52 protein-coding genes and 11 pseudogenes are annotated in these 55632 nt (G+C 68.5%); 32 read left to right on the forward strand and 31 right to left on the reverse strand.

The window, feature by feature from the left end:
• The 3 genes from IG64_RS42425 to IG64_RS42435 all read right to left on the reverse strand — a co-directional run.
• A partial coding sequence (locus tag IG64_RS42425) for a hypothetical protein (protein WP_234438634.1) occupies positions 1–205 on the reverse strand: 205 nt, incomplete at its 3' end.
• Positions 206–311: 106 nt separating this feature from the next.
• Positions 312–749 (reverse strand): hypothetical protein, encoded by a 438-nt coding sequence (locus IG64_RS42430; RefSeq protein WP_234438635.1) that lies wholly within the window; start codon positions 747–749, stop codon positions 312–314.
• Positions 746–1120, reverse strand: a complete 375-nt coding sequence (locus IG64_RS42435; RefSeq protein ID WP_234438636.1) for a hypothetical protein — start codon at positions 1118–1120, stop codon at positions 746–748. The genes IG64_RS42430 and IG64_RS42435 overlap by 4 nt, the downstream gene beginning before the upstream one ends.
• A 331-nt stretch (positions 1121–1451) precedes the next feature.
• Here IG64_RS42435 and IG64_RS28590 point away from each other — a divergent pair, with 331 nt between their 5' ends.
• The gene (locus tag IG64_RS28590) at positions 1452–1634 is read left to right on the forward strand and encodes a hypothetical protein (protein WP_158771660.1); all 183 of its coding nucleotides are present in this window, start codon (positions 1452–1454) and stop codon (positions 1632–1634) included.
• Here the strand turns inward: IG64_RS28590 and IG64_RS28595 are convergent.
• From IG64_RS28595 to IG64_RS28605, 3 genes are all read right to left on the reverse strand, one after another.
• Positions 1631–1927 carry a hypothetical protein gene (locus IG64_RS28595; protein ID WP_158771662.1) on the reverse strand — a complete coding sequence of 99 codons (297 nt, stop codon included), beginning with the start codon at positions 1925–1927 and terminating at the stop codon, positions 1631–1633. The two genes, IG64_RS28590 and IG64_RS28595, sit on opposite strands and share 4 nt — an antisense overlap.
• 171 nt (positions 1928–2098) lie before the next feature.
• Positions 2099–3220 carry a Gfo/Idh/MocA family protein gene (locus IG64_RS28600; protein WP_037861420.1) on the reverse strand — a complete coding sequence of 374 codons (1122 nt, stop codon included), beginning with the start codon at positions 3218–3220 and terminating at the stop codon, positions 2099–2101.
• A gap of 300 nt (positions 3221–3520) precedes the next feature.
• On the reverse strand, positions 3521–4546 hold the full coding sequence (locus tag IG64_RS28605; protein WP_037861421.1) for an aldo/keto reductase: 1026 nt from the start codon (positions 4544–4546) through the stop codon (positions 3521–3523).
• 104 nt (positions 4547–4650) lie between these two features.
• On the opposite strand from IG64_RS28605, the gene IG64_RS28610 reads away from it, so the two are divergent.
• On the forward strand, positions 4651–5106 hold the full coding sequence (locus IG64_RS28610; RefSeq protein ID WP_037861422.1) for a MarR family winged helix-turn-helix transcriptional regulator: 456 nt from the start codon (positions 4651–4653) through the stop codon (positions 5104–5106).
• Between the two features lie 959 nt (positions 5107–6065).
• On the opposite strand, the pseudogene IG64_RS39405 reads toward IG64_RS28610, so the two are convergent.
• The 4 genes and pseudogenes from IG64_RS39405 to IG64_RS28625 form a co-directional block, all read right to left on the reverse strand.
• Positions 6066–6185: pseudogene (locus tag IG64_RS39405) on the reverse strand (IS5/IS1182 family transposase); the annotation flags it as partial.
• An 18-nt stretch (positions 6186–6203) separates the two neighbouring features.
• Complete coding sequence (locus IG64_RS28615; RefSeq protein ID WP_037861423.1) at positions 6204–7097, reverse strand: DUF1963 domain-containing protein; 894 nt, start codon at positions 7095–7097, stop codon at positions 6204–6206.
• Between the two features lie 440 nt (positions 7098–7537).
• On the reverse strand, positions 7538–8299 hold the full coding sequence (locus IG64_RS28620; protein WP_107474382.1) for a CPBP family intramembrane glutamic endopeptidase: 762 nt from the start codon (positions 8297–8299) through the stop codon (positions 7538–7540).
• Positions 8300–8637: 338 nt separating this feature from the next.
• A complete protein-coding gene (locus IG64_RS28625) occupies positions 8638–9390 on the reverse strand; it encodes an alpha/beta fold hydrolase (RefSeq protein WP_037861425.1) in 753 nt (250 codons plus the stop codon).
• Between the two features lie 90 nt (positions 9391–9480).
• On the opposite strand from IG64_RS28625, the gene IG64_RS28630 reads away from it, so the two are divergent.
• The 4 genes from IG64_RS28630 to IG64_RS28645 all read left to right on the forward strand — a co-directional run bounded on the left by IG64_RS28630 (position 9481) and on the right by IG64_RS28645 (position 14638).
• Positions 9481–10371 carry a LysR family transcriptional regulator gene (locus IG64_RS28630; RefSeq protein WP_037861426.1) on the forward strand — a complete coding sequence of 297 codons (891 nt, stop codon included), beginning with the start codon at positions 9481–9483 and terminating at the stop codon, positions 10369–10371.
• A 92-nt stretch (positions 10372–10463) separates the two neighbouring features.
• The gene (locus tag IG64_RS28635) at positions 10464–11288 is read left to right on the forward strand and encodes an SDR family NAD(P)-dependent oxidoreductase (protein ID WP_051813422.1); all 825 of its coding nucleotides are present in this window, start codon (positions 10464–10466) and stop codon (positions 11286–11288) included.
• A 127-nt stretch (positions 11289–11415) separates the two neighbouring features.
• Entirely contained in the window at positions 11416–12147 is a 732-nt protein-coding gene (locus tag IG64_RS42440; protein WP_234438637.1) for a transposase, read from the forward strand.
• Between the two features lie 958 nt (positions 12148–13105).
• Positions 13106–14638, forward strand: coding sequence for an alpha/beta hydrolase (locus IG64_RS28645; RefSeq protein ID WP_037861427.1), 1533 nt, complete (start codon positions 13106–13108; stop codon positions 14636–14638).
• A gap of 114 nt (positions 14639–14752) precedes the next feature.
• Here the strand turns inward: IG64_RS28645 and IG64_RS42445 are convergent.
• Positions 14753–15089, reverse strand: a pseudogene (locus tag IG64_RS42445) (alpha/beta fold hydrolase); the annotation flags it as partial.
• A gap of 30 nt (positions 15090–15119) precedes the next feature.
• On the opposite strand from IG64_RS42445, the gene IG64_RS28650 reads away from it, so the two are divergent.
• The gene (locus IG64_RS28650; protein WP_078884274.1) at positions 15120–15440 is read left to right on the forward strand and encodes a DUF4440 domain-containing protein; all 321 of its coding nucleotides are present in this window, start codon (positions 15120–15122) and stop codon (positions 15438–15440) included.
• 393 nt (positions 15441–15833) lie between these two features.
• On the opposite strand, the gene IG64_RS28655 is transcribed toward IG64_RS28650, so the two are convergent.
• On the reverse strand, positions 15834–16952 hold the full coding sequence (locus IG64_RS28655; RefSeq protein WP_037861429.1) for a fatty acid desaturase family protein: 1119 nt from the start codon (positions 16950–16952) through the stop codon (positions 15834–15836).
• A 7-nt stretch (positions 16953–16959) separates the two neighbouring features.
• Entirely contained in the window at positions 16960–18015 is a 1056-nt protein-coding gene (locus IG64_RS28660) for a ferredoxin reductase (protein ID WP_037861431.1), read from the reverse strand.
• 86 nt (positions 18016–18101) lie between these two features.
• Here IG64_RS28660 and IG64_RS28665 point away from each other — a divergent pair, with 86 nt between their 5' ends.
• Positions 18102–19241, forward strand: a complete 1140-nt coding sequence (locus IG64_RS28665) for a PucR family transcriptional regulator (protein WP_037861433.1) — start codon at positions 18102–18104, stop codon at positions 19239–19241.
• A gap of 498 nt (positions 19242–19739) precedes the next feature.
• On the opposite strand, the gene IG64_RS42450 is transcribed toward IG64_RS28665, so the two are convergent.
• Positions 19740–20156, reverse strand: coding sequence for a hypothetical protein (locus tag IG64_RS42450; protein WP_234438646.1), 417 nt, complete (start codon positions 20154–20156; stop codon positions 19740–19742).
• Here IG64_RS42450 and IG64_RS28670 point away from each other — a divergent pair.
• Positions 20085–20282: pseudogene (locus IG64_RS28670) on the forward strand (helix-turn-helix domain-containing protein); the annotation flags it as partial. The gene IG64_RS42450 and the pseudogene IG64_RS28670 overlap by 72 nt on opposite strands.
• A 126-nt stretch (positions 20283–20408) precedes the next feature.
• Here the strand turns inward: IG64_RS28670 and IG64_RS28675 are convergent.
• Positions 20409–21332: an NADP-dependent oxidoreductase gene (locus IG64_RS28675; RefSeq protein ID WP_037861438.1), complete on the reverse strand. Its 924-nt coding sequence runs from the start codon at positions 21330–21332 to the stop codon at positions 20409–20411.
• 102 nt (positions 21333–21434) lie between these two features.
• Positions 21435–21923 carry a MerR family transcriptional regulator gene (locus IG64_RS28680; RefSeq protein ID WP_420710003.1) on the reverse strand — a complete coding sequence of 163 codons (489 nt, stop codon included), beginning with the start codon at positions 21921–21923 and terminating at the stop codon, positions 21435–21437.
• 612 nt (positions 21924–22535) lie between these two features.
• Between IG64_RS28680 and IG64_RS43335 the strand changes: the two genes are divergently transcribed.
• The 6 genes and pseudogenes from IG64_RS43335 to IG64_RS28710 all read left to right on the forward strand — a co-directional run bounded on the left by IG64_RS43335 (position 22536) and on the right by IG64_RS28710 (position 29490).
• Positions 22536–23915, forward strand: a complete 1380-nt coding sequence (locus tag IG64_RS43335; RefSeq protein WP_158771663.1) for a serine/threonine-protein kinase — start codon at positions 22536–22538, stop codon at positions 23913–23915.
• Between the two features lie 139 nt (positions 23916–24054).
• Complete coding sequence (locus IG64_RS28695; RefSeq protein WP_037861442.1) at positions 24055–25512, forward strand: NF041680 family putative transposase; 1458 nt, start codon at positions 24055–24057, stop codon at positions 25510–25512.
• 146 nt (positions 25513–25658) lie between these two features.
• On the forward strand, positions 25659–26012 hold the full coding sequence (locus IG64_RS28700) for a hypothetical protein (RefSeq protein ID WP_037861523.1): 354 nt from the start codon (positions 25659–25661) through the stop codon (positions 26010–26012).
• A 52-nt stretch (positions 26013–26064) separates the two neighbouring features.
• Positions 26065–26835 carry an IS5/IS1182 family transposase gene (locus IG64_RS28705; protein WP_037861444.1) on the forward strand — a complete coding sequence of 257 codons (771 nt, stop codon included), beginning with the start codon at positions 26065–26067 and terminating at the stop codon, positions 26833–26835.
• Between the two features lie 707 nt (positions 26836–27542).
• Positions 27543–27644, forward strand: a pseudogene (locus IG64_RS43340) (SDR family oxidoreductase); the annotation flags it as partial.
• 667 nt (positions 27645–28311) lie between these two features.
• Positions 28312–29490, forward strand: a complete 1179-nt coding sequence (locus IG64_RS28710; RefSeq protein ID WP_078884278.1) for a GDSL-type esterase/lipase family protein — start codon at positions 28312–28314, stop codon at positions 29488–29490.
• Between the two features lie 53 nt (positions 29491–29543).
• Here IG64_RS28710 and IG64_RS39445 read toward each other — a convergent pair whose 3' ends face one another.
• The 3 genes and pseudogenes from IG64_RS39445 to IG64_RS28715 form a co-directional block, all read right to left on the reverse strand.
• On the reverse strand, positions 29544–29948 hold the full coding sequence (locus IG64_RS39445) for a recombinase family protein (protein ID WP_234438640.1): 405 nt from the start codon (positions 29946–29948) through the stop codon (positions 29544–29546).
• A pseudogene (locus IG64_RS41695) lies at positions 29843–30118 on the reverse strand (Tn3 family transposase); the annotation flags it as partial. The gene IG64_RS39445 and the pseudogene IG64_RS41695, both read right to left, overlap by 106 nt.
• A gap of 45 nt (positions 30119–30163) precedes the next feature.
• Positions 30164–30685 carry a restriction endonuclease gene (locus IG64_RS28715; RefSeq protein WP_199811669.1) on the reverse strand — a complete coding sequence of 174 codons (522 nt, stop codon included), beginning with the start codon at positions 30683–30685 and terminating at the stop codon, positions 30164–30166.
• A 323-nt stretch (positions 30686–31008) separates the two neighbouring features.
• Here IG64_RS28715 and IG64_RS28720 point away from each other — a divergent pair, with 323 nt between their 5' ends.
• Positions 31009–31377 (forward strand): hypothetical protein, encoded by a 369-nt coding sequence (locus IG64_RS28720; protein WP_037861448.1) that lies wholly within the window; start codon positions 31009–31011, stop codon positions 31375–31377.
• Between the two features lie 560 nt (positions 31378–31937).
• A pseudogene (locus IG64_RS42460) lies at positions 31938–32110 on the forward strand (2Fe-2S iron-sulfur cluster-binding protein); the annotation flags it as partial.
• A gap of 224 nt (positions 32111–32334) precedes the next feature.
• Here IG64_RS42460 and IG64_RS28725 read toward each other — a convergent pair.
• The gene (locus IG64_RS28725) at positions 32335–32709 is read right to left on the reverse strand and encodes a MerR family transcriptional regulator (RefSeq protein WP_037861449.1); all 375 of its coding nucleotides are present in this window, start codon (positions 32707–32709) and stop codon (positions 32335–32337) included.
• A gap of 66 nt (positions 32710–32775) precedes the next feature.
• On the opposite strand from IG64_RS28725, the gene IG64_RS28730 reads away from it, so the two are divergent.
• Positions 32776–33111, forward strand: coding sequence for an EthD domain-containing protein (locus tag IG64_RS28730; RefSeq protein WP_037861450.1), 336 nt, complete (start codon positions 32776–32778; stop codon positions 33109–33111).
• 261 nt (positions 33112–33372) lie between these two features.
• A pseudogene (locus tag IG64_RS39455) lies at positions 33373–33662 on the forward strand (IS630 family transposase); the annotation flags it as partial.
• Between the two features lie 35 nt (positions 33663–33697).
• Here IG64_RS39455 and IG64_RS28735 read toward each other — a convergent pair.
• On the reverse strand, positions 33698–34327 hold the full coding sequence (locus IG64_RS28735) for a TetR/AcrR family transcriptional regulator (RefSeq protein WP_078884279.1): 630 nt from the start codon (positions 34325–34327) through the stop codon (positions 33698–33700).
• Positions 34328–34353: 26 nt separating this feature from the next.
• Here IG64_RS28735 and IG64_RS28740 point away from each other — a divergent pair, with 26 nt between their 5' ends.
• Entirely contained in the window at positions 34354–34749 is a 396-nt protein-coding gene (locus IG64_RS28740; protein ID WP_037861451.1) for a nuclear transport factor 2 family protein, read from the forward strand.
• Positions 34750–34773: 24 nt separating this feature from the next.
• Here IG64_RS28740 and IG64_RS42465 read toward each other — a convergent pair.
• From IG64_RS42465 to IG64_RS43350, 6 genes and pseudogenes are all read right to left on the reverse strand, one after another.
• Positions 34774–34914: pseudogene (locus IG64_RS42465) on the reverse strand (VOC family protein); the annotation flags it as partial.
• A gap of 165 nt (positions 34915–35079) precedes the next feature.
• Positions 35080–35171: pseudogene (locus IG64_RS43345) on the reverse strand (VOC family protein); the annotation flags it as partial.
• Between the two features lie 98 nt (positions 35172–35269).
• On the reverse strand, positions 35270–37522 hold the full coding sequence (locus tag IG64_RS28745; protein ID WP_037861452.1) for a tetratricopeptide repeat protein: 2253 nt from the start codon (positions 37520–37522) through the stop codon (positions 35270–35272).
• A gap of 198 nt (positions 37523–37720) precedes the next feature.
• Positions 37721–37974: pseudogene (locus IG64_RS39465) on the reverse strand (transposase); the annotation flags it as partial.
• Positions 37975–38026: 52 nt separating this feature from the next.
• Positions 38027–38479, reverse strand: coding sequence for a DUF6262 family protein (locus IG64_RS28750; protein ID WP_063758847.1), 453 nt, complete (start codon positions 38477–38479; stop codon positions 38027–38029).
• A 276-nt stretch (positions 38480–38755) separates the two neighbouring features.
• Positions 38756–39163, reverse strand: a complete 408-nt coding sequence (locus IG64_RS43350) for an IS110 family transposase (RefSeq protein WP_158771665.1) — start codon at positions 39161–39163, stop codon at positions 38756–38758.
• A 1031-nt stretch (positions 39164–40194) separates the two neighbouring features.
• Here IG64_RS43350 and IG64_RS28760 point away from each other — a divergent pair.
• The 5 genes from IG64_RS28760 (at position 40195) to IG64_RS28780 (ending at position 44912) form a co-directional block, all read left to right on the forward strand.
• Entirely contained in the window at positions 40195–41448 is a 1254-nt protein-coding gene (locus IG64_RS28760; RefSeq protein WP_037861455.1) for a PucR family transcriptional regulator, read from the forward strand.
• A gap of 401 nt (positions 41449–41849) precedes the next feature.
• Entirely contained in the window at positions 41850–42728 is an 879-nt protein-coding gene (locus IG64_RS28765; RefSeq protein WP_037861456.1) for an alpha/beta fold hydrolase, read from the forward strand.
• A 66-nt stretch (positions 42729–42794) separates the two neighbouring features.
• Entirely contained in the window at positions 42795–43631 is an 837-nt protein-coding gene (locus tag IG64_RS28770; protein WP_037861457.1) for a helix-turn-helix transcriptional regulator, read from the forward strand.
• A 266-nt stretch (positions 43632–43897) separates the two neighbouring features.
• On the forward strand, positions 43898–44611 hold the full coding sequence (locus IG64_RS28775) for an alpha/beta fold hydrolase (RefSeq protein ID WP_037861459.1): 714 nt from the start codon (positions 43898–43900) through the stop codon (positions 44609–44611).
• Positions 44612–44651: 40 nt separating this feature from the next.
• Positions 44652–44912 carry a WhiB family transcriptional regulator gene (locus IG64_RS28780; protein WP_037861462.1) on the forward strand — a complete coding sequence of 87 codons (261 nt, stop codon included), beginning with the start codon at positions 44652–44654 and terminating at the stop codon, positions 44910–44912.
• 549 nt (positions 44913–45461) lie between these two features.
• Here the strand turns inward: IG64_RS28780 and IG64_RS28785 are convergent.
• From IG64_RS28785 to IG64_RS28795, 3 genes are all read right to left on the reverse strand, one after another.
• Positions 45462–46058, reverse strand: coding sequence for an NADPH-dependent F420 reductase (locus IG64_RS28785; protein ID WP_037861464.1), 597 nt, complete (start codon positions 46056–46058; stop codon positions 45462–45464).
• A 41-nt stretch (positions 46059–46099) separates the two neighbouring features.
• Complete coding sequence (locus IG64_RS28790) at positions 46100–46933, reverse strand: inositol monophosphatase family protein (RefSeq protein WP_037861465.1); 834 nt, start codon at positions 46931–46933, stop codon at positions 46100–46102.
• Between the two features lie 418 nt (positions 46934–47351).
• On the reverse strand, positions 47352–47594 hold the full coding sequence (locus IG64_RS28795; RefSeq protein ID WP_037861466.1) for a hypothetical protein: 243 nt from the start codon (positions 47592–47594) through the stop codon (positions 47352–47354).
• 387 nt (positions 47595–47981) lie between these two features.
• Here IG64_RS28795 and IG64_RS40725 point away from each other — a divergent pair.
• Positions 47982–48083, forward strand: a pseudogene (locus tag IG64_RS40725) (IS5/IS1182 family transposase); the annotation flags it as partial.
• Positions 48084–48109: 26 nt separating this feature from the next.
• Here the strand turns inward: IG64_RS40725 and IG64_RS28800 are convergent.
• A complete protein-coding gene (locus tag IG64_RS28800; RefSeq protein ID WP_037861467.1) occupies positions 48110–49030 on the reverse strand; it encodes a LysR family transcriptional regulator in 921 nt (306 codons plus the stop codon).
• 446 nt (positions 49031–49476) lie between these two features.
• Between IG64_RS28800 and IG64_RS28805 the strand changes: the two genes are divergently transcribed.
• The 6 genes from IG64_RS28805 (at position 49477) to IG64_RS28830 (ending at position 55610) form a co-directional block, all read left to right on the forward strand.
• The gene (locus tag IG64_RS28805; RefSeq protein WP_037861468.1) at positions 49477–51219 is read left to right on the forward strand and encodes a pyruvate dehydrogenase; all 1743 of its coding nucleotides are present in this window, start codon (positions 49477–49479) and stop codon (positions 51217–51219) included.
• A 72-nt stretch (positions 51220–51291) separates the two neighbouring features.
• A complete protein-coding gene (locus IG64_RS28810; protein WP_037861469.1) occupies positions 51292–52167 on the forward strand; it encodes an alpha/beta fold hydrolase in 876 nt (291 codons plus the stop codon).
• Between the two features lie 367 nt (positions 52168–52534).
• The gene (locus tag IG64_RS28815; RefSeq protein WP_037861470.1) at positions 52535–53257 is read left to right on the forward strand and encodes an alpha/beta fold hydrolase; all 723 of its coding nucleotides are present in this window, start codon (positions 52535–52537) and stop codon (positions 53255–53257) included.
• A gap of 53 nt (positions 53258–53310) precedes the next feature.
• Positions 53311–54162, forward strand: coding sequence for an alpha/beta fold hydrolase (locus IG64_RS28820; RefSeq protein WP_037861471.1), 852 nt, complete (start codon positions 53311–53313; stop codon positions 54160–54162).
• Positions 54163–54302: 140 nt separating this feature from the next.
• On the forward strand, positions 54303–54584 hold the full coding sequence (locus IG64_RS28825; protein ID WP_037861474.1) for a fumarylacetoacetate hydrolase family protein: 282 nt from the start codon (positions 54303–54305) through the stop codon (positions 54582–54584).
• Positions 54585–54635: 51 nt separating this feature from the next.
• Positions 54636–55610, forward strand: a complete 975-nt coding sequence (locus IG64_RS28830) for an SMP-30/gluconolactonase/LRE family protein (RefSeq protein WP_037861476.1) — start codon at positions 54636–54638, stop codon at positions 55608–55610.
• Positions 55611–55632: the final 22 nt, after the last annotated feature.

The raw sequence follows: 55632 nt of genomic DNA on the forward strand, positions 1-55632 counted from the left end.
CTCGCGCGGGGTGTGGGACACCGAGGAGGTCGTCGTCGACCTGGACGTCGTTCAGATCGCGGCCGCCTTGCGGGCGGCGCGGTAGGTCAGGCCGCAGCTGTGAGAGGTCGTCCGTCCCAGCGGATGCCCTGCGTTCTTGTCGTGGGTTCGAACTGGTCATCCGTGAGGTCAGCAGGACCCAGGGGCTGTGGGTGTCAACGGTCATGTTTTTCCCCATCGCGAGCGTCAGCTTCCCCGCCCAGACGTTCGCTCCGTCGTCACACCATCGTGGTCGTTTCTCGACCGACGGGGGTGAAGCGAGGTTCGGCTGATCAGTCCCAGTAGGATGCCGACTGGTCGACTCGGCCGCCTTTGCGGGGTGTGGGGATGTGGTCGCGAGCGCCGCCAGGCAGCGCGGCGACACACGCCGCCGAGCAAGCGTTGACCAGCAGGGGCAGTACGTCAGTGGCCACGCGCAGGGAGATCCACACCTGATGGAGTCCGCTCTGTTCGATCGGACGGTCGCAGACACTGCACCTGTGGGTGACGGTGGCGCCCCACCGCCGGGGATCCAGGTTTTCCGGATCGAGGTCCGCAACGGAGTCCAGGGAAGGCTGTAGCCGCGGGAACGGCGGTCTCAGTTTGTAGTTGCCGAACAACGCGCGCGTACTCACCGTGCTGCGGGCCAGCTTCCGGCATCGGGTGATCTCGTAGGGGAACCAGTGCAGCCGGTAGGAGGTGTGAGGGGTGAACTCCTCCAGGCTGGTCATGGCCCCGACCCGGGCGGGAGCCGGACCAGATTGCTGCCGTAGAGCACGAGGCGCTTAACCGCCGTCAGCTGGGCGATGCTCGGCGGCAGGGTGATGATCTGCCGCCGCTCTTGCGGGCTGAGCCCGGTCAGGGGGCGAAACTCCTCGCGCCCGTCGGCGGCGGCCTCGTCGATCAGCTCCAGCAGGTGGCGCCAGCCCTGAGCCGAGGTGTCCTGCCGCTCGGCATGGAAGCCGACTCGTGCTCGTGGATGCGGCCTGGACTGATCGAAGCACGAGCACGCGTCCTGGCGGATACCCCGCTGCTTTGGGGCCGGGTCCGATGTGTCGCCCCAGCGGTTCAGATGGAGCCCCGGCTCTGCCTCGTCCGTCATGGCGCCAAGATACGGAGGTCGCTGCAGCCCGTCTCAGGATTATCCGGGCGGGAGCGCAGACGACGCCCATCGCCGTACTCGAACGTCTGGCTGGGGAACCTGATGCTGCTGATGGGGAATTACGTGGAGTTCCCCACGCCTGTCCAACGCCGTTGCCCTCGCCGCCCTGCCGGTCGCCCTTGTCCTGTTGCTTACCGACTGCGGCTCCACCCCGGCGACGGGGAATGCTTCCTTCCCCACCCCGGTCGGCGGACCAGCGACGGAAGCGGCCGCCACGTCTGTGTGGTCCCTCATCGGCAGCGACGGTAAGACGATCAAGACGCTGTCCGAGATGATCCGGATGTCACGGGCGGTCTCGCTGCACTCCGCCGTCACCGACAACCGGGACTTCGACTCGGTCACCACCAGCGTGCGGGACGAGTTCTCCTTCTACACCGCCGCCTTCACCGAACGGCTCAGGGCTCAGGACTCAGGACTCAGGACTCAGGACTCAGGACTCAGGACTCAGGACTAAGCATCCCGCTCGGCGGCCTTCTTCCGCACGAACAAGCCGGCCACCCGGCAGGAGAACACCGCCTGGTACCGGTCGACCGTGTACCAGGACCGCACCACCGCCAAGGTCGAGATGGACACCGTCATCGAGTTCACCGCGGGCGACCCCGGATACCTTGAGAAGGGCGGTTTCGCCACGAACGTGCCCACACCCAGCACCGCAGTGTCGATCTGGTCAAGGAGAAGAGGCGCTGGGTGATCGCCGGCATCGAGAAGCCCCCCTGCCGAAACCGGCCGAGCGACCTGCGGGGTCATGAGGCCATCGGTGCCCGGGCCTTCCACCGGTCCCGCACACCGGCCGGCCCGCGCGGACCGTCATCGAACCAACTGCTCGACAACCCTCGGGTGCGGGAACCCGGGCGGAGCGACCTGCGGGAACTGCTCGTCACCGGCTCGGCTCGTCCCACCCGAGGCTCACGCGTCCGGTCACGCCGTCGTGATGGCGGATGCGATGCTGCGGTGCCGGGCGACGCCGTGTGCGAAGTCGGGTACGCCTGATGTGCCCTCGCGCAGGTCGTCCAGGAACTGCCGGTAGGCGTGAGCGACCGCGTAGGCCGGCGCGTCGGCTCGGGGGTCCAGTTCCGGAACTCGAACGTACGATTGCGGCACCGTCATGGGAGCGAGCGCGGTGGACGTTCCGCGGCCGCCTTCGAGGGTGAGCGGGCTGAGCTGGGGGTGGCCGACCGGGGCGGTGAGGACGAGGTCGCCCTCGGAGCCGTTGATCTCCCAGCGGAAGTTGGTTCCCCGAGCCATGCCTCCGCGGTAGTGGAAGGTGGCCACCGCGCCGCTCGGCAGCCGTCCCGAGGCCACCACCTGGTCCGCAGCGGTCATGGGCACGGGCTGTCCGCTCTCGGTGTCCACGGCCGACGTACGCCGTGACGCCAGTTGGATCCGCAGTTCCTCGGGCTCCCCCAGGACCGACGCGAGTCCGTCGAGGGCGTGGCTGAAGGGAACGGTCAGCAGCGTCGTGCCGTTCGCGGCGTCGAGCACGTAGTGATCGCCGGGGGCGACGGTGGCACCCCACGCACCACCGGAGCCCACAACCGTCGTGGACAGCACCTCTCCCACGTAGCCGTCGGCCACGAGATGCCGTGCGTAGGCGAGCGCCGGGTGCGACCGCGCTTGGAGTCCGACGACGGTCGGCACGGCGCGACTGCCCGCCGACTGCGCCATGTCCTCGGCCTCCGCGAGACCGTTGCCCAGCGGCCATTCGCACAACACGCTCTTTCCGGCGCTCAGCGCCGTCTGCACCAGTTCCCGGTGGTGAGGCACCTTCACCGCCACGACCACGAGGTCCACTTCGTCGCAGGCGACCAGTTCGGCCGCCGTCCCGAAGGCGCTGGCTACACCGTGCTTCCGCCCGGAGCGCTCCGCCGACTGTTTCGAACTCGTGCTCAACGCCCTCAGCTCATAGCCCGGGACAGCGCGCAGGGCCGGCAGGTGGGAGCGCTCGGCCCAGCTACCGTGCGCCCCGAGTCCGATGATCCCTACTCCGATCGTCTTCTCGGACCGGGCCAGTTCGGCAAGGAGTGACTCAGATGTGTTCATGACTCGTCACCTGTTCTTTGTATGGGTGGCACCGACGTCACTCGCTGTGGCCATGAAGCACATAGGGAGTGCCCGTCGCAGCGCCTCGTCACGAGAGGCGGGACCGCGTGTCGGGCAGGCGCCGGCGTGGGAGATTCACGCACGGTGGGTACGGGGTCAGCGGGCGATGCCGCGGACGGGGGTGCCGGACACGGTGCTAATGCGGGGATCGCGGAATCTCTGGCGCGGTTCACCGAGCATGGTGACGAAGGACCGTGCCGGTGGAAGGCGGGAAGCCTGCTCGACCGACGGCGGTCGGTCTCACGTGCTCGCAGACGGCTTCGGGCCGCGCTCGCTGTCCAGCAGAGCCATGAGAGGTGCGGCGTACCGGGTTCCGGCCACCGCGTCGGCCGGGACCGCCTCGTCGATCCTGCCGAGGTCCGCGTCGGTCAGTGTGACGTCGGCCGCGGCCAGAGCCTCATCGACGCGGTCGGGTCGGCGGGCGCCCAGGACGGCCACGATGGTGCCGCGCTCGCGCCCCTGGGCGGTGACCCAGGCGGTGGCGAGCTGCGCGACGCTGATGCCGTGTGCGTCGGCGAGCGGCCGCAGCCGGTCGACCAGGGCGAGGTTCGTGACGAGGTTGTCGGGGTGAAAGCGGGGCAGCCAGTGGGCGCGTGGGTCACCTCCGGCGGGTTGTCGGTAGGTGCCGGTGAGCAGGCCGTGTGCGAGTACCCCGTAAGCGGTGACGCCGATCCCCAGCTCGCGACAGGTGTCCAGGATGCCGTTGACCTCGGGGCCACGGCTGAACAGGGAGTATTCGATCTGTACGTCGCAGATCGGGTGCACGGCGTGGGCGCGGCGGATGGTCTCCGGGCCCACCTCGGACAGCCCGATGTGGCGCACGTGTCCGGCCTGGACCAGTTCGGAGATGGCGCCGACCGTGTCCTCGATCGGGGTGTCGGGGTCGAGGCGGGAGGGGCGGTAGATGTCGACGTGGTCGGTGCCGAGGCGGCGCAGCGAGTAGGCGAGTGCGTTCTTCACATGGGCGGGACGGCCCTCGATGCCGACGAAGGTTCCGTCAGGACTGCGCAGGCCGCCGAACTTGACGCTCAGGAGCGCCCCATCGCGGTCGCGGCCGGGGAGTGCGCGGCGGATGAGGTCCTCGTTGTGGCCCATGCCGTAGAAGTCGGCGGTGTCGAGGAGGGTGACGCCGGCAGCAAGGGCCGCGTGGATCGTGGCGATGGCGTCAGCCTCGTCAGCGGGAGCGGTCTGATCGGACATACCGGCGCAGCCCAACGCGAGATGAGTGACCTGCGGGCCACCGGTTCCAAGGGTTCGGGTGTGCATGGATCCTTCCGCGGGGTGGAAAGGCGGGCGCGGCCGACGGGGCCGGCGAGGCGGCAGCCACCTGCTACCGTTGACATCTCAACACTAAGAACGGGTGCGTTGATATGTCAACACCAAGTCGCGGAGATCACGAGCCGGACGAGCCCATGGGCGAGGCCGCACTGGATCCAGTCGACCTCTGGTCCGCCTTCAAGCGCGCCCATGAGATCGTCCGAAGCCGTGTGATCGCGGACGCCGCCGAGGCGGCGGGTCTGTCCGAGCCGGACTTGACGATCCTCGTCAACCTGAACAAGGCGGGGGGATCTTTGCGTCAGAGCGAGCTCGCCGCGTCGCTCGCCTGGGACCGCACCCGCATCTCCCACCAGCTCACCCGCATGAGCAAGCGCCAGCTCGTCACCCGCGAACGCGCCGGCGGTGTCATCGTCACCCTCACCGACACCGGACGGCAGGCCATCACCGCCGTGCACCCCGGCCTGGACGCCGCGGTACGCCGCCACTTCACCGACAAGCTCTCCCCGCAGGAGATCGAAACACTGAGTTCTGCCCTCCGTCGGCTGTAGCCGCCGGAACAGAAGCCGAAATGCCACAGGGCCCGATCACCGATCCCCGGCCGGATGGGCCCGCGCCCTTGAGCCGCCTGGAGCCCGGGGCGTCGCCGACCGCATGCCCCGATCGCCGCCGCTGCGCCGGCCGGGCCGCCACGGGCACGACCGCCCGGCCGACCATGAGCAGCTCGACCAGCGCCGGCCAGACGACCCGACTCGTCAGGTCTCGGCCCTCCGGACCGCCTTCACCGTGCGAGGAGCGGCGCGATCGGCCTGACGATCGAGCCAGGTGCGGACCGCTGTGCTCATCAGCTCGTCCCCCACCGGGAAGGAGACGGCGGCCCCGGTTACAAGCCGATCCGCGCCCCCACCGCGTCGCGGCCGGGGTACGGCTCGGCTCTTCGGCGCGGGCGGTGGCGCACATGCTGCTCCTTCCTGCGGGGCGAGAACGCCCCAGGACCAGTGACCGGCATATGGCACGCCTACGGCCCCCACCAGGCACGGAAGGGCAGACTTGCGGCTTCTTCCAGGTGAGGCCCGGGCACACCGGGCGGCTCCCGCCTCCTTACTCCGCCGCCCGTACGGGTCCGCGGCCGGTAAGTACCACCTACTGAGGAGCAGCTGCACGATCTGCTGGCTGACATGAGTCTCGGATCACGATTTGTCGTCGTGCAGCGGCTTGATCTGGAGCCCGCAGATCAGCACTACATGCAGGTCTATCTCAATGACGGACTGAGCTACCAGGTGGAATACCGTGAGGGAGGGCCGGGACAAGCAATTCCAGGCGTGGGTACCCCGTACACACGAGGTCTTCGCAGTGGAATCTGCGGCTGAGGTGCTCCAGGGCTGGGCCTGCGGGCGACCCGGTTGGCGTGACACTCCTTCTTGGTTTCCGTGGTCACCTGAAGAGTCATGCGCCCGTCACCATCCCCTCACAGCCACTCGTTGATGGCTGCCACCAAAACAGTCGCTTCTTAACGGACCGCGAGCTTGTCGTATCTCGTAGCCACGGCCCGGTAACTTTTTAGGCGGTTGATGCTGCACTCGACCGCGTGTCTGGCCTTGTGGTCTTCCGGATCGAGTTTCGGTGGACGGGGGTGCGTCGCATCTGGTCACATGAGCTCGAATTTGGTCACGGGAAGCGCCTTGTCCACCCGGACGGCGGCCAAGTCGTCGTGGCGGATGAAAAAACTCGTAGAGTAGATCTCGTAGTCCAGGGATTCCCTGGCGAGCGATACCCATTCGCTCCTCAGCCGGTGCTTTTCCTCCTCCAGGTGGGAATACCATTTCGCGATCGGGATGGCGGGGAGCTCGCCTGCCTTCTCGCGTCCCGCGAGGGTCTGCTCCGCGATGCTGTTGATCACCTCTTCATCGGCATACCCGCCGATGAAGAGGCCGGCGTCGGACGGCCAGAGGCGGTAGGCCAGGGCCCGAAGTTCATCCAGGTGCGGCAGGTCACGCTCCATGTACCGGGCCAACTGCTGCTGGAAGGGCAACATCTCCTCCCACTCGAGATCCTCCCAGTACTCGTGCCAGCCCTCGTCCTCGTCGCCCTCCTCAAGCCAGAGGGGCAGTTCGGCGCTGAGTTCGGCGCAGACATCGACCTGCTCGCGGACACACACGGAGCCGGGGGCTTCCGCGACCGCGGTTTCGGTGCCGCCCGGTACATACACGACTCGCGCATACCTCCCGGAACTGTCCTCATGGTCCTTCTCCTGGTCCACGAAGAAGAGCAGTGTCCCGTCCACCGGCAGGTCGAAGCCGTCGACTCTCGGCAGTGCCCCACAGTCGACGGAAAGGAGCAACGGCAACGGAATGTCCCCGGCAGACGGCCACTCCATGCCCACCGGCAGTCGGGGCAACCCACCGACCTGCCCGACCGGAGACCCACTGCCACGCCCGAGCAACCCGATCGACCAACGAAGGTGCTGGCTGAACCTGCTGATCTCGTCGTCCGGGATGCCCAACTCAAGCGCTGCCCGACGAAACTCCCCCTGATGATCCATGCACACGAAGGTAAACCCCTTTCCACTCAGCTGTCCCGCAGGGCGTTTGGCCGACACGGGTTGTACATGGCTGGCTGATGCGGGCGATCGGTCACCACGGACCACCCCCGCGGATCCGTCTCCAGGAAGCCGCGCAGTCCCAAGAGAGGTTGCGCGTGTCTGCTTCAGGAACGTGGTAAGCCCTGACTCGAGTTGCCACTGCCCCTCTTGAGCGGTCTTCGGCCACGAGGCTGAAAGGAACCTCAAGAGCGACAAAGCCTTTTAACGTCCGGACAAACGGGGCATCGAGCAGGACCCGGAAGTCGTCCAGCACCGGCAGCAGGAGACCTGGCCGGAGACCGGCGCGAAGGCGAAGAAGGACGGCGGCGAGACCCTCTTCGCCGACCGGGCCGACATCCGCTCCGACACGAGCGAGATCTCGCGGCCGTCGCGACGGTTGTTCAGCGGTGCCCGCGGCGCATGGGTACCAGGTTGCCGCGCCGGCGGGCGGCGATGAGCATGGGGATCGCGATCAGCAGGCTGACGATGACGGGCACGATCGACGCCTCAAGACCGAAGTCTCCACCGGTCAGCAGGTCGGGGCCGGTCGGATTGGTGGTCATCAGGCCCTCGGAGGCGTGGCCGGAGACAGGAATACCGATCAGGCCCAGGGTGGTGTTCCAGGTGAAGTGCAGGCCCACGGCGAACCAGATGTTGCGCCTCCACAGGAACGCGGCACCGAGGAGGACGCCGGCCTCGATGGCGATCGCGATCGAACTCCACACCGTGGCATCCGGGTTGGCCAGGTGCAGTCCGCCGAACAGCACCGCGGTGATCGTCAGGGCCGCCCAGCTGCCGCACAACTTCTCCAGTGCCTGGAGGGCGAGACCACGGAAGAGCAGTTCCTCGGTCACGGCGGCACCGACCGACATCGCGGCCATGCTCGCCACGATCGACAGGCCGTTACCGGACCGTTCGTTGAATGAGAACTCTGTGAGAAGCATGAGCATCGACACGGTGATGAACCCGAAGCCGATTGCGGCGCCGAACAATGTCTGTGTGACAGCTCCCGACTTCGAGATCTCCGGCATGCTCCGCCGAGCGACGTAGCGCATAACCGCCCAGTAGACGACAACCGCCACGACCGCGCCCACGATGGCGACCACCCCGCCCACCGAGGCCAGGCTGGACGCCAGACCCACACCGACTATGCCGGTCAGCATCCAAGCGAGGGGAGACTGCAAGCGGCCACCACTCCGGCGGGCGGATTGGGGCGACGCGGTGCGAGTCGTATTCAAGGTGATCTCCGTATGTCATCAGCCGCGTGCCTTCCGGCGGCCTGCCGAGAACGTTATGAGAGGGGCGATGTCTGCGAATCGCCCCTGAGTGGACAGTCCGAGTAGCTCTGATGGGGGACACAGGGCGACGGACGCCTCAGCGGCGGGGCGGTTCACGGGGCTTCCTGGAGGTGGCTACCCATCGGGTGGTGGGCCGTGGAGCGCATCGAACGAGACCTCTGGGCTGGATCGTCGGGCACTCCGGCCACGAAAGACCAGATCGTTTACCTGCTGCTCCAGAAGTCCGACAGCATGCGGGCCGTCTGTGCCGGGTCCTGCAGCATCCACCAGTGACCGAGTCCGTCGAGGTGGACGGCGCGGGCGCCGGCACGCCGGGCTGCGCGGTGCCGAAGAGCGACACTGCCGGCCGCGTGGTCCTCGGTGGCCACGGGCACCAGGCCCGGCCTGGCCGCGGCCGCGGCCAGATCCCGACCGCGCTCGCTGAGCAGCGCCCCTGGCACAGACCTGTACAGCGCGAGAATGGCCTTGCCCATCTGCGGGCTCTGGCCGAGCGCGATCTCGATGGCCGCCGGCTCGGGAACGCCCCATGCGGCCATGCGCACTGCCCGCTCCTCGCCGTCTCCCGAGAAGATGTCCTCCACGTGGCGCTCTCCGGCGCCCGGCGTCTGCCAGAGCTTCGCGATCTCGTGCCAGATGAAGTCCGGCTCGTAGCCGCCGACCGTGTCGCTGACCCAGCTGCGGAGCAGATCGGGACGGGCCATCGCCACCTCGGTGGCGAAACCTCCGCCGAAGTCATGGCCGACGATGTCCACAGGCGCCTCGAACCGTGACAACTCGCCGATGAGCCAATCCCGGTAGCCGAGGAACGTGGAATCGAAGTCCGGGGGAAGGGGCGCGCCGAAGCCCGGAGGCGAGAGCTGGACCGTCTCGCGCTGCTGGGACTTGGACAACTCCTTGATCAGCGGCGTCCACACCGCGGAGGTCGCGGGAACGCCGTTGACGAAGACAATGGTCATGGGTGAAGGACAGCAGCGCCCCTGAACAGCCGTCCAAGACCTGTTTCGCACCTCGTCATGCAGTAATCGCATAACAGGTAGGCTGCGGGCATGCTTCCCGATCTGGACCTGCGGCTGGTCCGGTACTTCGTGGTCGTCGCCGAGCATCTGAACTTCGGCCGTGCGGCCGAGGAGTTGCGCGTCGCCCAGCCCTCCTTGAGCCGTCAGATCCAGCGACTGGAAACCGCCCTCGGCGTACGCCTGCTGGAGCGCACCACTCGGGGCAGCCGACTCACCGCCGCCGGCGCGGCCTTCCTCCCGCAGGCGCAGCAACTGGTGCGCGCAGCCCGGCAAGCGGTGCTCACCGCACGCGCCGCGGCGCCGGCGCGCACGATCACCATCGGGTACGCCGACGACCTGGTCGTCACGCCCGCCGTACAAGACCTGCGCCGCCGGCATCCCGACGCCCATGTCCGCACACGCCACCTCGACTCGCCGGACGCCGGTGCCCTGACCGACCGGCAGGTCGACGCCCTGGTCATCCGCGCACCGCTGCCCGTCCCGGCCGACGGCCTCGACCTGACGGTCCTCTACTCCGAGCCACGGGTCCTGCTCGTCTCCGCATCCCACCGCTTCGCCGGCAAGGAGTCGGTCACCGTCGCCGACATCTCCGCGGAACCACTCGTCGGCTGCATCGGTACGGGCGCCGACTGGACCACTTTCTGGCGGCTGGAACCCCGGCCGGACCACGGTTCCGCTCGACTCGGCCCCACCCTTGCCGAAACCTACGACGACAAGCTCGAGGCCATCGCCGACGGCAACGCCGTCGCCGTCATCCCGGCCGGTGACCTGCGCTACACGCTCCGCCCCGGCCTCGTCACCGTTCCCGTCGACGAGGTCGAGCCCTGCCAGGTCGTCGTCGCCACCCGCACCGCGAGTACCGACCCCCTCGTCGCGGAGTTCGTCGAGACCGCGACGAGGCTCCTCGCCCGTCAGACCTGACCGCTCGCTGCCCCGTCCGTCATGCGGCTTCTGCATGACGGGGTGCGAAACGGGTCTTGGACGAGACCGCCGACAGGCCGTTGGCTGGTCGCATGACCATGGATTACCGCGCACAGACCGTCCTGCTCACCGGGGCCAGCTCCGGGATCGGAGCCGCCTTCGCCAAAGCCCTGGCCGCCCGCGGTTCGAACCTCGTGATCGTCGCCCGGCGCGCCGAGCGGCTCGCGTCGATGGCGGACGAGCTGCGCCGCACCACCGACGCCCGCATCGAGGCGATCCCCACGGACCTCTCCGCCCCGGCCGCCGCGAGCGAGCTGCACCAGGAGATCGCGGACCGGGGCATCCACATCACAAGCCTGATCAACAATGCCGGGTTCGGCTCGTTCGCCATGTTCCCCGGCACGGATCCTGAACGGCTCGCAGCCGAGATCGCCGTCAACGTCACGGCGCCGGTGCACTTGACCGCAGCGTTCCTGCCCCAGATGAGGAACGCCGGCAACGGCTTCATCATCAATCTCGCCAGCGTCTCCGCATATCTCCCGTCCCCCCGGATGGCCGTCTACGGCGCCACCAAGGCCTTTGCGCTCAGCTTCACCGAATCGCTGTGGGCGGAGCTGCGGGGCACCCCCCTCACCGTGTTCGCCGTCTCGCCCGGTGCCACAGGCACGGAATTCACCACCGGGATGGGACCGGACGCCGGGGTGCTGACCGCCGGGAAACTGCGCACTCCCGAAGACGTCGTGACCACAGCGCTGCACCACCTCGAACGCCGCGATCCCGGCCCGGCTGTCATCGACGGACGTGCCAACCGGCTCGGCGTCCTCATGAGCCGGTTCATGAGCCGGCGCCGGAGCGCTCTGATGATGGCGCGCGTCTTCGACCCCGACCGTCAGTCTCCTCCGCAGTCCACTGGGTGACTCATCCCCATGCTGGCCGGTGGAGCGGGTGCTGACGACGTATTCTGCGCCGAGCCCGGCCGCGGCCTGGCGGTCGAGGGCCTGTCCGGTGGAGTGCCCGATGACGGCGAGGCCGGTGACGAGACCGGTGCTGATCAGCAGGGTGGCGGCGGTGGCCGCGGCGCGGGTCGCGCAGGGCATTCTCGCGAGCGAGGCGGCCGGTGCCGAAGCGCCCGTTCAGCCGCCCCGTCATCCGGATCACCGGGGCGGCGAGCAGACCACAGCCGACCAGCGCGTCGCGCAGGCACTCCTCCGAGGCGGGGAGGTCATGGTGCGCGACCCCCGGGCGGAGGCCGACATGTGCGAGCGCCGGGTGGTGCTGTACGAGCGGATGATCCGCGAAGACGAAGCCGTCCCCGCCGACGTCCACAAATGGATCCGGCGAGTCGCTGGTCGGGTGCGGGGAGGCATCGCGCCGTGGCATCACACAGGGGCCGTGAATACATGTGCCTGGATCGTTTTCCTCGACGAATCAGGCGTCTCCCTACTCCCTCAGATTCGCCGTACCTACTCGCCCCGAGGGCGGGCTCCGCTCCTGCGGCGCCTGAACTGGAAGCGCGCGTCGATGGCCGGGGCCCTGGGCTACTACGCCACCGACCCCGACCGCGGAGCCCGCCTGTGCTTCCACCTCAAGCCCGGCAGCTACGACGCCGCCAAACTCATCGAGGTCCTGGAGCAGATGAAGGTTTTCTACCGCGGCGAGCGAGTGGTCCTCGTCTGGGACGGCCCGTCCGCCCACTGGAGCCGGGCGGTGTGGACTGGGTCGCCGAACAGGACTGGCTCACCCTGGAACGACTACCCGCCTACGCTCCCGAGTTGAACCCGGTGGGACTGCTGTGATCCTCACTCAAGAAGCGTGAGCTCGCCAACCTCGCCGGCGACCACCTCGCCGATGTCGCCGACGCCACCGAGCACGGCGTCCACCACATCAACGCCGCCCCCCCCAAGGCCTTGGTCGTTCCTCGCCCATACCGGACTTACCGTCCGCCCACCACACCCACCGAACTCACTAAAAGGTCAGTAGGTCCTCTCTTCCGGGTCTCGCTGGACGCGCAACGCCGGGTATCCCTCCCCTAACCCTTAGGGGTCGAGAGGGCCGCGCGCTGAACCGACAAGCCCGGAAGACAGGGAGGTCGCGCTGAGCGGGCCGACGCGTCAGCCTGGCCCGAACACCGCCGCTCCCGAGGGGCTCGCCGCCAGAAGAACCTGGTCACCGGTCGGGTGCTCCCCCCGCGCCGCTCCACCCGTACCACCGCCTGCAACACGGCCGGTCTACTGCATGGGCCGCTCACATGGCCCCTGCTCTCCGCGTGGAGTGCGGACGGCGGTGGGCAGCCAACTAAGCGACGAAGCAGTGACGTTGGCTGCCGCCCGCCGGTGCGGACGGTCGCGAGGAGCGGCAGCCCTGCCGGTGTGGTGCGCGCCAAAACCGGCGTCGTCACCCACCCCGGCGGATGCCGGAACGCGGCAACCGTGTGCACCCGCTCCCGCCCGGGCGCCGACGACACAGCGATCGGCCGCGCCGTCGGCGCTGCGACCGCTTGCGCCATCGCCGCGCTGCGGGCCAGGGCGTCCACGGCGTGACGGCCGGCGGGTGGCCGATCGGTTGCCTACCCGGAGCGACGAACGACAAAGGTCAGGACCTCAGCAGGAGGCCGGTGCGTCGCCGTACGCCACAAGTTGGATCACGACCCCATCCCCGCGCCGTACGAGGTGCGAGTGGCGTGGAACAGACACTGGAGGCGATCCGAGACACTGATTCTGCGCAGAGGACTGGCATGACTCTACGAAGCGGACGAACGATTTCCGTACTGACGGTCGGGGCGGCGACGGTCGTGATGGCAGGGCTCACTCCCGCGACGGCGTTGGCGGCGGAGGATCCGCTCCAGCAGTACGCACAGCAGAAAATCCGTTGGGAGCGCTGCGATGCGAGCGGACCGGCGGCGTTCGAGTGCGCGAAGGTGAAGGTGCCGCTGGACTACAGCCACCTCGGGGGCCGGAAGATCGACCTGGCGATATCGCGGATCAAGGCGGGCAGTGCGAAAGAGCGGCACGGCGTGCTGCTGATGAATCCCGGGGGCCCGGGCGTTCCGGGGCTGACCATGCCCCTGGAGATGGAGCCGCTGCTGTCGGCGGAGGTACGAGAACGGTTCGACCTGGTCGGCTTCGACCCGCGCGGGGTCGGGCAGAGCTCGCCGATCGGCTGCGACCTGACGGGCGACGAACAGACCTTCCAGCACCCCTACACCGCAAGGACGTTCGCGAAGGACGTGGCCCGGGCCCGGACCGTGGCCGACAAATGCTGGGCCAAGGCGGGGGACGCGCTGCCGCACATCACCACCCGCAACACGGCACGGGACATGGACGTTGTCCGGGCGGCACTGGGAGAGAGGAAGATCTCCTACTTCGGGTACTCGTACGGCACGTACCTGGGCGCCGTCTACACGCAGATGTTCCCCCGGCATTCGGACCGGTTCGTGCTCGACAGTGCGCTCGATCCGACGCTCGCGTGGCGAGGGATGTTCCGGGGGTGGTCGGCGGGGGCCGAACTCGCCTTCACCCGGTGGACCGAGTGGGCCGCTGCGCGCAACGCCACGTACGGGCTGGGCACGACCCCGGCGGAGGTCCGCAAGACGTACGGGGAACTCATCGCCCGCGCCGACCGCACGCCCGTCCCGACGAAGGGCGGGGCGCTCAGCGGTGGCGCCATCCGTTCCGAGTACGGCGCGTTCGTCCACGTGGCGACCGTCACCCCGTGGATCGTCGCGTTGAAGGCCGCGGCCGCGGGCGGAGCGCCCGCGCCGGCCACGCCTACCGCGTCGGCGGTGCCCGACTCCGTCCCGGTCCGGTCCGCCGAAGCGGGGGCGGCAACGTCTGGTGCGGACGTCCCGGCGGACAACCAGTCCGCTGCCGTGTGGGCCGTCTTCTGCGGCGACACCCGCAGCTGGCCGCGCAACCCCGAGCTGTACCGCCGGGACGCGATCCGAGACCGAGCCGAGTACCCGCTGGCCGGCGACCTGGGGGCCAACATTCAGCCGTGCGCGTTCTGGAAGTCAGCGAGAAGCGAGCCGGCCACCGTGGTGAGCAACGACGTCAACGCGCTGATCGTGCAGAACGAGTGGGACCCGCAGGCGACGCTGGCCATGGCGCAGGGCATGCGGCGGGCGCTGCACGGTGCGCGGATGGTCACGGTGGCCGGTGGTGAGGGCCACGGCGTGGTGGTGGCCGGCCCGTCCTGTGCGGACGTCGACGTCACGCGGTACCTGACCACGGGCCGGCTGCCCGCGAAGGACCTGACCTGCGGCGGCTAGCTGTTGTGCAAGTGCTGGTCACAACCACTGAGGTTTTCTCAACGAAGATGCCGAAGGCGCCAGGTGGCAAGAATCAGCCTCGGCCTGGCGCCTTGTGTGCAGGGTAAGGAGTACTCAGTTGGAGTGCGCCTCCAGAGCGTCGATCATCCCGGACCAGAGTTCGCGGGGGGCGGTCGTGTCCCATGCCGGGGATCAACAAGAGCTTCGCTCCGGGCACCAGGTCTGCGGTGCGTTTCCCACCACTGGGGCCAATCAGCGTGTCAGCCAAGCCATGGATCACCAGAGTCGGCACCCGAAGCTTCCGCAGTGCGTCTGCGCGTGAGCCACCGAGGATCATCGCGCCGAGTCGGCGCACTACTCCGGCCGGGCAGTAAGCGCGGTCGTAGCTGTCTGCAGCCAGCTCACGAAGGATTGCGGGGTCTCCGTAGCGCTTGGAGGCCCACACCAGGCCTTCGACAACCACGGCGGCAAGACCGCGGACGTGGCCCGGATCCGCCGGCTGGTCATTCCGGGGGGCGTAATCGTGCTGACCGGGCCGAAGTACTCGGTCTTCACCATCGACGAGTTCATTGAGCCTCGCGAACGCCTGCTCTCCAAAGGGCGGTTGGTCGAGTTCTCGGAGTGGGAGACCTCCGAGCGGACAGAGATCGCGAACGACATCGCGTCGCGCTTCGGCGAGTACCGCAAGGCCGGCGCCCTGGACGGCAGGCCGTTCGAGGGCGGCGGGACCAAGACCTTCCAGTTTGTCCGCACCCCGGAAGGCTGGCGGATCGCGGCGTTCTCCTGGTACGACCAGTCCTGAGCGCAGCAGTCCGCAGGACAGGGGCGTTGCGGAGTCCCGGTGATCATGTGAGTGTCGACCGACCGCGCACCTGCCGGCCGTGATGACCTGCGACGGCCGAGCCGTCACTCAGCAGGCCACCTCGCCTCACACACCGGACTCGCCCAGGTCACTCGCGGATCGGGTTGGTTTGACAGACCCACCGGGTGCTCGCCCAGGCAAGCACCCGGTCGAGCGCACCATGGGGCGAGCTGTTCATGACGCTCTGGGCGCCAGATCGCGGTACCACGAGCCTGCAAGCGGGCTCTGGCCTGGCCTTTTCCGATGACGCATCACGTGGAGTGCGTGGGCGATTCTGGAGTCTGGGAACAAGGGCGCCTGGCCTCGGGTTCGTGAGCCAGGCGCTTGTAACAATCAGGCGGCGACGAGTTCCTGCTCACGGTCCGGCGTCTTGACCTCGGGCTTCTTGTTCGGCAGCGAGAGCCGGAAGACCTTGCGCCACGCGGAGAGCACCTGTTTGGGCAGCGGTCCGGTGACGTACTCCAGCTCGTACTTCTCGAACAGCGCGCGCACCTTCACCGCGACCTCGGCGTACCGGTTGCTCGGCAGGTCCGGGAACAGGTGGTGCTCGATCTGGTGCGACAGGTTGCCGGTCATGAAGTGCATGGCCCTGTTGCCGCTGATGTTCGCCGAGCCCATCATCTGGCGCAGGTACCACTGGCCGCGTGTCTCGCCCTTGATCGACCGGCGCTCGAAGACCTGTACGCCCTCGGGGAAGTGCCCGCACATGATCACCGAGTGGGACCAGAGGTTGCGGACCAGGTTCGCGGTGAACGTGGCGGCGAGCGTGGGGAGGAACGAGGGGCCCGACAGCAGCGGGTGGATCACGTAGTCCTTGAGCACCTGCTTGCGGATCTTGCGGCCCACGGCCTTGGCCCGCGCGCGGAACTCCGGGTTCTTGCGGCGGCGCTTGTTCAGGTTCTTGCCGAGCTCCAGGTCGTAAGCTGCGATGCCGTACTCGAAGAAGCAGGCGTTGATGAAGTTCCACAGCGGCTGGCCGAGGTGGAACGGGTGCCACTTCTGGTCCTCGTCGACGCGCATGATGCCGTAGCCGAGGTCGTTGTCCTTGCCGATCACGTTGGTGTACGTGTGGTGCAGCTCGTTGTGCGAGTGCTTCCACTGGTCGGCCGGCGAGACGTGATCCCATTCCCAGGTGGTGGAGTGGATCTTCGGGTCCCGCATCCAGTCCCACTGGCCGTGCAGGATGTTGTGGCCGATCTCCATGTTGTCCATGATCTTCGCCACGGACAGACCGGCGGTGCCGAGCAGCCACGCGGGCGGGAAGATCGAGAACAGCAGCACGCCCCTGCTGACCAGTTCGAGCGTGCGCTGCGCCGAGATGACCCTACGGATGTAGGCGGCGTCCCTCTCGCCGCGGCCGGCGATCACCTCATCGCGGATCGCGTCCAGCTCGCGGCCAAGCTCCTCGATCTGCTCCGCGGTCAGGTGGGCGGTGGGGTCGATGGCGGTCAAGGTGCTCCTACCGGTCGATGTCGCAGGGGCCCGCCGCGGCGGACACGCAGGTCTGGATGAGGACGCCCGGCTCGGCTTCGGTGATCTCGCCGGTGCGCAGGTCGCGGACGGCGCCCGCCTTGAGCGCCGTGACGCAGCCGAAGCAGATGCCCATGCGGCACCCGGAGGGCATGAGCACGCCGGCCTCCTCGCCGATGTCCAGCAACGGCGTGGCGCCGTCCGCGTCGACGGTCTTGCCGGTGGCGCTGAACGTGACCTCGCCGCCGCCGCCGACGGCGACGATGCCGGGGCGGAAGCGTTCTGTGTGCAGGCGCTGTTGGACGCCGTGCCCGCTCCAGTGCTCTTCGGCGGCGTCGAGCAGGCCCGCAGGCCCGCAGGCCCAGGTCTCGCGCTCGGCCCAGTCGGGCACGACTTCGTCGAGACGGGCGATGTCGAGCATGCCGTCTGTGTCGGTGTGCACCTCGGTGAGCCGCAGCTTCCTGCCCGCGACCAGGTCGTGCAGTTCGTTGCGGAAGATCACGTCTTGCGGCTGTGGCGCGCAGTGGACCATGACGACGTCGTCGAACTCGACGTCGCGCAGCATGCCCATCACGGGCGTGATGCCGCTGCCGGCCGTCAGGTAGAGCACCTTGGCGGGCTTGGCCTGCGGCAGCACGAAGTCACCGGTCGCCTGGTCGAGCTGGATCAGCGTGCCCGGTTTCGCCCTGCGGACCAGGTGGTTGCTGACCTTGCCGTCCGGGATCGCCTTCACAGTGATCGTGACGCGGCCGTCCTGACGGTTTGTCGGCGAGGTGATGGAGTAGGCACGCCACAGGCGCACGCCGTCGACGTCGACCCCGATCCGCACGTACTGACCGGCTGTGTGGCCGCGCCAGCCCCGTCCCGGCCTGATCACGATAGTCGCGGCGTCACCCGTCTCAGGGTGCACGGCCTCGATGCGCCCACGCAGGTCAGCGCCCGCACGGAGCGGGCTGACCAGGTCGAGGTAGTCCGACGGCAGCAGCGGCGTCGTGACCATCTCCAGCAGTTTCCACGCCCTGCCGCGGAGGGCCGCACTCATCATGACTCCAGCTTGATGCGCCTCAAGGCGTAAAGTCCTGACCGCAAGACGTAAATCTGGTCGGCTGAATTGTTCGCAGGGAACAAAACGTGAGCCATGCAATCCGGAGGGCCAGCGAACTGGCCCTGGACGAGACGACGGTCACCGCACTGAGGGCCGCGCTGAAGACCACCGCCGACGAGGTCGTCCAGGCGATCATCGACGAGGTCCCCTCCTACGCCAACGCCCTTTCGGGCCACATGGGCGCCACCATCCGCCGAGCCGTCCGCACCGCCCTCGGGCACTACCTGGACCTCGCGAGCGGCAACGATACAGGCGGCGACGCCGGTGACGCAGCCTACGAGCTGGGCCGCGGCGAGGTCCGCGACGGCCGTTCGATGGACGCTCTGCTCAGTGCCTACCGCGTCGGCGCCCGCGTGGCCTGGCGTTGCCTGGCAGCGGGTGCCGTACACGCAGGTCTGCCCGCCGCCGAGGTCGCCAAGTTCGCCGAGCTGACCTTCGCCTACATCGACGAGCTCTCCGCCGCGAGCGCCGCGGGCCACGCCGACGAACTGGCCGCCCGGGGCCGGGCCCACGAGCGCCACCTGGAGCACCTGGCCCGCGACCTCCTCGCCGGCGCGAGCCCGGACGTGCTGCTGGCCTCTGCTCAACGGGCCGGGTGGCAGCCTCCCGTTTCGCTGACCGCGGTCCTGTTGCCCGCCGCCCAGGCCCGGCCTGCCTACCGCACGCTCGACCCGAGCACCCTCGTCCTCGACGATCTGCCGGACGCCACCGGTGTGCTGCTCGTCCCCGATGCCGCCCGATCACATCTCTTGCGGCAGCTGACCGACCGCACCGCCGTGGCCGGCCCGGCCCGGCCATGGACTCGTGCGTCCGCCTCGTACGCACGAGCCGTACGCGCGCGCTCCCTCTCCTCCGGTATCCGCGACACCGAGGACCACCTGCCCGAGCTGGTGCTGAGCGCCGACGTGGACGCGTTCGCAGACCTGCGTGCCCGTGCCCTCGCGCCGTTGCGGGCTCTGCCTGTGGCCACCGCCCGGCGGCTGGAGGAGACGTTGCGGGCCTGGCTGCTGCACCAGGGCAGGCGGGATGAGGTGGCGGCGGTGTTGTTCGTCCATCCCCAGACCGTCCGGTACCGGATGTCGCAGCTGCGGGAGCTGTTTCCGGATCTCGCATCGCCACACCGGGTCCTTGAACTGACGCTGGCGGTCGGTCTTCGGGCCAGCTGACGCGTACTTCGACCGTCCACGAACTCCCGGCGGATCCCGGCATCGTGCTCGGTGTCCACCTGGGCGTCCTTGCAGCCGGGACGGTTCGGGTGAGCGACGTGATCAGGGTGCAGCAGGTCGGCTGACAGGGAGCGTTCCACCACGGGTCGCCCACCTGCCGGTCCCGTCAGGTCTGCGCTTTACACGACCAGCCACACCCGGTCGCGACTGAGCGGGAGTTGGCCGAGGAGGACGCCGGTCGCGTCGAGCAGAGTGTTGGCGAAGGCTGGAGCGACCGGGTTGAAAGGGCGGACTGTCGGCCGTGACGCCCGTTTGACTCCCTGGGCACCCACATGCATGGCGATGGGCCACGAAATGGGATCCGACCTCCTCGGGTTTTCCGTAGATCGCTCAGGTCGACATCTTCCGATGACCCACCAGGTCGGTGGGCCGTGATTGAACCGGTCGCGGAGAGCTCCTGAACTGTGGTTGTGGGCGCACAATGTGCGGTGCGGGCGTTCAGTAGGTGGGACCGTAAGGGCTCCAGTGCCCGAGGAAGGGTTTCAGGTCGTCGGCTCGTGGCTTGGGAATGTCGGGCAGCCGGGGCGGTGTGTTCAATGGGTCGAGGCGCTCAACGGTGGCCGCTGCCCAGCTGATCCATTCTTCGGTGTCGGTTCTGGCCTGGCCCGGAGGCATGGCCTCGACTCGCGTGTGTACGGTGCTCACGTATTGGGTCAGTCGGGTGGCGTGACGCGATGCTGCTTCCTGAGCTTCTAGGTGCCTGACGCGGTACGCCTCCGCGTACCGGATGCGGGCTTGTTCCATGGCGGCTTCCCAGCGGATGCGCTTCTGGCGTGCCGCTTCGGCCTCGTCCGGGTCCCGGTCCTCGCCCAGCTGGTGCAGGCGGACGAGGACACGGCGCGGGACGTGATCCACCGGTTCAACGAGACCGGTCTGGCCTGCCTGGACCCTCGGTGGGCGGGAGGCCGTCCCCGCCATCTCAGCACTGACGATGAGGACGTCGTCGTCCAGACGGCCACCACCCGCCCGACTCGTCTCGGCCTGTCGGCGTACGCCTGAACGTGCTCAACCCCGTACAGGTGGACGTGCTCAGTTGATGAGGCGCTGGCCACGGGTTCTCGTCAGTCTGCAATGGACGGTCGACAGCGTCAGACGACCGGGCACTTCTCATGCCACCTTGATGACGACCTTGCCCGAGGTGTGACCGTTCTCGACGGTGGCGAGGGCGGCGGGGGCGTCGGAGAGCGGATGGACCGCGGTGATTACGGGTGCGAGGAGTCCGTCGAGGGCCAGCCGGGCCGACCGCTCCAGGTTCTCGCGGTCGACGCGACGCTCGACGAAACGCCCACCGAGATCGGGCACAGACATATCACCCACAGCGATGACGTTGCGGGGATCCCGGGCCAGCGGAGCGACCGTCCGCAGCGAGGTGCCTCCGGCCAGGTCGACGATCCCGTCGAAGCCGTCCGGAACCAGCTCGCGTGCCGCGGCGGCGACGTCCTCGGCGGTGCAGTCGATGAACCGCACCCCGATGGCCTCGGCGTGCTCGCGTTTGGCGGTACTCCCGGTGCCGATCACACACAGCTCGCGCCCGATGGCCAGTCGGGCGACGGCGAGGCCGACCCCGCCTCCGACCCCGTTGACCAGGACCGTGGCACCGGCCGGAAGGCCGAGCTGGTCGAGTGCGTCCACCGCGGTCGTCCCGGCCACTGGCAGCGTTGCCGCCACGGTCGCGGACAGACCTTCCGGGATGCGCGCGGTGTTCGGCGCGGACAGCACCGTCGTCTCGGCGTAGGTGCCGCCACCGGTGAGTACGAAGCCGAAGACCGCGTCACCCACCTCGAGCCCGTTGACGTCCTCGCCTCGGGCGAGAACGGTTCCGGCTGCCTCCATGCCCAGCACGCGGGGAAACGGACGCCCGCCGTCGAGCCCGTCGACCAGACCCGAGCGCAGAAGGTGGTCGAGGGGATTCACGCCGGCCACGGTGACCCGGATCAGCACCTCGCCGCGACCGGGGACGGGATCGGGACGATCGAAGAACTCCTGTACCTCGGGCCCGCCATACCTGCCAAAACCCCACGCCTGCCCCATCTACTGCCGCCTCTCGTATGACCGCCCCGGTGATTCCGGCGTTGTCGCCATCCTCACCTCTGACATTGATGTGAGGGACAACCGGCTGAGACGCAGATCACATCAGGCCGACTGCGCCACCGGTTCCGGGGCCGTGGACAGCTCCGCCCGGTGTCGGCTGTTGGCCCTGATCAGCACGTCGAGTGCATCCCGGGTCTCGATCAGGTGCGCGATGTCGGCGTCGATCCGGTCGCGCTCGCGCATCATCGCCGTGAACGTCTCCTCGGCGACGCCCAGGTCACCCGGGACGTCCACACACGGCAGCACAGTCGTGATCACCCTGCTGGACATACCCGCGTCGAACAGCTGTCGGATGAGTGACACGCGCTGGACCGCAGCATCGGAATAGTGACGCTGCCCCGCGTCGGAGCGTGAGCTGGTCAGCAGGCCCTGCTCTTGTCGCCCGCCCGGTCCTCGAGGACGCCCGCTGCTCCCCGCCCGCGCGGGGATGGTCCCCGGATCCAGTACGTGGCGCCCGCAGCGACGGTCTGCTCCCCGCCCGCGCAGCGCACGAACTGCAGCACACAGACGGTGGCCAGCTGGGCGGGAGATAGGCCCGGACGCCCGTCACGCGGATACCAGTCGGCGAAGTCCTCATCACGCCACAGCCCGTCCAGGCGGTCTCTCACCCACATAGCTGCCGCACCATCCGGGTTGCTCGCCCGCGCGATATACGCGGCCAGAGGCGGGACTTGCCCACCGGAACGAGGACGGAGCGACAACGGACACCTCGACAACTGCATGGGCCCTCGGAACATCCAGAGCATGCCCGCCGATCACCCCGGCGCACTGGGAAACCTCAAGATTCCCGACAGAGTCGGGCTAGGGCACCTCTCACCTGCGTTGACGGTCCACTGGCATCCGCGCTCGTCCGCCGTTGTCCGTGGGCGTTGTCACGCAGTCAGACACTCAGTCGGCCCCGCCGGAGTGGGGCCGTTCCGTCGCTGCGCCGACTTGGTCCGGATATCCGACACAGGCTGAGGGTACCCGCCTCGCAGCACGGCCCCTGCCCGAGTCCGGTACGCGGTGACAGCAACGGAGAACCAGATGAAGGCCCGCCAATCAGCAGTCCCACCGATGCCAGCGCCGGTTCCAGCGGAGGAGCAGCCCACCGAAGTTCTCTCCGGCCGCTACCGGTTGGGCGCGAGAATCGGATCGGGAGGCATGGCCGACGTGTACGAGGGCGTTGACACGCGCCTTCGGCGGTCCGTGGCCGTCAAGGTGTTCCGGCCCGGCCCAGACCCGCAGACGGAGGACCGTCTCACCGCGGAGGCCGTCCTTCTGGCCCGCCTGCAGCACCCGGGACTGGTCACCGTCTACGACGCCGGTCGCCACGACAACCGCACCTACCTGGTCATGCAACTGATCAAGGGCCCCACGCTGCGCAGTCTTTTGGCGTGTGGAGCGCTGCCTGAGCGGCGTGTGATGGATGTGGGCGCCGCCCTCGCGCGAGTGCTGGCCTATGTCCACCGGGCCGGCGTCGTGCACCGTGACATCAAACCGTCGAACATCCTCCTCGACGCGTCCGGTGCTCCTCACCTGGCTGATTTCGGCATCGCGCGCCTGGCCAATGCCACGCGCCATACGGCACCGGACGTGCTGATAGGCACCGCCGCCTATCTTGCACCGGAGCAGGTTGAGGGCAGGCAGATCGGGCCGACCGCCGACGTCTACGCGCTCGGCCTGGTCCTGCTGGAGTGCTTGAAAGGCGAACTGGAGTACCAGGGCACCCCGCTGGAAGCGACAGTCGCCCGCCTGCACCGCCCACCCGAAGTCCCCAGCTGGCTCCCCTCGGAACTCGCGGCCCTGCTGCGGGCCATGACCGCCCAGGACCCCGAGGGCCGCCCGGACGCCGAGCAGTGCGCGCAAGCCCTCGCCTCCCGGCACGCCGGCCGTGATCCATACCCCCTGCCGCTCTCGGCGCCCTCCGAGGCGCGCCTTCCGATGCCGCGGGCCGCTCACCCCGCAACGAAGGAGCACATACGCTCTCAGGACGCGGCAGTCACCCGGCGCAACCTTCCCGGCGGCGCCCGCCACAGCCGTCGCCTGGCAGCGGGCACGGCCCTGGCCCTCTCCGTGGCCCTGGGCGCGACTCTTGCCGTCACATCGAGCACTAGCGGAAGCGACGACCGGGAAGCAACGACGCCCGCCGAGACTTCCGCGCATCCGCCCTCCGGTACGGCGACCGCCAAGAGCGGGACCGGTGCCCTCCCCCCCACCCGATCTCACGGCGCTCAGCCCCCCTCTGGGCCTCCGGCTGCGGCAACCGGATCTCATGCCCAGCCCGTCTCTAGGACACTTGCCGCTTCTTATCCGGCGGCTGCCCCGAGTTCGAGCCACAGCGCCTATGCACCGCCCGCGAACGTAAGGCCGCCTGGATCGGCGTCACCGCCGCCACGATCCATGCCGACCGCGGGCGGGGCCGGCGGGCCGAGCCGGACGACACCTACGGCGCCAACACCTGGCACGGCGTCCCCATCACCAAGTCCCTCGCAGGACGGCGGCGCTACCAGCGCACCGCCCAGCCCAAGCCCGACGCATTAGCTTGATCTTTAACGTCCGGCGTCGAATGGTGCCTCGAACTTGATCACTCGGTTCGGTATCCGGCGTACGCCGGAGCGGCCTTCGTCTGAACATGTGCTCCGACCAAGGAATACACACGTCCAGCACGAAGGCCGCAAGGATGAGTCTGCTGCATCGCGACACCCGGCAAGATGCTTCGACGCAATTGTCACGCTTCCAGGGCGGGTTCTACGCCTGTCTCACTGCTCGTTCGGACGTGTTGTTCGAGCTGGCCGACGCTGTCCTGTGCGGTGACGGGCCGGTCAGGTCGCTGGCCGAGCTGTCATTGGCGGGCGAACACCGTCGCGGTCACGGCGGACTTTACGCGGCGGTGGCCCGTGGCCGGGTGGACGCGGACCGGCTGCAGCGGGCCCTGGCCACAGTGTCCCTTCCCCGTGCTGCCGACGGCCGGCTGGTCCTGGCCATCGACATCACCTCCTGCCTGCGGCCGGACGCTCACACCTCACCGCAACGGATCCTGTGCCACACCTACGGGCGGGGCAAGGATCAGCACATCCCCGTCCCCGGCTGGCCCTACTCGATCATGCGCGCCCTCGAGCCCGGCCGCAGCTCATGGACCGCGCCGCTGGACGCGCTGCGACTGGCACCTGGAGACGACACCGCCACGGTCACCGTCCGACAACTGCGCGACCTGGTCGAGCGACTGATCACGGCAGGTCAGTGGCAGGCTGGCGACCCTGACATCCTCGTCATCGCGGACGCCGGATACGACGCACCCCGTCTTGCCTTCCTCCTGCGGGATCTGCCCGTGCGGGTATTGGCCCGGATGCACTCGGATCGGGTCCTACGCAGGGCCGTCCCGCCCCGCCGACCGGGCACGATGGGCCGCCCACCCCGCCACGGTGGCGAGTTCGTCTTCGGCCAGCCCGACATCTGGGGCACCCCAGACACCCAGACCGTCACCGACACCCGGCTCTACGGCACCGCCCTAGCCCGCTCCTGGAACCGGCTGCATCCCAAGCTGACCCACCGCTCCTCCTGGGCCGCGGCCGACGGCAACCTCCCCATCGTCGAAGGCACGGTGATCCGCCTGGACATCGACCACCTGCCCAGCGGAGCCATCCCCAAGCCGGTCTGGCTGTGGTGGTCAGGCACTGATGCCACCCTCGCAGACACCGACCGCCTCCGGCAGTCCTACCTGCGGCGCTTCGACATCGAGCACACCTTCCGCCTGTTCAAGCAGACGCTGGGATGGACCGCACCGAAGATCCGCACCCCCGAGGCAGCTGACCGATGGACCTGGCTGATCATCGCCGCCTACACCCAGCTGCGGCTTGCCCGGCCGCTGGCAGCCGACCGGCGTCGGCCCTGGGAGAAACCCAGCCCACCGGACAGACTCGCCCCAGCCCGTGTCCGCCGCGACTTCCGGCACATCCGCCCGTCGACCACCTGCCCGGCCCAGGCACCGAAACCCTCCCGGCCCGGCCCCGGACGACCACCAGGACGCAAGAACACCCGGCTCACACCCCGCCACGACCTGCACACACCTCGCACAACACAGCGGACGCAACGAGGAACAAAGAAGTCGACCACTCCACGCCCCCGCCGCACAGGTTGAAGATCAAGCTAAGGGTTGTCCCGTAACTGCTGGTCACGGAGCGGGCAGGGGTGCGGAAACTGCGTAGCTGCCGGGTTCGTGGTGCCGGTATCGTCCGGTCTTCCGCCCCGCCGTACTGACGGTCCTACGTTCAGAGAGCAATGCAGATGACCAGCCAGCAAGCAACTACGACCCTGTGGCGTCCCACCGGCCCCAAGGAGCTGGATCTAGTTCGCGAGCTGAACTGGCGTGCCTGGCCGTCCCGACTGCCCGAGCAGCCGATCTTCTACCCGGTCCTCAACGAGGACTACGCGGTCAGGATCGCGCGGGACTGGAACGTGAAGCACGATGGCGCTGGCTTCGTCACTCGTTTTGAGGTCGAGTCGGAGTTCTTGAGCCGGTATCCCATCCAGCAGGCCGGCGGGCAGACGATCCTCGAGCTCTGGGTTCCGGCCGAGGAGTTGGACGACTTCAACGCCCACATTGTCGGCGAGATCCGGGTGGTCCACGAGTTCCGCTGAGACGGGAAGGCTTGCTGACGGACCTGCTGGTCACGGGTGCGATGATCTCGTTGTGGCTGGTGTGATCACGGCGTCGGAGCCGTCCTGGATAACCCCGTTCACCGGGCTCAGCCCGCGCGCCTTCGGGAAGCTCGTGACGGTTCTGCGGCGCGAGGGTGCGGACGCGGTCCGCAAGGGCCGGCCGTGGAGCCTTCCGCTGGAGGACCGGGCACTGCTGGTCGCGGCGTACTGGCGCACGAACCTCACGATGCGCCAGCTCGCCCCGTTGTTCGGGGTGTCCAAGTCGGCGGCGGACCGGATCATCGACCACCTCGGGCCGATGCTCGCGCTCCAGCCCCGCAAGCGGTTCGCCAAAGACACCGTGCTCATCGTGGACGGCACCCTCGTCCCCACCCGCGATCACACCATCGCCGAGCGGTCGAAGAACTACCGGTACTCCACCAACCACCAGGTCGTCATCGACGCCGACACCCGCCTGGTCGTTGTGGTCGGCCGACCACTGCCCGGGAACCGCAACGACTGCAAGGCGTGGGAAGATTCCGACGCCAAGGCCGCCGTTGGCAAGACACTCACGATCGCCGACGGCGGCTACCCAGGCACCGGACTCGTCATCCCGCACCGCCGGCAGCACGGCCAGGCCGAGCTCCCAGATTGGAAAGAGAACCACAACAAGTCCCACAAGCAGGTCCGGGCACGCGTCGAGCACGTCTTCGCACGCATGAAGACCTGGAAGATCCTCCGGGACTGCCGCCTCAAAGGCGACGGCGTCCACCACGCCATGCTCGGAATCGCCCGGATGCACAACCTCGCCCTCGCCGGATAGGCGAGCGGGCCACACGGTGACCACCATTCCCGAGACGGCTCGAAGATCATTTACGGGATAACCCTTAGGCCGTGTATCGAAAACGCTGTTCATGCTGTTTGCCGACGGTTGCGGGCCGTGCTGGAGGTGTGGGTTGCAGGGGTAACGCCCACCCTGGAGCCACAGAGTTGAACGCGTTCAACAGGTCTGGCAAGGTATCTCTCCACGGCCGTTCCTCTCGGGAGGCCGATGCGGGCTGAGGGTGGGAGATCCTGGTGGCGGGCGGAGGCAGGCTGCGTGCGTGGGGGACGGCCCTCGGCGTCTTGGTAGTTGTTCCGGCTGCTCTGACGGCATGCGCCGGCCCCTATCAGTACTACGAGGGAACAGGGCTCCACGACGCCGCGGCGGCCGAAGTCGCCGGGGGCTGGGAGAACGTCAAGGGGACCCGCGTGGTGCTTCGCAAGGACGGAACGGCCCTTCTCGAAAAACTTGATGGTCAGAACTTCGACTTCGAGGACGGCTGGCGCCTCTCCGGTACGGGAGCCTGGCAACTGAACGACGACGACGGCGGACAGGTCGTCCAACTCGCGCTGACGACCCGGACACGAGTCGAGAGGCGCTTTCCCGCACCTGTGGCCGACCACTCGCAGCCCCCGTCGACATACTCGTGGTTCTTCTACGTGGACCGCGATCAGCACGATGGCTCTCTCGCCGCCCTCGGCCGACCTGGCCGACCTGGCCGACCTGACGAGATCGCCGAAGCCGCCGCCTGGCTCCTCAGCGACCGCGCGAGCTACGTCACCGGAATGACCCTCGGCGTCGACGGCGGCACCGCCCCCCTGGCCTCACTGAGTCATCCTGAGCCGCGCTGCCACCCTATTCGAACAGCGCGCCACAGCCGGCGACAGCAACCGAACCGGGGCCACCCGCCGCCAGCGAGACCTGCACGTCTTCGCGAACAACAGCGCCTGCCTGTCCGGCCCGTGGGTCAGTGGCACACCTGAGCGCGGCGGCCGGTCACCGATGCGCCGGTGGTGGCAGCCGAAAGGATGGTCCGGGTGGCACTCCGGCCACCCGGGCGGCAGGCCCGTGGATTGGCCCCAGAGCGGTTCACCCGGCCACGACGGCAGCGCGGGCACAGGTCTCCCCAGTGATCACAGAGCGTCGCAACTCCCTGATTAACCGGAGCTGTGCCCGTCCTGCTGCCGGTATCCCCCGACCGCGCCTATCCGCGCGACCTCTAGGTCGAACAGGTGACTGCAGGACCGGCCGTTCCTCGGGCCCCGGGAAGACGAGCCGGCAGAGGGCGTCCACGTGGTCGCGGTCCAGGGCCCGCACCATTACCCGGGTTCACCCAGGACTCCTGCGAGGTACTGATCCGAGTCAAGGCCCCTTCCTGCGCATGCGGGTCTGGTGGAACCGACAGGCGCTGCACTCTTTGGTGGTATACCAGCGCCGAGAGGGTAACTTTTCTGCCCTTGTTCGGATTCATGGGGCATGAATCCTTTCTGGTATCGGCGTCGACGGGGCCTGGTTGTCCTGACCACTGCTGCGGGGGCCGCCCTGTGCCTGGCAGGCATCGCACCCACCAGTTCCGCGCGTGCGCAGGACACGGCTGCGGAGACACCCTGGGTGGTGTCGCTGGGGGACAGCTTCATCTCCGGCGAAGCGGGCCGCTGGGCGGGCAACAGCAACGACAGGGCAGAGGGCTACTCGCACACCGATCGGGCCTTTTCCTCCGTCACGACGAGGAGTGATCCGCACCGGGTGTACGGCGCGTCTTTCGATGACCGCTGCAACCGCTCCGACAGCGCCGAAGTCAACACCGCCCCCATTCACGGCCAGCGGCTCAACCTTGCCTGTTCCGGCGCCACGTCCACTGCGATTTTGCTGCCGGAACACGGCGGGAGTCCCTTCAAGAGCGAGCCCTCGCAGGCTGAGCAATTGCAGAAGGCTGTGACCGGGCACGCCGTCCGGGCAGTTGTCGTCTCCGTCGGGGGCAACGACCTCGGCTTCGAAGACGTCATCACCACCTGCGCCAAGGACTTCCTCAAGCCGTTCAAAGCCGAACCGTGTGCTCCGACCATGGCGCTGAAGGTGCGGGACCGGTTGCCCGCGATGCGCACCGCCGCCGTCAAGACGCTGGCCGACGTCACCACCGCCATGAGCCGGGCAGGCCACCCGAAAGGCAGCTACCGCTTGATCCTGCAGTCCTACCCCTCACCGCTTCCCGACGGTGCGCGGGTGCGCTATCCCGGAGAGAAGTACAACCGCCTGAGCAAGGGCGGTTGCCCCTTCTTCGACAAGGACTTCACCTGGGCCCATGACGAGCTCGTCCCCGCGATCAGCACCGCCCTGGCCGCCGCAGCCCACGCAGGCGGCGCCGAATTCCTGGATCTGTCCCGGGCTTTCGAAGGCCGAGAGGTCTGTTCCAAGACCACCCTCCATGCCGACCCCAAGACCCGGCCTTCGGGCAGCACCAGCGAATGGGTCCGCTTCGTGACCTCCGGAGTCGGCCAGGGACAGCGCCAGGAATCCCTGCACCCCAACTACTACGGCCAACTCGCCCTGGGCACCTGCCTGGGCCTCAAGCTCGATCACGCGCCCGGGAACCACTCCTGCCTCAACACGGCAGAGGCCGGCCCCCACGACATGCGCCTGCAGACAGCTCCCTGACGTGTGACACAGCCTTACCCGCGCCGCCCGCCACCCACCTACGTTGGGAGACCTCAGCAGACGGCGGCGAGGGTCTGCACCATGAACTTCACGGTGGACAGCAGCTCGCCGGTGCGCGGGTGGCGGCCGGTGAGGTCCATGGCGGAGAACGCGCCGTCGTGGATGCGCAGCGCGAGGCGGTCGCGGTGGAGGACGTCGAACACGTCGAGGATGTGTCCGGTGCCGCGTACGAGGCGGAACATCTCGGAGATGTGCAAGGTGTCCCCGGGCCGGGCGTGGTCGAGGAGCGCGCGGAACTTCGGATGCTGAAGCGGATGGAGGCGGCTGGAGGTGCCGCCGTCCTCCTCGAAGAGTGCCGGTCCTTGAGCGGAGAGAGGCGGGCGACGTCCTCGTCCTTGATGTCGTGGCCCTCGGCGCGGAGCTGGGCGACGGCAGCGTCCAGGTAGCGGGTGTTCCACAGGACGACGGCGTTGAGGACGAGGCCGAGGGCGGCGAGCTGGTCCTCCTGGCCCTCGCGGTACGCCTGGCGGATCTGGCCGCGGCCGCCGTGGCAGATCGCGCGGGCGAGGCGGTGGCGGGACTCCTGCACGGTGAGCTGCCGGTTCATCAGCCGGCGGTAGGTGTCGTCGACCGTGTGCAGGCGCTGCTGCCGGGCGAAGTCGCGGGCGGGCCCCTAGATCCTTCCGTTGGTCACCATCACGACGACGTCACCACCGTGCACCGGCCGTCCGGTGCCGTTGAGTGTCTGCAGTTCCGGAGTCCCGACAGCCGAGCCGTCCAGCCCCTTCCTGCGGTGCTTGCACTGGATCACCCACAGCCGACCGAGCGGATCGTGTCCCTTCACGTCGGCGCCGAGGTCGCCCCGGCCACCGCGGCGCAGCGCGTCGCGGGAGCCGTCCCGGGCCAGCAGGTCACGTACGGCGTGTTCGAAGGCGCTGTGGTGCATGGCGTCCAGCTGGCCGGGCGAGTAGTTCAGGCCCTCGACCCCCAGCTGCGCGGATCGCATCTGGTCACCCTGCCGGTAGATCCGGCCCGCACCAGCGAGCAGTGCCAGCAGCCCGAGTACGACAAGGACCCACCAGTGCGCCCATGCCCACTGTCCCACCTTGACCAGCACCAAGGCGACGACCACGAGCCCGCCCAGCGCAACGAGCAGATCGTCGTCGCTCTTGCGCCGCCGCAGACGCGGGCTCATCGCAGTTCCCCCGCCGCCACGGCGCACATCGTCCCGAGCCTGCTCCGTCCGGTGTGATCGACATCTTCGTATCCCCTGTTCCCAGGCACAGTCCCCCCTCGTCCGCAGCTCCCTGACGCCTTCATGACAGCACCTGCCAACGACAGCCGACCCGCCGTCGGGATCACCCGTCCAAAATCCGCTGGCGGAGTCGAACCGGTGCGCACAGTCGAGGAGTCGGACGCCATGGATTGTCAGTGCCGGTCGCTACCGTCGAATGTTGCGCCGAGGAACACCCGGCCCCGCCTGGGGGCAACGCCCCCTTTCACCGCCGAGGACCGCCCGTGACCTACGTACGCCCCCACTACCGCCGCGACGGTACCTACGTCAAAGGCCACAACCGCCGCACCCGGCCGCGCACCGCACAGCCCCGGACAGCACCCCGACGCGCCACCCCGGGGCCTCGCCCGGCCCCCGCCGGCCCGACCACCTACGTTCGCCCCTACTACCGCACCGACGGCACCCGCGTGCGCGGGCACCACCGGTCCATCAGCCCCCGCACCGTCGCCGTGGCCGCGGGCACCGGGGGCGGATTCCTCCTGCTGCTCCTGCTCCTGCTGGCCCTGGCCAGCGGACCGGGGACCAGCAGCAATACCCCGGCTGGCACCACGCCGTCCCACTCGGCGTCCGCCCCGGCCGCTCACCACCGGTAGGTCTCACTGACACGGGGCGGCTGCGCCTGCCCCGTGCCGCGTTCGCAGTCGACGAGCACCCTTGCTACGTCCTTCTCCGGCTCGACCAGGAGCAGACTCACCAGGGCCCCGGATGGAGAACCGTCCGGGGCCCTGTCGTCCGCCGGGCCGTCAGCCGTCGGAGGCCGCCGTGAGCGGTGCGCACCACAGGTACCGCGAGCGCATCGTCACCAGGTTCTTGCCGAACAGCTGGTAGTGCTCCCGGGTCTGCGCGACCTCTTCGGCGGTGCGCCCGGCGGCAGCCTGCTCAGGGATCTCGCCGGGACCCCACCAGAACAGGAAGGCGGGCAGTTCGTCCGGTGCACCGCGGGTCAGCCGCCGAGCAGGCCGCGGTCGACCAGGTCGTCCAGGGCGTCCAGGGCGTCCAGGGCGTCCACTGGGCTCTGCTCACCTGGGAGGGCTCGGCACACTGCTGAGCGTGCCGGGCCTCTCCTGCGTCACCGCGTGGTCCACAGGCCGCCGCGCTTGGCCGGGTGCGCACGCGGGGCAACGAACGCCGTACGGTCGACCTGCTTGGGGGCGGGGTATGCACGGTGCCGGTCGACGGTCGCCGGGCAACTCGTGCCTGACGCCGGCCGTGCGTCCGGGCGGCGCGGCGGTCACCACGATCGGGGGATGGGCCGACGGTGACGAACCGCACCCGCTGCAGCAGGCGCTCATCGGCCAGGACGCCTTCCAGTGCGGCTACTGCACCCAGCAGGCCAACCGACGGCAGCGCGAACGGCCCGGCGGCAGACCACCTGCCTTCGACCGCGGGACGTATAAGCAGCGCAGCACCGTGGAACGGCGCATCAGCCATTTGAAGCAGTGGCGAGCATCAACAGCAGCTACGAGAAGACTGCGACCGCCTACCTGGCCGGACTCCCCATCGCAGGCATCCTCTCCTGGTCCGGCCGCTGACCCGAACGCCCCCCTGATTCACGCCTCGTCGTTCGCCGATCGTGCGAGGTACGCGTGGTTGTCCTCGATGAGGTGGTCCAGGGCGTCCCTGGCGGAGGCGAGGCCGTCCATGGCCTCGGACAGCCGGGCCCGCTCACGGCCCATGATCTCCAGCGCCCGCCGAGCCCTCTCCTCGCTCGGCGCGGACATGCAGGGCGCCATTTCGGCGATGGTGCCGCTGGACATGCCCGCCGCCAGGAACGCCTGCACGAGGAGCACCCGCTGCACGTGCTCGTCCTCGTAGTGGCGCTGTCCGCTGGGCGAACGGGAGCTGACGAGCAGGCCCTGCTCCTCGTAGTAGCGCAGCGACCGGCGGCTGGCTCCCGTCCGGGCGGACAGTTCACCGATCCGCATGCCGAACTCCTCCCCCGCTCCTGCTCACTTGCCCCTGACATTGATGTGAGCGTTTAGGTTAACTCGATGTTGAAGCTCATCTTCATGATCAACCGTGTCGAGGGAATGTCGTACGAGCGTTTCGTCGAGCACCACCGGCACCGGCATGCGCCGCTGTTCACCTCCATACCGGAGGCGGAGCGCTACGTGCGCAAGTACACCGTGTCCCACCCGGTCCCCGCCGAGAACTACCCGCCCCCGGCCTACGACGGCCTGACGGAGATCTGGTTCGAGAACTGGGAGGACCACGACGCCTTCTTCGCCTCCGAGAACTACCGGGCGCTGGTCAACCCCGACGAAGCACGCTTCATCGACATGGACTCGGTGGCCGTAATGGTCACCGAGGAGAAGAAGGTCATCTGACAGACGAAATCGACCGACGGATGCAGACTCAGCGACAGCGGCCCACCCCGCGCACACGTTGATGTCTGCGTCCGTCGCCTGCGCATCCGCTGGGAGATCCGCGCCGACATTCCACCAAGCCTTCCTGACGCGCTACCGCACGCTAGTGCCGTGACCGCATGGACGCATCGGGCCGTTAACGCGTCAAGTCGGCTGTTGGAGGCGGTCGAACAAGTGGATCCCTTTCTCAGGGGGAGGAGTGGGATGATCTCGCTGTGCAGGAAGGTCCTGCGCTGGGCGAAGAACAACAACGTTCACCTGTGCTTCACCCCGACCAACGCCTCCTGGGCGAACCCGACCGAGGCGCGCTTCGGACCACTGCGGCAGTTCACGCTCGCGAACTCGAACCATCCGAACCACACGGTCCAGACCCGCGCGCTGCACGCCCACCTACGCTGGCGCAACACCAACGCCCGCCACCCCGACGTCCTGGCGGCCCGACGCCGCGAGCGCGCCGCGTTCGCAGTGAGAAGGGCATCCGCTGGGGCGGCAGACCCCTCCTCGCTGCGTGATCCAGCAACCCCGGCGAACGCATGCGGTCACAGCACTAGCTGAGTTCGCTGCTCAAGACGGCGAGTACGTGCGCTCGTTGGATTCGGCGTATCGCGTCGGGTGTCTGTCCGGATGCCAGTAGTTCGTCGATGAGATCGATCTGTGCGGCGGCCAGCAAGACGTGCGCTAGGTATTCGGCGTCCTCGGCTGTCAGGGTGGGGACGGCCTCCATCGCGGTCCGTGCCAGCAGGTCCCTCATCCAGCGGTACTGCTCGCTTTGCAGCAGTCCTGAGGCTGTGGCTTCTCGAGCTCTCAGCAGGTTGCGGTTGTCGAGCTTGAATGTGAGCACCGCGTCAAGGAAGGCGACGGCTCGGTCCCGCGGGGGCGCTCCGGGGCCAAGTGGTGGGGGGCCGCTGTCCACCTGATCGCGTAGATCCTGGGCTTTGGTGGTCCACAGCGCATCCAGCAGGCCCTCGCGACTGCCGAAGAGCCGGAAGATCGTGCCTTTCCCGACCTGTGCCTCCGCTGAGATGTCGTCCATGGAGACGCTGCTGACGTCAGCTTGCGCGAAGAGGTTGTCCGCGGCCGCGAGTACGACCTCGGGCGAGGTCGGAGGGCGCCCCCGCCTCGGCTCCCTATTTTCGGACTGTCGGTCCGTAATGATGTTAGGCTCTTCAGGACACATAGGTAGGACACCTCACCGGAGACGTTATGGCCTCATCATCCAACCTGCCGCCGTGGTTCTCTCGCGCACTCGACTCCCTATGGGCCGGTGACCTCGGCGGCTTCACATCGATCTTCGCTCAGGACGCGCTCTACGAGATTCCCTTCACCCCCACCGGCCCGGTGCGGCTGACGAGCCGAGAGGAGATCGGCGCTTTCATGCGTGGCCTGCTCGACGACGGTCGGCTTCGCTACGGCCGTCTTACGGAAGTCCGAGCCTACGAGACCGGCGACGACCTGATCGTCGAGGCAGTCGCCCGTCATCACCGCTCCGCGGACGGATCACCGATCGACCTGAGTTACATCTGGTTCGTCACGCGTCGAGACGGCTACGTAACCCGGTTCCGTGACTACATGAATCCACTCGAGATTTCGGCGATCTGAACGGTCCGCAAGGGACTCTCTGTGTGTGGCGAGATCGAGGTGTACACGGTTCTTTGCCGATGTCCCGGGTTCCGGGACGGGGACGACGTCGATGCCGACGAAGACCGGGTCCGGCCGGACGAGGCCGCCGGCGGGTCCGACGTAGGTGGTCACGCCGGGGCTGTAGGAGCTGCGAACAAAAGTGGGCCCCGGCGGGCGGCGCCCGGCACGCGCCCTCGCCGCGTTGCCGGAAAGCCCTGGCAGCTCCGCTACAAGAACCTTCCGGCGCCTTGCGATCGCACGCACCGGACACCGCCCGCTGATCGGAACCCACTTTTGTTCGCAGCTCTAAGCACTCCAGCCGAGCGCCTCTGCCCAGAACCTGCCGACCGCCGAGGGATCAAGAGCCTTGATGTTCACCATGAAACAGGTCGCAGTGCCATGCCGGCGATCCTATGCGCCCGCTCTGCAACGACATCCGTAGCGTCGCCAAACAGAGATCGACTCGCTCAGCAGCCACAATGCTCAGCTCGCCGACTGGCTAGGCGCCCTCACGGAGCGGACGGCCGACGGCCTCGGCCTTTGTGGTCATCTCGGCAGCGAGTGGGCTGCCGAGAGACTGGAGCAGAGTCGCTGCCCGCATCCAGCTGGCTCGTGCCTGCTCACCATCTCCCAGTAGCAACTGGGCCGTCGCGAGGTGGTCCAGTACATCGGCCTGATTGTAGGGGTCGAAGACTTCTTCGAGGATGTCCAGGCACTTCCGGTAGTCAACGACCGCCCCACTGACATCGCCCATGCTCTGCCTGGCATAGGCGATGCTGTCCCACGTCGCGGCCTCGTCGCAGAGGTTTCCATTGGACTGGAAAATGGGAAGCGCTTCCTCGCAGCAGGCGAGGGCCTCGCGGTAGTCGCCAATCTGGGCGAGACGCCAGCCGAGATCGTTGAGCGCGCGCGCGACGTCGTTGGGTTCCGGGAGCGTGCGGTAGATCGCCAGGGCACTCCGGGAATGGTGCACAGACTCGGAGTAGCGACCCTGGCGGTGGAGCACCCAGGCCAAGTTGTGCTCAGTGTGGGCACGCGTCTGTCGATCCAGTCGGTGCAGCAGCCCGGCCATTATGTCGACCTGCTCATCGACCTGGTCGAGCCTGCCGGTCAGCACGAGCGCACGGGCCAGTGTCGCGCTGGTCCTCGCGATGGAGCTCGGCTCGTCCAGCACAAGGGACGCATCGAGGCCGATGCGCTGGATCGATTCCTGCTCGGTCCAGCGGCCGCTGACGATGAGATAGCTCCGCCAAGCGTGGACCAGCTGCACGCGGTGTCGCAGGAGCTGAGGATGCTGCGTGGAGTGCAGGGTGGCTATGGCGGCCGCATCCTCCTGGTGGAACCAGTCCATGGCCTCGGTGCGGTCAGCGATCGCGACACGTACGACCCCCCGAGCCGGCGAGTCGGCCAGTTCCTCCCAGGGACGAGTGTCCATGATCAGGGTGGCAGTGTGCGCGTTGTGGCGCAGGTAGTCCAGTAGCCGTGTCTCGGCACCGAGGCGGTCGTCCTTTTCCCGCTCCAGGAGTTCGGCACCGTAGGCCCGAACCAAGTCGTGCATCACGTAACGCCCATCAGCGTCACGGGACAGAAGGCTGGTCGAGACCAGATCGCGCAGATGCCGTCGAGCGGTCGGCATCTCGACGGCCGCGAGCGAGGCAGCGGCTTCGACGGACACCGCCGGCCCGGGATGAACCGCCAACAGACGGAAGAACCGCGCTTTCTCGGTAGTCAGCGCCTGATAGGACCAAGAGAAGACAGCGCGGACGTCGACCTGCTGGTCGTCGCCCGACAGAGCGTCGAGTCGCGGCAGGGTCTCCAGCAGTTCTTGGACGGCGAGACTCAGCGCCATCCCCGGTGCTGCCCTCAGCTGCGCGCCGACTACGGCGACTGCCAGCGGCAGGAATCCGCAAAGTTCAACTAGGCGAGAGGCGGCCTCAGGCTCTGCCCGGCACCGCTCGTCACCCATTCTGGCGGCCAGCGCAGCAAGGGCCTCGGACCGCGACCAGACATCGAGGCTGATCCGCGAAGCGCCCTCGGTCGCGACCAGACCGGACAACTGGTTCCGCGAGGTGATGATGGTCAGACAACCCGCGGAGGCGGGCAGCAGCGGCCTCACTTGCTCAGCGTCCCGTGCGTTGTCCAGGACGACGATCAATTTCCGAGACGAACTCTGCTCCCGGAACAGGGCACTGCGCGCTTCCATCGTGTTCGGCATCTCTGCGCTGGGCACCCCGAGCGCGCTCAGGAATCGTCCAAGGGCCTCCGCAGGGTCCATGGGCCTCCCCGAAGCCTCGAACCCGCGCAGGTTCACGTACAGCTGGCCGTCCGGGAAACCGTCGGCCACCTGGTGCGCCCAGTGCACCGCCAGCGTCGTCTTGCCCACACCGGCCATACCACCGACCGCACCGATGACGACGTGTGCTCCCGGCACGTCGATCTGCGATGTGATGCTGTGAGCAGCCGCCAGTGCCTCCTCTCGGCCTCGAAACGCGGCGAGGTCCGGTGGCAGTTGCCGGGGAATCCGCTCGGTGCGACGAACGGAAGCCTGGGCCAGGTGACGCCGCTCGCTCTCGTCGAGTTCCAGTGCGTCCATCAGCTCGCGCAAGGTCGCTTGGCGCGGAACGCTCTTACCGCGTTCTATGTCGCTGATAGCACGGACGCTCACCCCTGACGCCTCGGCAAGGCCATCCAATGTCAGCAGCGAACGCTGCCGGGCATCACGTAGCAGCCTACCCAAGGCGTTCTTGTCCATTTCAACCCCATTACGTCGTCAAGGTTGTAGTTATGGATTGAACATTAACCTCGCCGTTTCGGTTGGGGCGATGAGGCGTCGTTGAGGGGCCACTGCCGGGTGGCCGCCGCGATCTCGGTGTTCGGGCATGGCCGTGTCCCGGCGCGGTGGTCGGGTTCTCCAAGGTCCTTCGGGCCGTGGTGGGCCAGGGTTCGTCGGTCAGCCGGCGTAACGGGGCAGTGCGGCGAGGCGGTGGAAGGCCTTGGTCAGTTCGTGTCTCCAGGGCCAGGTCGCCGATATCCGCAAGCGCGGCGGCCGCCGCGGGTGAGGCGTGCGGCGACATGCAGCAACCGGTAGCGGAGCTTCTTCGGCTCGACGGCGGCCAGTTCGCCGTCCAGCAGCAGGACGCGGGCCCAGGCCAGCAGGTCGATCGCCGTGAGGCTGAGTTCGAGCCAGACGGCGTTGACGCCGAAGCGCTTTGGGATTGCGTTCCGGATCGTGAGCTTTGGGGCCAGGCGAGTGCTGTCATGGTCTCGGGTTATGTGACTGGATCACGCGCTGCAAGCGCAGGATCTCGCCGTGCGCCGCGGCCAGTCGTTGTTCGAGCTCTTGGACGCGCTCTCGATGGGTGGTGCGCTCACGGCGGAGGGGTCCGGTAAGGGGATGAATCACGGCGCCGTCGTCAGCTGAGGGTGCCTGCAGGGAAGACTGGTTCTCGGCCCGTTGCTGACCGCGCAAGGTCTCGATGCGATTGCGCAGGTCGGTGTGGGCATGGAGAAAGACCAAGCTGACGCCCGCTGCGCGGGCGACGGCCCGGAAGTTGATCTCCTCGCCCTCCTTGACCAGCCTTCGGATGCCCGCCTCCGCTCGCTGGACGGCCTGCTGGTGCTTGTCCTGTGCAGCCTGCCGCAGAGCGGCGATCCTCCGATCTGCAGGAGGCACGGCCTCCGGGACCGCGTCGTTCGGTCGCTTGTTCATGAGTGTGATGCCCCTCTGCAGTCCGAGCAGTCGGTGGCGTCCTGGCAGGCGGCGGTCCCTCCCACTGGCCGCCGCCGTGTCGATCACCCGCGGCTCACTGCCACGCCGAAATGGGATGAAGCACAGCGATGTCTGACACGCCGTACCCGCTGGACCACACTGCGCTCGCGGCCGAGGTCGCGACCCTCCGCGCGAAGGGGGCGGCCACACTCGTGGAGCTGACTGGCGGGGTGGTCGCCTGGTCGGTCACCCAGCACGACTCGATCAAGCGGCTGCTCACCGACTCCCGCGTCTCAACCATCTGTCGGGGCAGGGACCATCCCCGCGGGCGCGGGGATGGACAAGCGCACGGCGGGACAGTGTGGCCAGCTCTTCCCGCAAGGTCGGGTCGGCGGTGACCAGGATCGCCTTGAGCTGGTTCGCTGCCTGTCTTCGCGCCTTCACTGCGGAGTCCTTGGCCACGAGATACAGACGCGCGATTTCCGCGGGACCGCTGCCTGACTTCACCGGCGAGTGCGCACGACCGCTGAGCACCGCCCGCGCAGCGGCTTCCGCGTCGCCTCGGTCCGACTTGCTCCGTCGGCGGTGGGCCGCACGCCCAGGGCCTGGAGCCTCAAGGACCTCGATGCCCTGGGACAGGAGATAGCGCGACAGGGCCGCACCGTAGTTTCCGGTCGATTCCACTCCGGCGCGACGGATGTCACCCAACTCAGTCGCCAGGCGTGCAGTTGTTGATAGCCACTCGCAACGGCCGGGAAACGCTCGATTCCCAGAGTTCGTCCGGTCATGGCAAGCACAGCCGCAACATGAAAATTGCGATGCGTATCACCCCGAGTACCGCCTCCGTGACGCCCTGGGGAGGTTCCATGGAGCGGGCAGATTCTGGTGAACTAATCGTTCCTCTAACCCCGGTGGCGATTCGCCCTGTTCGCAGTGCCGCCGGCCCGGACAGCCGTCACCAGTGAGACAGTGCACGTTCGCCGCGCAAGACAGTGCTCTGGACACGCTTGCCCGAACCAGCGCCCGAGCGCACCACCAAGTCCCGTGAACGACGCAGGATGTCAGGGCACTTCGGTCCAGAAATATCAGGAGTCAGCTCCGACGCTATGGTGGTGCGCTGCCGCTCGATGCCCCGTCGGGTCCGGCGGACGCCTGCTGTCCCAGGGACAGCGCAGGCGCCTCGCCACCGCTCGCGCCGTACTACGGCGCACCGGGTCCCCCTGCTGACGAGGCCACCGCCGGTCCGGACCGCCCCACCGCCGAGGCGCTGCTGGAGGCACTTCGGGCGCTCCCCGAGACCTCGGTGGTGATCGCCGTACAGGAGCAGGACCTCGGCATGGCGGCCCGGCGACCGTCCGCGGTCGTCCACCTCGGGCGGCCCGCGGACGGCGCAGGTGTCGTCCGTACGCGATGACGTCGCGGCCGGCACATGCTTCTGCGCGCACCAGCGCGTTGCTGGGAGTGCACTGTTCCGAGATGGGCACCGAGGTGGAAGAGCCTCGCCTGTTGGTGACCCAAGGGCTCACGACAGTGAGCTTTGGGAGGATTTACCGCCATTTTTTGGCTTTTGCATCACCGCTCTCCGCCCACCCGCGTGCCCCCCGTGATACGGAACGGCGTGCGGTGGCCGAAGCGCTGCCGTCCTCAGATTGTTGAATATTTGAGTTACCCCTTTCACGGGTTGTAGACATGACGCATCTGAGGAAGGGGCCACCATGGTCGAGAGTCGTCTGCGGGTCCGGGTCGGCAGTGACGCCCTGCAGGAACTGATCGAGGAACTCGCAGGGCGTCTGCAGCGGTCCGTGGTCGTCGACGACCCTCTGGTGCGACTGATCTGCTCCAGCCAGCACTTCGGAGACGCGGACCCGGTCCGCATCCGCAGCCTGCTGCAAGGGCGGGCCGACGACGAGATCATCCGCTACGTCCTCGACCAAGGCGTGGCCCGGTGGCCGAAGCCCGACTTCATCGAGGGCCGTGACGACCTCGGACTGCTCACCCGGTACTGCATTCCGCTGCGGGAGCGCGGAGAGCTGCTGGGTCTGCTGATGGTCGTCGCGCCGGAGAAGGACCTGTCGCGCGAGGAGATCGACACCGTCGCACGGGCAGTGCCGGCGATCACCGCCCAGCTGCGGGCGGACCAGCTGGCCGCTGACGCCGAGGACGGTGACCTGCAGGAGACGCTGCTCTCCCTGTTCGGCACCAGTGAGAAGGCCCGTGCCGCCGCTCGTCAGCAGATACTCGACGGTGACGCGCTGCCGGACGCTCCGCACGCCGTGGTGAACGTCGTGCAGGTGGCCCGTTCCTCCTCCGAACCGCCCGGCCAGGTGGAGATCGCACTGCGCGGAGCTCTGGAGCCGTTCCTCCGCACGCGCTGGGCGGTCGGCGCCATGGCCGTCACCCCGGACAGCGCGGTACTGCTCCAGGTTTCGGCCCGGCCGCCGGCGCCGCAGGAACTCAGGGACCAGGGCACGGCCATCCGGGAGGCGCTCGCCGCCTATCTGGACGCCTCGGCGGCACCGGTGATCGGCATCGGTGGCATCGCGGACGGTATGGCCGACGCGTGGGTTTCGCACGGGCAGGCGGTCGTCGCGGCTCGCGCGGCACGTCGTCTGCCCCACCTCAAGGGCGTCGGTGCGTGGGAGTCACTGGGTGAACTCGCCGTACTCCTACAGATGCCGGACCACGCCCTGAACCCCTCGCTGCTGCCGAGGCCGCTGAGTCTGCTGCTGGAGAGCACCGGTGGCCAGCGACTGGAAGAGACCCTGACCTGTTTCCTCGACCATGCCGGATCGATACCGCGTACGGCGGAGGCTCTGCAGATCCATCGCACCTCCCTCTACTACCGGCTGCGTCAGATCCAGGAGATCACCGGCCTCGACCTGGACAACGGCGGCGACCGGCTGGTGCTCCACCTCGGGCTGCGGATGCGCGCGTTGCTGGCGGCAGAGACCGCCTCGACCACGGCCTGACCGGCCTGGGCCCCGACGACCGCCGGGTACACGGGCCGCGGCACCCGACTCCTTGGGCACCGGCCGATGTCGTTCACCGTGGCGCGCGTGCATGCCGGTGAGTGCCCCGGGCGGTGCGGCACCTTGTGACGGCGGCGCGGCTCGCTTCGCGGCGGAACGGTCCGTCGCCCGCGGCGGTCAGAGCCCCTCGGAGGGCGCCGCCCTTCCGCCCGCATCCCGGGCTCCCTCCTACAGAGTGACAAGAATTCGCCCGTCGATCACTACGGAGCGCGGTAGTGCCCGAGGGGCCTGGTGAGACACAATCGGACTACACCGGAGCCGCGTAATGCGTCGGCTCCGGGAACAGACAATTCTTCTGCGCGGCGGAAACCGCCTGCGGCGGGATACGAAGGGAAATCGCAGTGACGGCCGTGGGCGAACTGACGACCAGTGACGGTGTACGTCTGATGTACCAGGACAGCGGAGGAAGCGGAATTCCTCTGGTCATGCTGCACGGCTGGGGACAGACACAGGAGATGTTCCGCCACCAGACGCGGGGACTGGCGCCGGATCGCCGTGTCGTCACCCTGGACTTCCGAGGCCACGGGATCTCCGACAAGCCGCACCACGGCTATCGCATCGCCCGCCTGGCCGCGGACGTCCTGAACCTCGTGGACCATCTGGGGCTCGACCGCTTCGACGCGCTCGGCTGGTCGATGGGGGTCTCGGTGTGGTGGAGCTTCTTCGACCAGTACGGCACCGGCCGCATCCGCCGTTTCGTCGCCGTCGACCAGCCCGCCGCCGTCGCCGCCGTGCCGTGGATGTCGGCCGAGGAGCAACGGCAGTCCGGGGCCATCTTCGACGTGGCGGGCCTGGTCGCACTCGGCGCGGACCTCGCCGGCCCGCAGGGCGAGCAGGTCCGGCACGACTTCGTCCGCGGCATGTTCTCCGGCGACCCCGACCCGGAGCTGTGGTCCTTCGTGGCGGAGCAGATCAAGTCCACGCCGGCCCACGCCGGAGTGCCCCTGCTGTTCGACCACTGCGCGCAGGACTGGCGGGACACGCTGGTGCGCATCGATGTGCCGACACTGGTCATCGGGTGCGACGGCAGCCACGTGCATCCGCGTTCGCAGCAGTTCGTCGCCCAGCGGATTCCGGACGCGCGGTTGCATGTCTTCCCTGCCACGGTGGCCAATTCACACTTCCCCTTCCTGGAGAACCCGTCGGCCTTCAACGGCGTGGTTGACGATTTCCTTCGCGAGAAGCTGGACGCGGCAGACGACTCGAACGTTCACGCCTGAAGTCTACGTAAAGCCGTCCGGCGGACATTTCACGGCAAATTCAACACCGAAAAGGAAACGACGGGCGTGACTCTGTCGATCAATCTCCCCATGCCTGAAAACAAAGACAAACATTCTTCCGTCGCACCTCGGGGAAATGATGCGGGATATTTCATCACCCTGCCCTCGCCGGTCGGTGACGACGACCATCTTCATCTCGCGGTCAACATCTCCGACAGAACGATTCTCCTGAACCACGACCCTGCCCTGTTCCTGGAACCCGGCGATCTCGTCATCACCGGTGCCCGGCAAGCGGGGCTGCTCGCCGGTGACGGTGGAGCACTGGCCTTCTTCCGGATTCCGTTCTCGCTGCTCGACGCGTCGGCGGCCGATCTGCGCGAGGTGCCGCAGACACATCTCAGCGGTGGGAGCGGCCTGGCATCGCTGGTCTCGCAGTTCTTGACAGCCCTCGCCAGAACGCCAGGCAGTGAACGTCTGGCCGCCGGGCAACGGCTCGCCATGAACGCGGCGGACCTCGTGGCGTTGCTCGTCGGTGAGGTCCTCCAGGCACGCGGGCCCGGCTCCGCCGACGCGATCTCCGACTTGATGCTGCGCATACAGAGCCACATCGAGGAGAACCTCACGGACCCGGACCTGTCACCTGAGTCGATCGCTCGGGCGCACCACATCTCGGTGCGCTACCTGCACAAGGTCTTCCAGTCGGGCGGCACCACTGTGGGCGCCTGGATACGGCAGCGCAGGCTTGACGCCTGCCGCGCCGAACTGCGCAGGCAGCGTCGTACCGTGGCCTCAGTGGCCCACAGCTGGGGTTTCGCCAGCCCCTCCCACTTCAGTCGGCTCTTCCGGCAGACCTACGGCCTCACCCCCAGGGAGTGGCAGACGGCCGCGTCCTCGGACGCCTGAGCCGCCCTTCCGTCACCGAAGCCCGGCCGCGGCCGGTTCCCTGCGCTGCCGGACCACCGCCGGTGCGCTGCCGGGCGACCGCCGGTGCGCTGCGACGGCATTCTTGTCGGACCCGATGCCTGGCATGGCGGCCGTTCCGTCCCTGAACGCGAGGGCGGCAACCGGGCGCGCGCTCGTTCCGCCGGTCCTCTTGGCCGCAACTCCCGCTACAACCGCCCGGTGCCCATCGTCCGGCACACTCCACGCTCTGTGAAGGACCCGCCGCTATGCCCACGCCCACCGTCGTCCTGGTCCACGGAGCGTTCACCGACACCGCTTGCTGGTTCGGTGTCGTCGCTGAGCTGCAACGTCACGGCACTCCGGTCATCGCCCCGCCCAACCCACTGCGCGGCCTCGTCTCCGACGCGGCCCACCTCGCCTCGGTGGTTGCCCAGATAGACGGTCCCGTCGTCCTGGTCGGGCACGCCTACGGCGGTGCCCTGATCACCGTGGCCGGCACCACCGAGAATGTCGCCGCACTGGTGTACGTGGCTGCTTCGATCCCCCAAGAGGGCGAGAGCCTGCGCGAGTTGTGGGACCGCTTCCCGGCCACCGAGCTGGAGGACGGTCTCAAGCGGTGGACGTGCCCTGTGCCCGGTGGCGGTGAGGCCGTCGAGGTCACCATCACCGAGGAGGCGTACCCCTCGGTGTTCGCCGCCGATGTGTCCGACGCGGTCGTCCGGGTGCTCGCCTCCTGTCAACGCCCGATCGTCACGGCCGCGATCGACGAGAAGGTCACCGAAGCCGCCTGGCGTACCAGGCCCTCCTGGGCCCTGGTGGCGGGTGCGGACCGGGTGATCTCGCCGGACGCGGAGCGCTTCGGTGCGCAGCGGGCGGGGGCGAACGTCGTCGAGATCGACGGTGCTTCGCACGCCGTCGCTCTTTCCCATCCCACGGCTGTGGCGCGGCTCATCCACGAGGCGGTACGGACGGTGAGCTGACCGCCATCACTTTTCCAACCGATCCAGGAGAAACCGTCCCATGAAGACACCACTCGAACCGCTTCTGCGGGCATGGGAGTGGCAGGCCGAAGCGGCCTGCCGAGGCATGGACAGCGCACTGTTCTTCCCGCCGTCGGGCGAGCGGGGCCACGCGCGCCGCCGCCGCGAGGAAGCAGCCGGTGCCGTCTGCGGCCCTTGCCCGGTGCGCCTGCTCTGCGACGACTTCGCCGTGGGCTCCGGCCAGCGCTACGGGGTGTGGGGCGGCCGCACCGAGGCCGACCGCCGCGACGAGGCGGCGTAAGCCGCAGCTCGGAGAACCCGGTCGTGCACCGGGAAGACGCCTGCTCCCCGCCCGATTCCTGACGTACCGCCCGGTGTCCACGCGTCACCGCGGATCCGCGGCTCGACCGCGTTCACGTCCGAACCGTCCAGTGCCGCCGGTGCTTCGACCGTACGTCGTCCGCGCTCGCCCGCCGGCGGATCTCCGCCCGGCCCGCCACGCTCCTGGAGGAGCGTCCAGATACAGCCGGGGCGAGCGGCCCGTTCTCGGTCAGCATGACGACCGGGCTCTTGGCGGCGGTGTGGTCGTGGTTGCCGTCGACGGCTCTCGGAGACTGGCCGCCCGGTCCTCCGGGACGCTCCCCGGCCACTGATCGAGGACTGCGGTCATCGCCGGTCGAGGACCTGTCGGCGGAGTGTTCTGCGGGCAGCTTCGAACCCTCCCCCGACGGCGGTACTCACCTGCCGCTCGCCCAGTCGGAGAGCTCCAGAGCCTGCATCGGGTGTGGGTATGCGGGGTTGACGACCGCCGCCGAGTCCCACGGTCACCTCCAGCAGAGTGCCCCAGGCTTCAGCGGGTGATCGAGATGGCGAAGGGCGCGAATCCGCTGGACCGGATCACGTGCGGGACGAACAGGATCGCAGCCTCCGTGGCGCGGGCGGTCTCGATCCCACCGAGGTCCGTGATCCACTCCCGCTTCCAGCCGAGGTCGGCGAGAAGCCCCCGTACGACCTGCTTGGCCTCCGGGTCCGTGGCGGAGAGGAAGACGGTCGGCGTCTGAGCGAGCGCGGCGGGCGCGGTCATGACAGGGAAGAGCATGGTGTTGAGCGTCTTGACGACGCGCGTTTCGGGGAGCGCTTGCTGGAGTTGCTCGGCCAGGCTTGAGCCGGGGTAGATCAGGTCGGCGGGCAGGCCGTCCGGTCCGTCGACGGTGGCGTTGGAGACGTCGACGAGTATCTTGCCCCGCAGTTCCTCGCGCAGCGCGGTGAGCCGGTCCAGCGAGCCGGCTCCCGGGGTGGCGTTGATGACGATCCGGGCTGTCCGCGCCGCTGATGCGGCGGCCCCCGGCGTGCGGTCCACCGCCGTCACCTCGTGCCCTGCCTGGGTGAGGGCTGTGGCCAGGTTGCCGCCGACGCGGCCGTTTCCGAGAACTGCGATCGTGGTCATGCCGATCAGGTCCTTCCGTGTGTGCGGATGGTGATGTGCGGTCAGAGGGCGAGCGTGGTGACAGCCTGGGCGTGGACGCCGGGCGCGGCGGCCAGGAAGCTCTCGCTCTGCGGAGTCCAGGGACGTCCCTCGGCATCGGAGATCTGTCCGCCGGCCTCGGTGACGAGCAGCGCCCCGGGTAGCAGGTCCGCGCGGGCGCCGGCGAACTGCCAGAAGGCGTCGATCCGGCCGGCGGCCACGTTCAGCAGATGCAGGGTGGCGGGCACGGAGGTGCGCACCACGAGCGCGTCGAAGAGCATCGCGGTGATGGAGGAGCCGATGCGCCGCACGACCTCCTCGTTCTCGTCCGGCCTGGCCTGGCTCGTGGCCACGAGGCTCAGGCCGAGGTCGGTGGTCCGGGAGACGTGCAGCGGGCGGCCGTCGAGGTGGGCGCCGGCGCCGGCGAGCGCGGTGCAGGTCTCACCGGTCAACGGCAGGTGAACCGCGGTGAGCACCGGCTGGTTGTCGCGGACGAGAGTGGCGGTCACCGCCCACTCCGGCAGGGCGTGCAGATGGTTGACGTTGCCCTCGGCCGGGTCCACGACCCACCACTCGCCGGGAGGCAGGGCCCCGCCCGCCAGTTCGTCCTCCACGAAGCGGGCTTCCGGGCGCAACAGGGAGAGGCGGGGGCGCAGTATCTCCAGGGCGGCGTCGTCGTTGGCGGCGAGCGCACTCATCAGCTCTTCGCGGGTCTGGTGGCGGACCACGGCTCCGAACCGCTCCCGCAGCACGGAACCCGCCGCGCGCACGGCGTCGGCGGTCTGCTCGAGCAGGTCGGTGTCGGACGCGTAGCCGGTGGTCGCAGCAATTTCGGTCGTCTGGATCGATTCGGACATGGTGGCGCTCCCAGATGAGCAGGGGTGATCAGGTGGACCAGGCGAAACGGTGTTTCCTTCGGCCTGCATCTCGAAGGTAGAAGCGCCGATCATTAACTTCAAGTGCATGTAAAACACTATTGGATTGACTCTCATGCAATTGAGTCTGTCGCTTCCTCGCCGCGCTCGATGACCTTCTTTCAGGAAGGCCGGCGCCCCCGGAGCTGCTGCGCGCCGCATGTCACCGCCCAGCGATGAGGCGGAAGTCTCGGGCGGTCCCGGCACACGACAAAGGGGATCCTGGCCGGTGGTCATGGCTCCGGCCTATCGGTCACCCCACGGTGACCGTGCGGGTGTTCCCGGCACGCTGTTGGCGACATCGGAACTCCACTACGTGGTTCGCGCCCAGCGCCGCGCCGACGATCCCGAGGACCGGGGTTCACCGTCCCGTTCCGGCCGCCGGCGATCCCAGCAGCGCCCCCGCGAGCGCCCCTGCGACTGCTGCGGCGGCCGTGAACCGGGGTCCGGGCTTCGCCGTCGGTCGGGCGAGGTGCGCACCGAGGCCGATCAGCAGTCCGGTGCCGGGTGCCACCAGGACCGGGTCGGCGATGAACCGTCCCGGAGCCGGCGTCCAGGTGAACAGGACGCCCAGGAACCAGCCTGCCAGGCCGAGCGGCACCACGGTCGGCGCCCGGCTCCACCGGCTCGCCCGGTGATCGGGCGCGCCACGATGCAGTCGGCTGCGGAGCAGCAGGCCGATCCAGCTACTCCACCGACTGGCGAAGAAGGCATCCGCGCTGGGCCTCGCCGACAGAGTCCTAGGCATCCAGACGGATCTGAACAAGGGCTGGCCACAGCTGGAGACCAGCGACCTGGTCTGGGCGGCCGCCTCGCTGCGCCACATGTCCGAACCCGACCGTGTGCTCGCCGGAGCGTTCGACAACCCGCGGCCGAGGCGGCCTGCCGGCGGTCACCGAAACGGACTTCTTCCCCCGCTTCCTGCCCGGCGACATCGGCGTGGGACGTCCGGTCCGGGGGCCCGCGTACACGCCACACTGAACCCGGGCCCGTGAAGAGCTGGAAGATCCTTCGCGACTGCCGCCTGGAAGGTGGCGGCGTTCACCACGCCATGCTCGGCGTCGCCCGCCTGCACGACCTCACCCTGGCCGGGCCCATCGGGAATGCGTTGCCGGAACGCTACTGGTCAGAGGTGTGGGGGGTGGTGAAGAGGGCCTGGAGGGTCTGTGTCGCCAGGTTGCGCAGCCAGGTGTGGGCGGGGTCGTCGTCGTGGCGGTGGTGCCAGAGCAGGTGGAGGGGCACGGGCGGCAGTTCGAGTGGCAGCGGCAGTGTGGTCAGGCCCAGCTGATCACGGGAGGAGCGGGTGGCCGCGTCCGGGAGGGTGACCACGAGGTCGGCGTCGCGGACGAGTTGCAGTGCGATGGCCGTGGTGGGGGCGGAGGCGATGACGCGGCGCTCGTGATTGAGGGCGGCCAGGGCGTCGTCGATCCGGTCGCGCAGGCTTCCGCGCCGGGAGACGGTGACGTGGTCGGCCGCCGCGTATCTCTCGACGGTCACCGGCTGTTCGGTGAGCGGATGCCCCGGCCGGACGGCGAGGACCAGCCGGTCGCGGCCGATGAGGCTGTGACGGATGTCGGACAGAGACGGCGGTCCGGCGCTGGATGCCACATCGACATCGCCGCGGCGCAGCTCGGGAGTGTCGTCGCCGGGTTCGGCCGTGAGACGCAGTTGCACCCCCGGGGCCTGGCGGTGCACTGCTGCGATGAGGGCGGTCCCACAGGCGGCGGTGAGGGCGTCGTGCCAGCGGACGGTGAACACCCGCTCCAGGCCTGCCAGGTCGAGTTCCGTGCGGGCGGACAGCAACTGGTGAGCTTGCTGTACCAGGGCGTGGACCTCGGTACGCATGGCGAGCGCGCGGGGGGTGGGCGTCATGTGGCGTCCGGTGCGGACCAGGATCTGGTCGCCGGTGGCTTTGCGGATACGGCCCAGCGAGCGGCTCATCGCCGGCGCGGTGACGTGAAGCCGGTCCGCGGCCCCGGCCACGCTGCCCTCTTCCAGCAGCGCGTCCAGGGCGGTGAGCAGATTCAAATCCAATTGCATGACGGTAACTATAGAAGTGAAAAGCATGCACTTGTTGTTAACGATGATGGCTCTGCCTTTTGAAGTGCGGGGCCGAGAGGAAGACCCAGCGCCCACCTCAACGGCCGCCGGACCGTGTCGGCCAAGAGCGAGCATCGAGGGCGCTGAGGCTCCGTCTCCCGCCCGTCGGCGGCTGGGTGTGGCCCGTAGCTTCGGGCGCGCCCTCTTTGGTGGACAGTGATTCGGCCCCCCTGTAGCGCGCCCGGCACAGATGCCCTGGGTGGGGGGCACTCCCTCACACGCCCCTTCCCAGGGCCGGTCGCACGCTGTGGACTGGCCCGCTCGTCAGGCTTCCAGGAGCAGTGCGCTGCCGGGCTGTGAACGGTGCACAGAGAAACAACCAGCCTGCTTGGTGTCTTCATAGCCTGGCCGCGGCAACGTGAGCGACCGACCATCTGAGGAGCACCATGGCCAGGCAGTCCGTGGCTGAGCAGTACGTCGAACTCCTCGCACGCGCCGGCGTGCGCCGCGTGTACGGAGTGGTCGGGGACAGCCTGAACCCCGTCGTCGACGCAGTCAGACGGCACGACTCCCTGGAGTGGGTGCAAGTACGCCACGAAGAGGTCGCGGCGTTCGCGGCCGGTGCCGAAGCCCAGTTGACCGGGAAGCTCGCTGCCTGCGCCGGGTCGTGCGGGCCGGGCAATCTGCACCTCATCAACGGCCTGTTCGACGCACACCGCTCGATGGCACCGGTTCTTGCCCTGGCAGCCCAGATTCCCAGCGGCCAGATCGGCACCGGGTACTTCCAGGAGACGCATCCCGACCGGCTGTTCGAGGAGTGCAGTCACTACTCGGAGCTGATCTCCTCTCCCCGGCAGATGCCGCGGGTGATGCAGACGGCGATCCAGCACGCAGTGGGCAGGCGTGGCGTTTCGGTGGTGTCGCTGCCGGGAGACGTGGCCGCCGAGGACTCCCCCGTGGGTGGGGCGGAACTCGCGATGCCGCTGGACCGGCCGACGGTCCGGCCGGCTGATGAAGAACTTTCCCGACTCGCCGAACTGGTGGACGCAGCCGACAAGGTGACGGTGTTCTGCGGCCGAGGCGTGGAAGGTGCCCACGCCGAGGTGATGGCGTTCGCCGAAAAGGTGAAGGCTCCCGTGGGCCACGCACTGCGCGGCAAGGAGCACATCCAGTACGACAACCCTTACGACGTCGGCATGTCCGGGCTGCTGGGCTACGGCGCCGCCTACGAGGCGATGCACGAGTGCGACTTGCTGCTGCTTCTCGGCACGGACTTCCCGTACACGGACTTCCTGCCCCGCGACGTCCGCACCGTCCAGGTAGACATTCAGCCCGAACGGCTCGGTAGACGTACACAGTTGGATCTCGCCGTGTGGGGTGACGTGCGGGAGACGCTTCGGTGCCTCACGCCCGCCGTGCGTGAGAAGCAGTCCCGCCGGTTCCTCGACCGCATGCTGCACCGACACGTGCACGCCCTGGAGGGCGCCGTCGGCGCCTATACCCGCGACGTCGATCGGCACGTCCCGATCCACCCTGAGTACGTGGCATCAGTACTCGACGAGGAAGCCGCCGACGATGCGGTGTTCACTGTGGACACCGGCATGTCCTGTGTGTGGGCGGCCCGCTACCTCACGCCGAACGGCCGACGCCGCATCCTCGGCTCCTTCGTGCACGGTTCCATGGCCAACGCGCTGCCGCAGGCCATCGGCGCACAATTCCTGGATCGGTCGCGACAAGTGGTGTCACTCTCGGGCGACGGTGGCTTCTCGATGCTGATGGGTGACTTCCTGACGCTGGTCCACCACGGCCTGCCGGTGAAGGTCGTCGTGTTCAACAATTCGTCGCTGGGCATGGTCGACCTGGAGATGATGGTCGACGGACTGCCCCCGCACGGCACCGAATACCCACACACCGACTTCGCGGCCATCGCCACCGCGGTCGGCGCGCGCGGCATTCGCGTGGAGAAGCCCGCAGAGGTGCGCGAAGCCCTCCGCGCCGCCTTCGCCCATGACGGGCCGGCACTGGTGGACGTGGTCACCGACCCCAACGCCCTCGCGCTTCCGCCCAAAATCACGACCGAGCAGGTCACCGGCTTCGCGCTGTCGGCGAGCCGTACCGTCCTCACGGGCGGCGTCGGGCGAATGATCGACATCGCCCGGGCCAACCTGCGCAACGTTCCGCGTCCGTAAGCGACGCCGGCCGGGAGCCGTGTTCTCCCCGGACGTCATTCCATCCCCCTCTCCGACCGAACGGGTATCGCCATGTCTGATGTGCCGGGTGTCACGCACCACACCGCCGTGCTCAACGGGATCAAGCAGCACTGGGTGAGCGCGGGCCAGGGCCCGCCGGTCTTCCTGCTGCACGGTTTCCCCGAGACCTGGTACGGCTGGCGCAAGCAGATTCCCGTGCTGGCGGAGCGGTTCACCGTGATCGCGCCTGATCTGCGCGGCTACGGTGACACGGAGAAGCCTGCCTCCGGTTACGACAAGCGGACCATGGCCAACGACCTCGTCGCCCTGATGGACCATCTCGGACATGAGCGGATCGCCTTGGTCGGCCACGACCGCGGAGCACGCGTCGGCACCCGGTTCGCCAAGGACCACCCGGATCGCATCGACCGGTTCGTCGCTATGGACAACATCCCCACCCGGGTCATCGCCGAGACTTACGACATCGGCCTCGCCCGGCAGGGCTACTGGTTCTTCACCTTCCTCGGTGTTCCCGACCTTCCCGAGGCGCTGATCGCAGGCCACGAGGAAACCTGGCTCACCCACTTCTATCGCAGCTGGTCCTACAACCCCGAGATGCTCACTCCTGAAGAGATCGCGGTCTACGTCCGCGCCTACCGGCAGCCCGGTGCCGTAAGGGGCTCCTGCGAGGACTACCGTGCGGCGCCCCAGGACGTGGCCCAGGACCAGGAAGACGCCGACAAGCTCATCGACTGCCCCGTATTGACTGTCTGGGGTGAGGACTTCAGTGCCGTCGGAGGAGCCTACGACGTCCTCGACGTGTGGAAGGGCATCGCTCGCGATGTCCGCGGGGTGCCGATCGCGCAGTGCGGACACCTGTGCCAGGAAGAGCGACCGGACGTCGTCAACCGGGAGCTCCTGGACTTCCTCGCCGACTGGAGCGGCTGACTCGACAGCCGGACGCGCAGCGGATCGGACGGCCGCCGGGGAAGCACGATGCATCTGGTGGACGCGCTCGGGCTACGACCAGGGCGTGGACGGACCAATACCCCTCGCCTTCCGGTTCTACCGTTTCTTGCACCTCACCGGAACGTCGCCCGGCCACCGTACGGCCTCGTCAGCGCGGATCCTCCGAGGCAGGGTGACCACGGCCCGGCCATAGCGCCCAGGCAGGTGAGCCGGCGCCCTCGGTGCAAGCAGCGGCCGACGCCTCACCTCACCTCACCTCACCTCACCTCACCTCACCTCACCTCACCTCACCTGCTCAACAGCCAGTGCCGCATTCACGTTGCGACACCCACGAAGGAGATCTTCCATGTCCCGTTCCGCCATGCCCACCATCGTTCTCGTACATGGCGCATTCGCCGACGCCTCCAGCTACGCGCAGGTCATCCCCCGGCTCATCGCCCGTGGCTTCGACGTGGTCGCGCCCGCCGTCCCGAACCGCAGCCTCATCGGTGACGCCGCCTACGTCGCCTCGATCGTCCGGCAGACACCCGGCCCCGTCGTCCTGGTGGGTCACTCCTACGGCGGCGCCGTCATCACGGTCGCCGGCACCGAGGACAACGTCAAGGCGCTCGTCTACCTGGCCGGCTACGCCCTGGAGAAGGGCGAGAGCCTTGGCGAACTGCAGGGCCGCTTCCCGGACTCCGACCTTGCTGCCGCGCTCGTCTACACGCCCTTCCCCATAGAGGGCTCGACCGAAACCGGTACCGACGTGTCGGTCCAGCCCGACAAGTTCCCGGCCATCTTCGCCGCCGACGTCGACTCCCGCCTCACGAAGGTCCTCGCCGCTTCCCAGCGTCCGCTCGCGGCCCAGGCTTTCGCCGACGCGGCCCCGGCTGCCGCTTGGAAGACCAAGCCCTCCTGGGGTCTGGTCTCCTCTTCCGACCACACCATCAACCCTGACGTCGAGCGCTACGGCTATCAGCGGGCCGGGATGACCACCGTCGAGGTCGACTCCTCCCACCTGGTGATGCTCTCCCACCCCGAGCGCGTCGTCGACCTCATCGAGGAAGCCGTAAAGGCCACTTCCTGAGCCACGCCCACCGGAGCGTCGCGCAGCGGCCTCCCCTCTTCAGAGAGCGAACAATGAACTCACCGATCTCACGCCGTACTGTGACGGCTTCCCTCCTGGCCGGCGCCGCCGCGCTGGGCACCGGCGCCGCCCTCGCCGCGCCGGCGACGGCAGCCGACCGCTCCAGCAGACCGCACGCCCGCCCGGACACACCCACGGTCGTCCTGATCCACGGCGCGTTCGCCGACGCCTCCAGCTGGAGCGGCGTGGTCGAGCGCCTGCAGCGCCACGGCCACCGCGTACTGGCGCCGGCCCTGCCACTGCGGGGTCTGGCCAGCGATGCCGCCTACATTCGCAGCGTCCTGGACAGCGTCACCGGACCGATCGTCCTGGTGGGCCACTCCTACGGCGGAGCGGTCATCAGCCAGGCCGCGGCCAACGCTTCGCAGGTCAAGGCCCTGGTCTACGTCGCCGCCTTCGTTCCCGAGGTCGGGGAGAGCGCGCTCCAGCTCACCGACAAGTTCCCGGGCAGCACACTGGGGCAGGCCACCGCCACCCAGTACTACCCGTTGCCCGGCGGTGGCCGAGGGGAGGAACTGGTCATCAAGAAGCACCTGTTCCGTGAGCAGTTCGCGGCCGGTGTCCCTGTCGCGACGGCCGAGGTCATGGCCGCCGGGCAGCGTCCGATCACGCTCGCCGCGCTCCAGGAGCCGGCCACCGCCGCCGCGTGGAAGAAGATCCCCAGCTGGTACCTCGCCGCCACCGAGGACCGCAACATTCCGCCGGCCGCCGAGCAGTGGATGGCCAAGCGCGCCCGCGCTCACACCGTCACCGTCCGCGCACCGCATGCCGTGTCCGTGAGCGATCCCGGGCCCGTCACCGACCTGATCTTGCGCGCCTCCCGTTCTGTGCGCTCGGTCCACTGACAGCACGAGCCCGACGCCGGACGGTCTCGCGGCCCGGTCGTTCGGCCGCGCGGCGTCCCTCGTCCCTCCGGCCTGCCCCGCTATGAGCTGCGCGCCATGGGCACCGTCGGCCGACCACCTGCGATGGATCGGAGAGCGGCATGGCACTGCTGGTCCCGGAGCCGGGCAAGCTGCGTCCGCAGCAGACGCAGGGCCCGACAGCCGGCCGGCGCGGGCGCACCCAGCAGCTGACCTTCTCCGCGCCGGCCCTCATCGCCAAGCTGTCCGGCGTACTCCCGCTGGTGCCAGGCGATGTCATCTTCACAAGGACTTCCGCCGGTGCCGGCCCGGGCCGCACGCCACAGCGCCGGCTCGCCCCCGGCGACGCACTCGTCAGCTCCATGAGCGGGATCGGTGAGCTGCGTCAGCAGTTCGTCGCCTGACCTCTACCCAACCCTTTTCACGTGACGGAAGAGAAAAGAATGAAATCGCACATGTCCAAGTTCATGACGAGGACGCACACCGGCTTCCTTGCCGCCACCGTGGCGGCCGCCCTTGCCGTAACGGTGACAGGTCCCTCCACCCCGGCGGCTGCCTCTCCTGCGCCACGCGTGCACTTCGTGGCGCACCTGGACATCTCAGGTGGACAGCGGCCGGAGAACATCACCCTGGAACCGGGCGGCAGCGCCGTCGTCACCTTCGCGTACAGCCGTCAGATCGCACGCATCGGTCCCTCGGGCAAGGTGCGCATCCTCGCCACCCTGCCCGAGCCCCCGGCAGGCTCCACCACCCCCGCCCTTTCCTCGCCCTTCCTCGGTGGCATCGTCCGCGCCCACGACGGAACGCTGTACTTTCTCTACGCCACGGGGAGCAGCGACCTGACCGGCCTTTGGCGCCTGCGGCCCGGCGGCACCCCGCAGCGCATCGCCGCGCTTCCGGCCGCCGGACTGCCCAACGGCCTGGCCATCGACCTGCACGAACGCCGGCTCTACATCGCCGACTCGGTCCTCGGCACCGTCTGGCGGGTGCCCGTCAGCGGGGGCACTCCCACCCGATGGTCCACCGCACCCGAACTGGCCGCCGACGGGTTCCTCGGAGCCAACGGCATCAAGATTCACCGCGGTGAGGTCTGGGTGTCCAACCTGGACAAGGGCACCGTGCTCCGTATCCCGGTCACCCGGCACGGCCAGGCCGGTCCAGTCGAAACCCGGGCATCCGGCCTGATCAACATCGACGACTTCGACTTCACCGGCCAGGGTGACACGCTCCTGGCGGCGATCAACGCAGACAACGAAGTCGCTCTCGTCAGGCCCGGCGGCCGGCACAAGGTCGTGCTCACGGGTGCCGACGGTCTGGAGAACCCGACCTCGCTCGCCGTGCGGGGCACCACCGCCTACATCGCCAGCGGCGCCTACTTCACCGACCACGACCCGAACCTCCTCGCTGCTCGCATCACCCCGGGCAAGTGAGCCGGCGCGTGTCGTCCCCTCG

It is taken from the genome of Streptomyces sp. NRRL S-340, from assembly GCF_000720185.1.
Taxonomy (GTDB): Bacteria; Actinomycetota; Actinomycetes; order Streptomycetales; family Streptomycetaceae; genus Streptomyces.

Bases quoted from the DNA above. Each gene is read 5' to 3' on its own strand.
- IG64_RS42430 (WP_234438635.1), bottom strand. From the start codon at position 749: ATGACCAGCCTGGAGGAGTTCACCCCTCACACCTCCTACCGGCTGCAC.
- IG64_RS42435 (WP_234438636.1), bottom strand. From the start codon at position 1,120: ATGACGGACGAGGCAGAGCCGGGGCTCCATCTGAACCGCTGGGGCGAC.
- IG64_RS28590 (WP_158771660.1), top strand. From the start codon at position 1,452: ATGATCCGGATGTCACGGGCGGTCTCGCTGCACTCCGCCGTCACCGAC.
- IG64_RS28595 (WP_158771662.1), bottom strand. From the start codon at position 1,927: ATGACCCCGCAGGTCGCTCGGCCGGTTTCGGCAGGGGGGCTTCTCGAT.
- IG64_RS28600 (WP_037861420.1), bottom strand. From the start codon at position 3,220: ATGAACACATCTGAGTCACTCCTTGCCGAACTGGCCCGGTCCGAGAAG.
- IG64_RS28605 (WP_037861421.1), bottom strand. From the start codon at position 4,546: ATGCACACCCGAACCCTTGGAACCGGTGGCCCGCAGGTCACTCATCTC.
- IG64_RS28610 (WP_037861422.1), top strand. From the start codon at position 4,651: ATGTCAACACCAAGTCGCGGAGATCACGAGCCGGACGAGCCCATGGGC.
- IG64_RS28615 (WP_037861423.1), bottom strand. From the start codon at position 7,097: ATGGATCATCAGGGGGAGTTTCGTCGGGCAGCGCTTGAGTTGGGCATC.
- IG64_RS28620 (WP_107474382.1), bottom strand. From the start codon at position 8,299: ATGCTGACCGGCATAGTCGGTGTGGGTCTGGCGTCCAGCCTGGCCTCG.
- IG64_RS28625 (WP_037861425.1), bottom strand. From the start codon at position 9,390: ATGACCATTGTCTTCGTCAACGGCGTTCCCGCGACCTCCGCGGTGTGG.
- IG64_RS28630 (WP_037861426.1), top strand. From the start codon at position 9,481: ATGCTTCCCGATCTGGACCTGCGGCTGGTCCGGTACTTCGTGGTCGTC.
- IG64_RS28635 (WP_051813422.1), top strand. From the start codon at position 10,464: ATGACCATGGATTACCGCGCACAGACCGTCCTGCTCACCGGGGCCAGC.
- IG64_RS28645 (WP_037861427.1), top strand. From the start codon at position 13,106: ATGACTCTACGAAGCGGACGAACGATTTCCGTACTGACGGTCGGGGCG.
- IG64_RS28660 (WP_037861431.1), bottom strand. From the start codon at position 18,015: ATGATGAGTGCGGCCCTCCGCGGCAGGGCGTGGAAACTGCTGGAGATG.
- IG64_RS28675 (WP_037861438.1), bottom strand. From the start codon at position 21,332: ATGGGGCAGGCGTGGGGTTTTGGCAGGTATGGCGGGCCCGAGGTACAG.
- IG64_RS43335 (WP_158771663.1), top strand. From the start codon at position 22,536: ATGGCCGACGTGTACGAGGGCGTTGACACGCGCCTTCGGCGGTCCGTG.
- IG64_RS28695 (WP_037861442.1), top strand. From the start codon at position 24,055: ATGAGTCTGCTGCATCGCGACACCCGGCAAGATGCTTCGACGCAATTG.
- IG64_RS28700 (WP_037861523.1), top strand. From the start codon at position 25,659: ATGACCAGCCAGCAAGCAACTACGACCCTGTGGCGTCCCACCGGCCCC.
- IG64_RS28710 (WP_078884278.1), top strand. From the start codon at position 28,312: ATGAATCCTTTCTGGTATCGGCGTCGACGGGGCCTGGTTGTCCTGACC.
- IG64_RS28715 (WP_199811669.1), bottom strand. From the start codon at position 30,685: ATGAGCCCGCGTCTGCGGCGGCGCAAGAGCGACGACGATCTGCTCGTT.
- IG64_RS28725 (WP_037861449.1), bottom strand. From the start codon at position 32,709: ATGCGGATCGGTGAACTGTCCGCCCGGACGGGAGCCAGCCGCCGGTCG.
- IG64_RS28730 (WP_037861450.1), top strand. From the start codon at position 32,776: ATGTTGAAGCTCATCTTCATGATCAACCGTGTCGAGGGAATGTCGTAC.
- IG64_RS28735 (WP_078884279.1), bottom strand. From the start codon at position 34,327: ATGTGTCCTGAAGAGCCTAACATCATTACGGACCGACAGTCCGAAAAT.
- IG64_RS28740 (WP_037861451.1), top strand. From the start codon at position 34,354: ATGGCCTCATCATCCAACCTGCCGCCGTGGTTCTCTCGCGCACTCGAC.
- IG64_RS28745 (WP_037861452.1), bottom strand. From the start codon at position 37,522: ATGGACAAGAACGCCTTGGGTAGGCTGCTACGTGATGCCCGGCAGCGT.
- IG64_RS28750 (WP_063758847.1), bottom strand. From the start codon at position 38,479: ATGAACAAGCGACCGAACGACGCGGTCCCGGAGGCCGTGCCTCCTGCA.
- IG64_RS28760 (WP_037861455.1), top strand. From the start codon at position 40,195: ATGGTCGAGAGTCGTCTGCGGGTCCGGGTCGGCAGTGACGCCCTGCAG.
- IG64_RS28775 (WP_037861459.1), top strand. From the start codon at position 43,898: ATGCCCACGCCCACCGTCGTCCTGGTCCACGGAGCGTTCACCGACACC.
- IG64_RS28780 (WP_037861462.1), top strand. From the start codon at position 44,652: ATGAAGACACCACTCGAACCGCTTCTGCGGGCATGGGAGTGGCAGGCC.
- IG64_RS28785 (WP_037861464.1), bottom strand. From the start codon at position 46,058: ATGACCACGATCGCAGTTCTCGGAAACGGCCGCGTCGGCGGCAACCTG.
- IG64_RS28790 (WP_037861465.1), bottom strand. From the start codon at position 46,933: ATGTCCGAATCGATCCAGACGACCGAAATTGCTGCGACCACCGGCTAC.
- IG64_RS28800 (WP_037861467.1), bottom strand. From the start codon at position 49,030: ATGCAATTGGATTTGAATCTGCTCACCGCCCTGGACGCGCTGCTGGAA.
- IG64_RS28805 (WP_037861468.1), top strand. From the start codon at position 49,477: ATGGCCAGGCAGTCCGTGGCTGAGCAGTACGTCGAACTCCTCGCACGC.
- IG64_RS28810 (WP_037861469.1), top strand. From the start codon at position 51,292: ATGTCTGATGTGCCGGGTGTCACGCACCACACCGCCGTGCTCAACGGG.
- IG64_RS28815 (WP_037861470.1), top strand. From the start codon at position 52,535: ATGTCCCGTTCCGCCATGCCCACCATCGTTCTCGTACATGGCGCATTC.
- IG64_RS28820 (WP_037861471.1), top strand. From the start codon at position 53,311: ATGAACTCACCGATCTCACGCCGTACTGTGACGGCTTCCCTCCTGGCC.
- IG64_RS28825 (WP_037861474.1), top strand. From the start codon at position 54,303: ATGGCACTGCTGGTCCCGGAGCCGGGCAAGCTGCGTCCGCAGCAGACG.
- IG64_RS28830 (WP_037861476.1), top strand. From the start codon at position 54,636: ATGTCCAAGTTCATGACGAGGACGCACACCGGCTTCCTTGCCGCCACC.